The sequence below is a fragment of the Corallococcus sp. EGB genome, assembly GCF_019968905.1.
Taxonomy (GTDB): domain Bacteria; phylum Myxococcota; class Myxococcia; order Myxococcales; family Myxococcaceae; genus Corallococcus.
Genome location: NZ_CP079946.1, coordinates 3877178 through 3934848, shown reverse-complemented (window position 1 = coordinate 3934848; position 57671 = coordinate 3877178). Strand labels below are relative to the sequence as shown.

At 68.4% G+C, this 57671-nt stretch carries 48 protein-coding genes (1 of these 48 cut by a window edge); 16 read left to right on the top strand and 32 right to left on the bottom strand.

Translation table 11 applies throughout. The features are described 5' to 3' along the window. Positions 1 to 595: 595 nt before the first annotated feature. Positions 596 to 793 (bottom strand): hypothetical protein, encoded by a 198-nt coding sequence (locus tag KYK13_RS16595; protein ID WP_223645482.1) that lies wholly within the window; start codon positions 791 to 793, stop codon positions 596 to 598. A gap of 62 nt (positions 794 to 855) precedes the next feature. Continuing rightward, positions 856 to 4107, bottom strand: a complete 3252-nt coding sequence (gene carB / locus KYK13_RS16590; RefSeq protein WP_223645480.1) for a carbamoyl-phosphate synthase large subunit — start codon at positions 4105 to 4107, stop codon at positions 856 to 858. A 142-nt stretch (positions 4108 to 4249) separates the two neighbouring features. On the opposite strand from carB, the gene KYK13_RS16585 reads away from it, so the two are divergent. After that, the gene (locus KYK13_RS16585; protein WP_223645478.1) at positions 4250 to 4981 is read left to right on the top strand and encodes a hypothetical protein; all 732 of its coding nucleotides are present in this window, start codon (positions 4250 to 4252) and stop codon (positions 4979 to 4981) included. A 32-nt stretch (positions 4982 to 5013) separates the two neighbouring features. Here the strand turns inward: KYK13_RS16585 and KYK13_RS16580 are convergent, their stop codons facing one another. From KYK13_RS16580 to KYK13_RS16560, 5 genes are all read right to left on the bottom strand, one after another. Beyond that, entirely contained in the window at positions 5014 to 6207 is a 1194-nt protein-coding gene (locus KYK13_RS16580) for a pyridoxal phosphate-dependent aminotransferase (protein WP_223645476.1), read from the bottom strand. 69 nt (positions 6208 to 6276) lie between these two features. Beyond that, the gene (gene coaD, locus KYK13_RS16575) at positions 6277 to 6759 is read right to left on the bottom strand and encodes a pantetheine-phosphate adenylyltransferase (protein WP_120547330.1); all 483 of its coding nucleotides are present in this window, start codon (positions 6757 to 6759) and stop codon (positions 6277 to 6279) included. Positions 6760 to 6806: 47 nt separating this feature from the next. After that, positions 6807 to 7364, bottom strand: coding sequence for a 16S rRNA (guanine(966)-N(2))-methyltransferase RsmD (gene rsmD, locus KYK13_RS16570; RefSeq protein ID WP_223645474.1), 558 nt, complete (start codon positions 7362 to 7364; stop codon positions 6807 to 6809). 10 nt (positions 7365 to 7374) lie between these two features. Then, positions 7375 to 8418 (bottom strand): hypothetical protein, encoded by a 1044-nt coding sequence (locus KYK13_RS16565; protein WP_223645472.1) that lies wholly within the window; start codon positions 8416 to 8418, stop codon positions 7375 to 7377. A 45-nt stretch (positions 8419 to 8463) separates the two neighbouring features. Then, entirely contained in the window at positions 8464 to 9471 is a 1008-nt protein-coding gene (locus KYK13_RS16560; RefSeq protein ID WP_223645471.1) for a cation diffusion facilitator family transporter, read from the bottom strand. Between the two features lie 112 nt (positions 9472 to 9583). Here KYK13_RS16560 and KYK13_RS16555 point away from each other — a divergent pair, with 112 nt between their 5' ends. From KYK13_RS16555 to typA, 3 genes are all read left to right on the top strand, one after another. Beyond that, positions 9584 to 11173 carry a sigma 54-interacting transcriptional regulator gene (locus KYK13_RS16555; RefSeq protein ID WP_223645470.1) on the top strand — a complete coding sequence of 530 codons (1590 nt, stop codon included), beginning with the start codon at positions 9584 to 9586 and terminating at the stop codon, positions 11171 to 11173. Then, complete coding sequence (locus tag KYK13_RS16550; protein WP_223645469.1) at positions 11170 to 12093, top strand: alpha/beta fold hydrolase; 924 nt, start codon at positions 11170 to 11172, stop codon at positions 12091 to 12093. The genes KYK13_RS16555 and KYK13_RS16550 overlap by 4 nt, the downstream gene beginning before the upstream one ends. 163 nt (positions 12094 to 12256) lie before the next feature. Next, on the top strand, positions 12257 to 14107 hold the full coding sequence (gene typA, locus KYK13_RS16545) for a translational GTPase TypA (RefSeq protein ID WP_223645467.1): 1851 nt from the start codon (positions 12257 to 12259) through the stop codon (positions 14105 to 14107). Positions 14108 to 14185: 78 nt separating this feature from the next. Here typA and KYK13_RS16540 read toward each other — a convergent pair whose 3' ends face one another. Continuing rightward, complete coding sequence (locus KYK13_RS16540) at positions 14186 to 14995, bottom strand: hypothetical protein (RefSeq protein ID WP_223645465.1); 810 nt, start codon at positions 14993 to 14995, stop codon at positions 14186 to 14188. 161 nt (positions 14996 to 15156) lie between these two features. Here KYK13_RS16540 and KYK13_RS16535 point away from each other — a divergent pair, with 161 nt between their 5' ends. Beyond that, a complete protein-coding gene (locus KYK13_RS16535) occupies positions 15157 to 15972 on the top strand; it encodes a helix-turn-helix domain-containing protein (protein WP_223645463.1) in 816 nt (271 codons plus the stop codon). On the opposite strand, the gene cglE is transcribed toward KYK13_RS16535, so the two are convergent. The 14 genes from cglE to KYK13_RS16465 form a co-directional block, all read right to left on the bottom strand. Continuing rightward, positions 15969 to 16568, bottom strand: a complete 600-nt coding sequence (gene cglE, locus KYK13_RS16530; protein ID WP_370645422.1) for an adventurous gliding motility protein CglE — start codon at positions 16566 to 16568, stop codon at positions 15969 to 15971. The two genes, KYK13_RS16535 and cglE, sit on opposite strands and share 4 nt — an antisense overlap. A 166-nt stretch (positions 16569 to 16734) precedes the next feature. Beyond that, the gene (locus KYK13_RS16525; RefSeq protein ID WP_223645459.1) at positions 16735 to 18798 is read right to left on the bottom strand and encodes a TonB family protein; all 2064 of its coding nucleotides are present in this window, start codon (positions 18796 to 18798) and stop codon (positions 16735 to 16737) included. 56 nt (positions 18799 to 18854) lie between these two features. Next, entirely contained in the window at positions 18855 to 19142 is a 288-nt protein-coding gene (locus KYK13_RS16520) for a hypothetical protein (RefSeq protein ID WP_120557118.1), read from the bottom strand. A gap of 159 nt (positions 19143 to 19301) precedes the next feature. Next, on the bottom strand, positions 19302 to 20747 hold the full coding sequence (locus KYK13_RS16515) for a tetratricopeptide repeat protein (protein WP_223645457.1): 1446 nt from the start codon (positions 20745 to 20747) through the stop codon (positions 19302 to 19304). Further along, positions 20744 to 24403, bottom strand: coding sequence for a tetratricopeptide repeat protein (locus KYK13_RS16510; protein ID WP_223645455.1), 3660 nt, complete (start codon positions 24401 to 24403; stop codon positions 20744 to 20746). Before KYK13_RS16510 ends, KYK13_RS16515 begins: the two co-directional genes overlap by 4 nt. Positions 24404 to 24663: 260 nt before the next feature. After that, positions 24664 to 26202: a tetratricopeptide repeat protein gene (locus KYK13_RS16505; protein ID WP_223645453.1), complete on the bottom strand. Its 1539-nt coding sequence runs from the start codon at positions 26200 to 26202 to the stop codon at positions 24664 to 24666. Positions 26203 to 26204: 2 nt separating this feature from the next. Next, positions 26205 to 27425: an outer membrane beta-barrel domain-containing protein gene (locus KYK13_RS16500; protein WP_223645451.1), complete on the bottom strand. Its 1221-nt coding sequence runs from the start codon at positions 27423 to 27425 to the stop codon at positions 26205 to 26207. A gap of 9 nt (positions 27426 to 27434) precedes the next feature. Then, a complete protein-coding gene (locus KYK13_RS16495) occupies positions 27435 to 28253 on the bottom strand; it encodes an outer membrane beta-barrel domain-containing protein (RefSeq protein WP_223645450.1) in 819 nt (272 codons plus the stop codon). Between the two features lie 306 nt (positions 28254 to 28559). Next, a complete protein-coding gene (gene rplC / locus KYK13_RS16490) occupies positions 28560 to 29228 on the bottom strand; it encodes a 50S ribosomal protein L3 (RefSeq protein ID WP_223645448.1) in 669 nt (222 codons plus the stop codon). 143 nt (positions 29229 to 29371) lie between these two features. Then, the gene (locus KYK13_RS16485) at positions 29372 to 30142 is read right to left on the bottom strand and encodes a hypothetical protein (RefSeq protein WP_223645446.1); all 771 of its coding nucleotides are present in this window, start codon (positions 30140 to 30142) and stop codon (positions 29372 to 29374) included. 77 nt (positions 30143 to 30219) lie between these two features. Continuing rightward, complete coding sequence (locus KYK13_RS16480; protein ID WP_223645444.1) at positions 30220 to 30693, bottom strand: hypothetical protein; 474 nt, start codon at positions 30691 to 30693, stop codon at positions 30220 to 30222. Between the two features lie 55 nt (positions 30694 to 30748). Beyond that, positions 30749 to 31840 carry a HupE/UreJ family protein gene (locus KYK13_RS16475; RefSeq protein WP_223645442.1) on the bottom strand — a complete coding sequence of 364 codons (1092 nt, stop codon included), beginning with the start codon at positions 31838 to 31840 and terminating at the stop codon, positions 30749 to 30751. A 69-nt stretch (positions 31841 to 31909) separates the two neighbouring features. Next, complete coding sequence (locus KYK13_RS16470; protein WP_223645440.1) at positions 31910 to 32479, bottom strand: hypothetical protein; 570 nt, start codon at positions 32477 to 32479, stop codon at positions 31910 to 31912. Further along, a complete protein-coding gene (locus KYK13_RS16465) occupies positions 32476 to 32634 on the bottom strand; it encodes a lmo0937 family membrane protein (protein ID WP_223645439.1) in 159 nt (52 codons plus the stop codon). Before KYK13_RS16465 ends, KYK13_RS16470 begins: the two co-directional genes overlap by 4 nt. A 292-nt stretch (positions 32635 to 32926) precedes the next feature. Here KYK13_RS16465 and KYK13_RS16460 point away from each other — a divergent pair, with 292 nt between their 5' ends. From KYK13_RS16460 to KYK13_RS16430, 7 genes are all read left to right on the top strand, one after another. Then, entirely contained in the window at positions 32927 to 33664 is a 738-nt protein-coding gene (locus KYK13_RS16460) for a lytic transglycosylase domain-containing protein (RefSeq protein ID WP_223645436.1), read from the top strand. 223 nt (positions 33665 to 33887) lie between these two features. Further along, positions 33888 to 34214 carry an STAS domain-containing protein gene (locus KYK13_RS16455; protein ID WP_223645434.1) on the top strand — a complete coding sequence of 109 codons (327 nt, stop codon included), beginning with the start codon at positions 33888 to 33890 and terminating at the stop codon, positions 34212 to 34214. A 144-nt stretch (positions 34215 to 34358) separates the two neighbouring features. Further along, on the top strand, positions 34359 to 35339 hold the full coding sequence (locus tag KYK13_RS16450) for a MoxR family ATPase (RefSeq protein WP_223645433.1): 981 nt from the start codon (positions 34359 to 34361) through the stop codon (positions 35337 to 35339). Continuing rightward, entirely contained in the window at positions 35336 to 36313 is a 978-nt protein-coding gene (locus tag KYK13_RS16445; protein ID WP_223645431.1) for a DUF58 domain-containing protein, read from the top strand. Before KYK13_RS16450 ends, KYK13_RS16445 begins: the two co-directional genes overlap by 4 nt. Beyond that, positions 36310 to 38379, top strand: a complete 2070-nt coding sequence (locus tag KYK13_RS16440; protein WP_223645429.1) for a DUF3488 and transglutaminase-like domain-containing protein — start codon at positions 36310 to 36312, stop codon at positions 38377 to 38379. The genes KYK13_RS16445 and KYK13_RS16440 overlap by 4 nt, the downstream gene beginning before the upstream one ends. 419 nt (positions 38380 to 38798) lie before the next feature. Continuing rightward, positions 38799 to 39686, top strand: a complete 888-nt coding sequence (locus KYK13_RS16435) for an RNA polymerase factor sigma-32 (protein WP_014396039.1) — start codon at positions 38799 to 38801, stop codon at positions 39684 to 39686. Positions 39687 to 39757: 71 nt separating this feature from the next. Continuing rightward, complete coding sequence (locus KYK13_RS16430) at positions 39758 to 42223, top strand: OPT family oligopeptide transporter (protein WP_223645427.1); 2466 nt, start codon at positions 39758 to 39760, stop codon at positions 42221 to 42223. 7 nt (positions 42224 to 42230) lie between these two features. Here the strand turns inward: KYK13_RS16430 and KYK13_RS16425 are convergent, their stop codons facing one another. Further along, positions 42231 to 42563 (bottom strand): hypothetical protein, encoded by a 333-nt coding sequence (locus tag KYK13_RS16425; RefSeq protein ID WP_223645425.1) that lies wholly within the window; start codon positions 42561 to 42563, stop codon positions 42231 to 42233. Positions 42564 to 42761: 198 nt separating this feature from the next. Between KYK13_RS16425 and KYK13_RS16420 the strand changes: the two genes are divergently transcribed. Both KYK13_RS16420 and KYK13_RS16415 read left to right on the top strand, forming a co-directional pair. Continuing rightward, positions 42762 to 44528, top strand: coding sequence for a HEAT repeat domain-containing protein (locus KYK13_RS16420; RefSeq protein WP_223645423.1), 1767 nt, complete (start codon positions 42762 to 42764; stop codon positions 44526 to 44528). Between the two features lie 4 nt (positions 44529 to 44532). After that, positions 44533 to 45852 carry an HD-GYP domain-containing protein gene (locus KYK13_RS16415; protein WP_223645422.1) on the top strand — a complete coding sequence of 440 codons (1320 nt, stop codon included), beginning with the start codon at positions 44533 to 44535 and terminating at the stop codon, positions 45850 to 45852. Here KYK13_RS16415 and KYK13_RS16410 read toward each other — a convergent pair. The 6 genes from KYK13_RS16410 to selA form a co-directional block, all read right to left on the bottom strand. Further along, on the bottom strand, positions 45833 to 46843 hold the full coding sequence (locus KYK13_RS16410; RefSeq protein WP_223645420.1) for an RluA family pseudouridine synthase: 1011 nt from the start codon (positions 46841 to 46843) through the stop codon (positions 45833 to 45835). The genes KYK13_RS16415 and KYK13_RS16410 overlap by 20 nt on opposite strands. Before the next feature lie 11 nt (positions 46844 to 46854). Beyond that, complete coding sequence (locus KYK13_RS16405; RefSeq protein ID WP_014396033.1) at positions 46855 to 47118, bottom strand: hypothetical protein; 264 nt, start codon at positions 47116 to 47118, stop codon at positions 46855 to 46857. A gap of 77 nt (positions 47119 to 47195) precedes the next feature. Beyond that, positions 47196 to 48830: a helix-turn-helix domain-containing protein gene (locus tag KYK13_RS16400; RefSeq protein WP_223645418.1), complete on the bottom strand. Its 1635-nt coding sequence runs from the start codon at positions 48828 to 48830 to the stop codon at positions 47196 to 47198. Beyond that, positions 48827 to 49729, bottom strand: a complete 903-nt coding sequence (locus KYK13_RS16395; RefSeq protein WP_370645421.1) for a MinD/ParA family protein — start codon at positions 49727 to 49729, stop codon at positions 48827 to 48829. Before KYK13_RS16395 ends, KYK13_RS16400 begins: the two co-directional genes overlap by 4 nt. A gap of 267 nt (positions 49730 to 49996) precedes the next feature. Continuing rightward, positions 49997 to 50590 carry an HNH endonuclease gene (locus KYK13_RS16390; RefSeq protein WP_223645415.1) on the bottom strand — a complete coding sequence of 198 codons (594 nt, stop codon included), beginning with the start codon at positions 50588 to 50590 and terminating at the stop codon, positions 49997 to 49999. Next, positions 50587 to 51981 (bottom strand): L-seryl-tRNA(Sec) selenium transferase, encoded by a 1395-nt coding sequence (gene selA / locus KYK13_RS16385; RefSeq protein ID WP_223645413.1) that lies wholly within the window; start codon positions 51979 to 51981, stop codon positions 50587 to 50589. Before selA ends, KYK13_RS16390 begins: the two co-directional genes overlap by 4 nt. A 122-nt stretch (positions 51982 to 52103) precedes the next feature. Between selA and KYK13_RS16380 the strand changes: the two genes are divergently transcribed. Then, positions 52104 to 54140, top strand: a complete 2037-nt coding sequence (locus tag KYK13_RS16380; protein ID WP_223645411.1) for an ATP-dependent endonuclease — start codon at positions 52104 to 52106, stop codon at positions 54138 to 54140. A gap of 5 nt (positions 54141 to 54145) precedes the next feature. Continuing rightward, positions 54146 to 56035: a UvrD-helicase domain-containing protein gene (locus tag KYK13_RS16375; RefSeq protein WP_223645409.1), complete on the top strand. Its 1890-nt coding sequence runs from the start codon at positions 54146 to 54148 to the stop codon at positions 56033 to 56035. Positions 56036 to 56104: 69 nt separating this feature from the next. Here KYK13_RS16375 and KYK13_RS16370 read toward each other — a convergent pair whose 3' ends face one another. The 3 genes in view from KYK13_RS16370 to KYK13_RS16360 are tightly spaced (at most 26 nt apart) and all read right to left on the bottom strand, a layout consistent with a single transcriptional unit that may run on beyond the window. Further along, positions 56105 to 56485, bottom strand: coding sequence for a VOC family protein (locus KYK13_RS16370; RefSeq protein ID WP_223645407.1), 381 nt, complete (start codon positions 56483 to 56485; stop codon positions 56105 to 56107). Between the two features lie 26 nt (positions 56486 to 56511). Then, entirely contained in the window at positions 56512 to 57537 is a 1026-nt protein-coding gene (locus tag KYK13_RS16365; RefSeq protein ID WP_223645405.1) for a serine/threonine-protein kinase, read from the bottom strand. 16 nt (positions 57538 to 57553) lie between these two features. After that, positions 57554 to 57671: the 3' portion of a hypothetical protein gene (locus tag KYK13_RS16360; RefSeq protein ID WP_223645404.1), read on the bottom strand. The gene runs 1031 nt beyond the window's last position; only the last 118 of its 1149 coding nucleotides appear in the window; its start codon lies beyond the right edge, outside the window; it ends in the stop codon at positions 57554 to 57556.

Sequence of the window (57671 nt, the reverse complement as noted above, 5' to 3'; positions counted from 1 at the left end):
CCGGGCGCGTGCACGCATCGGCCGCTCATGCATGCGCTGTCGCCGCCGTCGACACAGGACTCCCCCACTTCACGCTTGGGTGCGTCCGCGCTGAGCGCTTGGGGCCGCCATTCGGTGACGACCCTGCCTTCAGGCGAGGCTTGCGGCGGCGGAGACTTCGTAGATTCCCCTTGCGGCGTACAACCCAGAGCCAGGGCGAAAAGCCATACAACCATCCATCGGACGTTCATCACGCGCACGTCTCCTCATGACGCACACGTCTAGGGACGCGGCGCCTGTTTTCCTCGAATATGTGGAAAGGAGCCCCTGCGATGGGGCAGCCCTTCATGGCCGTTGATACAAGACGCCCTGAAGGCAGACTCCTCCTGTGAGGAATCGGGCCTCAGGGTCGACTCGAATGAAGGGGAGCGACTACAACTACGGGCCTACGTTAGTACCAGAGTCCCCAGGCTTTGCAAACCTGGGTCTAGGACGACGCAGCTCCACGTTGCCTCAGTGAGTTCGTGAATGCCTCATGGAGGCCAAGACGGGAGGACTCAGCCGATGTCTTCAACACACCGAAGCCGGGCCCTCCACTGCCAGGCTCACTGCCCTGTCACAGAAGGTACTCCTCGGCCCAGATGCGTCGCTGGCGCATGACCCAGGCGAAGACCTTGTTGGACCAGAAGCCCGCCATCGTGAGGGTGTCCTGGAATCCCGTCTCCGCGCTCACGATGTCCCAGGCCCCTGCTTCGTTCACCGCCTCCACGTTGAACGCCAGGGTGTGCTGGAAGTCGAAGTCCTCGATGCGCATCCATCCCCCTCCAACAGAAATCCGCGGCCCCGGTCGCCCAGGGGCCGCGGACCCTGACGCTCCTACCGGCGCGCCTGGGGCACGCCGTTCTCGCCGTACAGGTAGCCCTGCAGCGGCTTCACCGCGAGCTCCGAGCGCTTCAGCGACTCCAGCGCTCCCACCGCCATGCGCGCCGCCTGCACCGTCGTGTAGTACGGCACCGAGTGCATCAGCGACTCGCGGCGGATGGAGAAGCTGTCCGCGATCTCCTGCTTGCCGAAGGTCGTGTTGATGACCAGGACGATCTCCCCGTCGACGATCTTGTCGACGATGTTCGGCCGGCCCTCCTTCACCTTCTGCACGAGCTGCGACTCGATGCCCTTCGTCTGCAGGTAGGTGTGCGTGCCCGCCGTCGCCGTCAGGCTGAAGCCCAACGACCGCAGGCGCCGCGCCAGGTCCACCACCGCGGGCTTGTCGTCGTCCTTCACGGAGATGAAGACCCGGCCGCTCTTGGGCAGCTTCACGCCCGCCGCCAGCTGGCTCTTCGCGAACGCCGACGCGTAGTCCTCCGCCAGGCCCATGACCTCGCCCGTGGACTTCATCTCCGGGCCCAAAATCACGTCCACCCCGGCGAAGCGCGCGAACGGGAAGACGCTCTCCTTCACCGCCACGTGCCGGAACTCCGGCTCCTCCGTGCGGCCCAGCTCCTTCAGCGTCTTGCCCACCATGCAGAGCGCCGCGATCTTCGCCATCGGGACGCCCGTCGCCTTCGAGATGAACGGCACCGTGCGGCTGGCGCGCGGGTTCACCTCCAGGATGTAGATGTTCTTCCCCTGGATGGCGAACTGCACGTTCATCAGCCCCACCACGCCCAGCTCGCGCGCCATCGCGATGGCCTGGTCCTTCATCCTCTCCACCAGGTCCGGCGACAGCGAGTGCGGCGGCAGCGTCGCGGCGGCGTCACCCGAGTGCACCCCCGCCTCCTGGATGTGCTCCAGCACGCCGCCAATCAGCACCTGACCCGTGCGGTCCGCCACCAGGTCCAGGTCCACCTCGATGGCGTCCTTCAGGAAGCGGTCGATGAGCACCGGGTGCTCCGGCGACGCGCTCACCGCCTCGCGCATGTAGCGCTCCAGGCTGGCCGCGTCGTAGACCGTCTCCATCGCGCGCCCGCCCAGCACGTACGACGGACGCACCATCACCGGGTAGCCAATCCGTTCGGCCACCTTGAAGGCCTCCGCGTGGCTGCGCGCGACGCCATTCTCCGGCTGCCTCAAGCCCAGCTTTTCAATCAGCTTCGCGAACTTCTCGCGGTCCTCCGCCCGGTCGATGGCGTCCGGCGACGTGCCCAGAATCGGCAGCCCCGCCTGCTCCAGCGGCACGCTCAGGCGCAGCGGCGTCTGCCCGCCGAACTGCACGATGGCGCCCAGCGGCTTCTCGCGCTGGGACACCTCCAGCACGTCCTCGATGGTCAGCGGCTCGAAATAGAGGCGGTCGGACGTGTCGTAGTCCGTGGACACCGTCTCCGGGTTGCAGTTGACCATCACCGTCTCGTACCCGGCCTCGCGCAGCGCGAAGGCCGCGTGCACGCACGCGTAGTCGAACTCGATGCCCTGGCCGATGCGGATGGGACCGCTGCCCAGGATGAGCACCTTCTGCCGGTCCGTGGGGGGCGCCTCGTCCTCCTCCTCGTAGGTGGAGTACATGTAGGGCGTGTACGCCTCGAACTCCGCGGCGCACGTGTCCACCCGCTTGAACACCGGACGGATGCCGCGCGCGTGCCGGTGAGCCCGCACCTCCGCCTCCGGGTAGCCCATCAGCACGCCCAGGTACTTGTCGGAGAAGCCGTGCGCCTTCGCCTGGCGAAGCACGTCGTCCGCCAGATGATCCAACCGGCCGATGTCCGCCAGCGACTGCGCCTCGCGCACCAGCGCCTCGATGTGCCGCAGGAACCACGGGTCGATGGCGGAGAGCTGGTGCACCTGCTCCACCGTCATGCCCTCGCGGAACGCCTGCGCCACGAACCACGGGCGCTCCGGGCGCGGCACGCGCAGGGCCTCGTGCAGCACCTTCTCCCGCTCCTCCTTCTCCGCGGGCAGCTCCGGCGACTCCAGGCCCACACGCCCCAGCTCCATGGAGCGCAGCGCCTTCATGTACGCCTCGGGGAAGGTGCGGCCAATGGCCATCACCTCGCCCACCGAGCGCATGCTCGTGGTCAGCGTGCGGTCCGCCTTGGGGAACTTCTCGAAGTTGAAGCGCGGCACCTTCACCACCACGTAGTCCAGCGTCGGCTCGAAGGAGGCCGGCGTGTCGCGGGTGATGTCGTTGCGCAGCTCATCCAGCGTGTAGCCCAGCGCCAGCTTCGCGGCGACCTTCGCGATGGGGTAGCCCGTCGCCTTGGACGCCAGCGCGCTGGAGCGCGACACGCGCGGGTTCATCTCGATGACGACCATGCGGCCGTCGCGCGGGTGGATGCCGAACTGGATGTTGGACCCGCCCGTGTCCACGCCAATCTCGCGGATGATGGCCAGCGAGGCCTGCCGCATGCGCTGGTACTCGCGGTCCGTCAGCGTCTGCGCGGGCGCCACCGTGATGGAGTCACCGGTGTGCACGCCCATCGGATCCAGGTTCTCGATGGAGCAGATGATGATGACGTTGTCCGCGGAGTCACGGACCACCTCCAGCTCGTACTCCTTCCAGCCGAGCACGCTCTCCTCCACGAGGATGGTGGAGGTGGGGCTCGCCTTCAGGCCCGAGCGGCAGATGGCCTCGAACTCCTCGCGGTTGTACGCGATGCCGCCGCCCGTGCCGCCCAGCGTGAAGGACGGGCGGATGATGGCCGGGAAGCCGATGTCCTCCACCAGCGCCATGGCCTCCGTGAGCGTCGTCGCGTAGCCGCTCTTGGGCAGCGCCACGCCAATCTTCTGCATGGCCGCCTTGAAGAGCTGACGGTCCTCCGCCTTGTTGATGGCCTCCAGCGACGCGCCGATGAGCCGCACCCCGTACTTCTCCAGGATGCCCCGCTCCGCGAGCGCCTTGGCCAGGTTGAGCGCCGTCTGCCCACCCATGGTCGGCAGGAGGGAGTCAGGGCGCTCGGCCGCGAGGATCTTCTCCGCCGCCTCCACGGTGATGGGCTCGATGTAGGTGCGGTGTGCGAACTCGGGGTCCGTCATCACCGTGGCGGGGTTGCTGTTGAGCAGCACCACCTCCACGCCTTCGTCCCGAAGCGCCTTGATCGCCTGGGTACCTGAGTAGTCGAACTCGACGGCCTGCCCGATGACAATCGGGCCCGAGCCAATCACAAGAACCTTCCGGATATCGGTACGCTTGGGCATCGGGCGCCCCCCATACCAACGTCCGCCCCCACATGCACGCGGTGCGTTGTGACATGCGGAGGAACCGTCCGACGCTTGCCCGCTCGGAGGACCCCGCCCCGGCGTCCTCTGCTACGCTGCCGCGCTTCCCTCCGGAGGTTCCATGCGTCGCTGGCCCCTGGCCCTGCTCGTACTTCTCTCAGCGCCTGCCCTCGCCCAGGACACCGCTCCCGCCGCCACGCCCGCCCCCGCCGAGCCCACCCCGGCCCCGGAGGCCCCCACCCCGGCGCCGACGCCCGCTCCCCAGGCTCCCCAGGCTCCCGCGCCCAAGCCTCCCGCGCCGGCTCCTCGCAAGCCCACGCCCGCCCCCACCCCGCCCCCAGGCTCCGCGCCCGTGTCCCCCACGGCGCGCCCGCCGACGCCGCCCACGCCCTCCTCCGTGGGCACGGTCCCGTTGGGCCCCGGCCGCGAGGGAGCGCGCCCCAGCGAGGAGGACCTGTCCCCCGAGGGCCTCGCCCGGACGATGATCCACAACGAGGCGCGCTTCCTCTTCCAGAGCCTGCTGACGGGGGATGTGCGCAACGCGTCCGCGGAGCTGTCGTACCCGTTCCAACTGGAGGACAAGCGCTTCAACACGGCGGACGAGCTGGTGCAGGCGTGGGTGAAGCAGCTGCGCGCGCGGCGCACGGACCTGGTCACCCTCTACGACATCGAGGTGCTGCCCATGGCGGAGATGGAGAAGAAGTACGGCAAGCCACCCGCGCGCCTGGGGCTGGATCCGCGCGCGCTCAAGGACACCTGGGCCGCGGTGGGCAACCTCTCCGGCCACGCGGCCATCTTCCTCTTCCGTGGCAGCCCGGACCTGAGCTGGCACGCCTTCGCGTACACGGACTGAAGCCGGCACGCCGCCCCCCGGCGTTCCCGCCGTCAGCCCAGCGCCGCGACGAAGTCACGCAGGCGCGTCAGGCCCTTCTGCAGCACCTCACGAGAGGTGACGAAGCTCATGCGGATGTAGCCCGGCGCGCCGAATGGATCTCCCGGCACCGCCGCCACGAGGAAGTCGTTGAGCAGCGCCTCGGAGAGCTGGAGCGAGTCCGTCAGCGGCTTGCCCTTGTACGTCCTGCCCAGGAGGGCGCGCACGTCCGCCATCGCGTAGAAGGCGCCTTCCGGCAGGCGGCAGCGGATGCCCGGGATGGCGTTGAGCCCCGCGACGAACAAGTCCCGGCGCTCGCGGTACTCGTTCACCATCGCGGTGATGGTGTCCGATGGGCCGTTGAGCGCCGCCAGCGCCGCCTTCTGCGTGATGGAGGACGCGTTGGACGTGGACTGGTCCTGCACCAGCTGCATGCCGGAGATGAGCGCCTTGGGTCCCGCCGCGTAGCCCAGCCGCCAGCCCGTCATCGCGTAGGACTTGGACAGGCCGTTGGACACCAGCAGCCGGGGCAGGAGGTCCGGCGCCACGTTGCCGATGTTGAGGAAAGGCTCCTTCGTGTAGAGGAGCTTCTCGTACATGTCGTCCGTGACGAGCAGGCAGTCGTGCCCGCGCACCGCGTCCGCGATGCCCTCCAGCGTGGCGCGCGAGTACACCGCGCCCGTGGGGTTGGCCGGGCTGTTGAGCACGATGGCGCGCGTGCGCGGGGTGAGCGCCTTCTTGATGGCCGCGGGATCCGGCGCGTACCCGTCCTCCTCGCGCGTGGGGACGATGACCGGCGTGCCGCCCGCCAGGTGCACCATGTCCGGGTAGCTCACCCAGTACGGCGCGAAGATGATGACCTCGTCGCCTTCATCCAGCAGCGCCTGGAAGCAGTTGTAGAGCGACTGCTTGCCGCCCGCCGTCACCACCACCTGATCCGGCGCGTACTTCAGGCCGTTGTCCTTCTCCAGCTTGCGGCAGACAGCCTCGCGCAGCTCCGGCATGCCCGCGGTGGCGGTGTACTTGGTGAAGCCCGTGCGGAGCGCGTCGATGGCCGCCTGCTTCACGAACTCCGGCGTGTCGAAGTCCGGCTCGCCGGCGGCCAGCACCACCACGTCCTTCCCGCTCGCGGCCAGCGCCTTGGCGCGCGCGTTGAGGGCGAGGGTGGCGGAGGGCTTGATGGCTTGCAGCCGGCGGGCGAGTTTCATGCGCCCTGCCTAGCGCGGAACCTCCGAACCCGACAAGCACTACGAGGACATGGGGTTGCCCGGCCGCCGCTAGGGTTTCGGGCCGAACTTCTTCTTCAGACCCGCGTTGACGTTCGGGGGGACGAGCCCTTCCACGTTCCCTCCGAAGGTGGCGACCTCCCGGACGAGCTGCGAGGAGATGTAGAAGTAGTCCTCGCCCGTCATCATGAAGACGGTGTCGATGTCCGGCGCCAGCTTGCGGTTCATGTTCGCCAGCTGGAACTCGTATTCGAAGTCCGACACCGCGCGCAGCCCGCGGATGACCACGCTCACGTTGCGCTGGTGCACGTAGTCCACGAGCAGGCCGTGGAAGGCGTCCACCTCCACGCGGGGGTCGTTCACCGCCTCGCGGATGAGCTCCACGCGCTCCTCCCGGCTGAAGAGGGGCGTCTTCTTCGGGTTCACCGCGATGGCCACGATGAGCCGGTCGAACATCTTCAGGCTGCGCTGGATGAGGCTCAGGTGCCCGTTGGTGAGCGGATCAAACGAACCAGGATAGATGGCAACCGGCATGGGTGCTCGGAAGTCTCGGCGGGCCCACGGGGCGGGTCAAGCGGACGTCACGGCGCCCGGTAGAAGCTCACCAGGGTGTCTCCGAAGCGGCGCTGGTCCTCCCGGGCCAGCCCCGCGTGGGCGTCCGGGGCCGCCTCCCGCTTGTCGTGCTCCACCACCACCGTGCCGCCCGGCGCCACCAGCCCCGCGGCCACCACCGCCTCCAGCACCGTCTCCACGACGCGCGCCGCGTAGGGCGGATCCGCGAAGATGAGCTCGAACTTCTCCCCTTGCTTGCCCAGCGTCTCCACCGCGCGGGCCACGGGCTGCGCGAGGATGGACACCTGGGAGGCGAAGCCCAGCGCGTCCGTGTTCTTGCGGCACAGGGCCAGGGCCTCGCGGTCCTGGTCCACCAGGACGAGCCGGCCCGCGCCCCGCGACAGGGCCTCCAGCCCCAGGGCCCCGGTCCCCGCGTACAGGTCCAGCACGGCCTGGCCGTCCAGGAACTGGCCCAGCATGTTGAAGATGGTCTCGCGGACCCGGTCCGCCGTGGGGCGGATGTGTCCGGACGACGCCTTGGGCCCCGTCAGGGCCCGGCCCTTCGCGCTGCCTGCCACGATGCGCATGCGCGCCCTTCTATCCCAGGTCCCCGCCCGGGTTCGCGAGGAACGCCATGGCCACCGACGCCGACCGGCGCGCCCCCAGCGCTCCCAGCGCCTCCGTGGCCTCCGCGAAGGACAGGGCCTCCAGCGTGTCGCGGGCAACCTGCGTCAGCGGCGGCAGGCCCTCCTCGACCACGGACAAGAGCTCCCCAGCGGGCATGCCCGCCGCCTGGGCCCTCGTCACCAGCGGCTCACGCACCTCCGGAGGCCACGCGCGCAGGGCCAGCGGCCCGAAGGGGCCCGCCCGGTCCACCTTGCGCGCGCCGGCGGCCACGTAGCTGGACAGCCCCCGCGCGGGCCCCGTGGACGCATCCGCCACCGCCACGGCCACGCCCTTCGCGGCGGCCGTCTCCACCACGCGCCGGAGCAGCTCCACGTCCAGCTCGCCCTCGCCCAGCTGTGCGTGCGGCACGCGCAGGAGCCGCACCGGGACCTGCCACTGCGCCAGGCCCTCCAGCAGCGTCGCGCACGCGTCCACCAGCCCGCCCGAGGACAGCTGGGGCGGAGACACCTCCAGTGACAGCTCGCGCTCCTTGAGCGGGCCCACCAGCGCGTTCACCGCCTCCACCGCCTCGTAGGAGCTCAGGCGCGACAGCTCCAACGACACCAGCGCGAAGCCCGCGTCCACCACGCGGAAGAGTCCGTCATTCAGCGCGTCCAGCACGTCCGCGTCCGTGGACACCACGCGCAGGGGACCGGCCTGGAGGAACAGGGGCCGGGTGTGCTCGGCCTCCTGGGCCGCCGCGTGCACCGCCTGCACGAAGCGCTCGGGCGCGCCCCGGTCCGCCAGGGGGTGCGGGCAGCAGAGGCCCAGCACCGCGTCCTCCGCGCGGGCCGCGCGCAACAGGCCCGGCACCGCGCCCTTGGACAGCACCGGCACGCACGGCAGGGCCATGGGCGTGGACTCCAGCGCCCCGAGCAGCTCTCGCGGATCCAACAGGGGCACCCGGGAGCCCGGGCCCACCCTCGACACCACGTTGCCCGGCCGCAGCGACAGCACCTTGTCCAGCACGCTCATAGGAGCCGACGAGAATCCCCGCCCCGCGCGCCTTTCGCAAGGACGTCAGTGCACCTCGCCCAGGTGGGCGTAGGACTCGCTCTCGATCTGGATGGTCGTGTGGTCGATGCCGAAGCGGTCGAAGAGGTCGTGCTTCACCGCGGACAGGATGTCGTCGTTGTTGCAGACCATGGGGTCCGCCACCACCAGGTGCGCGGACAGCGCGTACATCCCGCTGGAGATGGTCCACACGTGCAGGTCATGCACCGCCTGCACGCCCGGCACCTTCTCCATGAGCCCGCGCACCTGCTCCATGTCCACGTGCGGGGGCACCGCCTCCAGCAGCACGTCCACCGCGTCCTTCACCAGCCGCACCGCGCCCACGACGATGATCATGGAGATGGCCACGGAGATGATGGGGTCCACCACGAACCAGCCGGTCCACGCCATCACGCCCGCGCCAATCAGCACGCCCACCGACGACAGCGTGTCCCCCAGCACGTGCAGGAACGCGCCGCGCACGTTCATGGAGTGCGTCTGGTGCAGGAAGCCCAGCGCCGCCAGGTTCGCCACCAGGCCGATGCCCGCCACCAGCGCCATGGGCCCCAGCTCCACCGGCGCCGGCGTGCGCACCCGCTGCCACGCCTCCATCAGGATGAAGATGGTGATGACCAGGAGCAGCACCCCGTTGAGCAGCGCGCTCAGGATCTCCATCCGGTAGTAGCCGTAGGTCTTCTTCAGGTCCGCGGGCCGCCCGGAGAACCACAGCGCCAGGAGGCTCAGCACCATCGCGGACACGTCCGTCATCATGTGTCCGGCGTCGGAGAGCAGCGCCAGCGAGTTGGTGAGGAAACCGCCCACTGCCTCCGCCACCATGATGGTCGCCGTCAGCCCCAGCGCGAACAGCAGCCGGCGGCGGTCCTTGCGCCGCTCCTCCGCCAGCCCCCCCTTGCGGGGACCGTGCGAGTGACCGTGCCCATGGCCGTGCGAGTGCCCATGGTGCGAGGGGTCATGCTCAGGGTCGTGGGAATGGCCGTGCCCTGCCCTGCCGTGTGTATGTGGGGGTGCGCTCACAGGGAACCAGGGTAAGCGATCAGCGCCTTCGTCGGACAGGTGCCGCTGGATTGATTTCGGACAACCCCGTAGATCCGTTGTCCTGATCCGCAACAGGCCGAGGGACGCGGGGATGGACTTCGAGAAGCATCAGAATCTGCACACCATTGTCATGTTGAGGGATGTCATCCGCAAGTGGTGGCAGGTGGAGCTGTCGTTCGCGGACCGCAACGGCGTGGTGCACGACTGGCAGCGCGGGGATTTCATCCCCCCGCCCAACGACTTCTGCCGCCACTCGCTGGGGGCTCGGGAGGGGATGCGGCGGTGTGCCCAGTCGGTGCGGGTGCTCCATGAGAAGTTCAAGGCCGCCAAGAACCTGCGCCGCTCGCTCTTCCACGACTGCCACCTGCGCCTGTCCATCGTGGGTGCGCCGCTCTACATCCGCAACGAGTACGAGGGCTTCCTCTTCGTGGAGGGCTTCGCCCGGCAGCCGCTCACGCCCGGCGACGGACACGTGCTCATGAGCAAGATGCGCGACATCGCGCCCGGGGCGCTGCCGGAGCTGGAGGGCGCGGCGGAGCGCGTGCCGGTGCTGGACGGCTCGGAGCTGAGCAAGCTGTCGGACCTGCTGGAGTTCGCGGTGACGGAGATCGCCAACCAGGAGGTGGAGCTCACGCGCAAGGAGGAGACCATCCAGTCCATGGCCTCCGAGCTGTCCAACCGCTACCGCTTCGAGAAGATCATCGGCCGCTCCGGGGCCATGAACGAAGTCTTCCGCCTGATGGAGAAGGTGGCCCACTCCGACTCCACCGTCCTCATCAACGGCGAGTCCGGCACGGGAAAGGAGCTGGTGGCGCGCGCCATCCACCACAACGGCCCGCGCAAGGACAAGCCGTTCGTCGTGCAGAACTGCTCCGCCTTCAACGACAACCTGCTGGAGAGCGCCCTCTTCGGCCACACCCGCGGCGCCTTCACCGGCGCGCTCAAGGACAAGAAGGGCCTCTTCGAGGTCGCGGACCAGGGCACCTTCTTCCTGGATGAGGTGGGCGACATGTCCCCTGCCCTCCAGGTGAAGTTGCTGCGCGTGCTCCAGGAGGGCACCTTCCTGCCCGTGGGCGGCACCCAGTCCCGCGAGGTCGACGTGCGCGTCATCGCCGCCACCCACAAGGACCTGGCCGAGCTGGTGAAGCGCGGCGAGTTCCGCGAGGACCTCTTCTACCGCATCAACGTCATCCGCCTGCAGCTGCCGCCCCTGCGCGAGCGCAAGGACGACCTGCCCGTCCTCATCGACCACTTCCTGCGCAAGCACCACCGCGAGGGCCAGCGCGCGCGGGGCCTCGCGCCGGAGGCCCTGGCCATCCTGGGCGCGTACGCGTGGCCCGGGAACATCCGCGAGCTGGAGAACGAAATCGAACGGCTCCTCGTGCTGGGAGGCGAGCTGGAGGTCATCCCCGCGGAGCTGCTCTCCAGCCGCATCCGCGACGCGGTCGTCCCCGGAGGCGGGCCGTTCATCGCCCCTCGCGCGCACGGCAAGCTGCATGAAGCGGTGGAGTCCCTGGAGAAGGAGATGATCCACCAGGGCCTGGTGCGCACCCGCTACAACAAGAGCCGGCTGTCGCGGGAGCTGGGCATCAGCCGCTCCAACCTCCTCCTGAAGATCTCCCGCTACGGGTTGGACAAGGGCATCCCCGAAGGCATGGACACGGACGAGGCAGAAGCGTGAGCGCACCCCAGGGACAGGCGGTCTCCTTCCGGCAGGACTCGCTGCGGGTCCCGGACGGCGCGGACCTCTACTACCAGGTGCGGGGCAGCGGGGCCCCGGGCATGGTGCTGTGCGACGGCCTGGGCTGCGACGGCTTCGCCTGGAAGTACCTCCTGCCCTACCTGGGCCGGCGCCACCGGGTGCTGCGCTGGCACTACCGGGGCCACGGCAAGAGCACCGTCCCCACCGACCGCACGCGCATTGGCATGGCGTATACCTGCGACGACCTGGCGCGGGTGATGGACGCGGCGGAGATGGACAAGGCCGTCCTCTTCGGCCACTCCATGGGCGTGCAGGTGGCGCTGGAGTTCCACCGCCGCTACGCGCGGCGCGTGGAGGGGCTGGTGCTGGTGTGCGGCAGCTACGGCATGCCGCTGGACACCTTCCACGACTCCACGCTGCTCAAGCGCATCTTCCCCACCCTGAGGTCCGCGGTGGAGCGCTTCCCCCGCCACGCCGCGCGCATCGTGCACGGGGCGCTCACCACGGAGCTGGTGGTGCAGCTGGCCATCCGCCTGGAGATGAACCCCGACCTCATCGCGCGCAACGACCTGGCCCCCTACTTCACCCACCTGGCGCGCATGGACCCCGTGGTGTTCGTCCGCACCCTGGACTCGCTGGCCAACCACACCGCCGAGGACCACCTGGAGCACGTGGACGTGCCCACCCTCGTCGTCGCCGGGGAGAAGGACCGCTTCACCCCCGGCTGGCTGTCCCGGAAGATGGCCGAGCGAATCCCGGCCTCCGAACTCCTGATGATTTCCGAGGGCACCCATACCGCCCCACTGGAAGTCCCGGGCCTCGTGGAGCTGCGGGTGGAGCGCTTCCTCAGGGAGCGGTTGGGCGTGGAGACGGCCCCGCCCGGCCCCCAGGCCGGGTAATGGCCGGTGGCAGGGGGGCTTGATTGTTTACCTGCTGGACACCCGCCTTCATTGCAGGTGGGAAGCCCCCGGCATATAAGCCCCGGCCTTCCGGGTTCCGGTGGGATTGAGATTCCCCGCTCCGGGCGTGTCTCCTCGCACCTTTTTCCGTCAGTTGGTCCGCATGATCTCTCGCGAAAACATCCGCAACGTCGCCATTGTCGCCCACGTCGACCACGGCAAGACCACCCTCGTCGACCACCTGCTCCGCCAGGCGGGAACCTTCCGCTCAAACGAGCACGTCGCTGAACGGGTGATGGACTCGAACGACCTCGAGCGCGAGAAGGGAATCACCATCCTCGCGAAGAACACCGCTGTCTCCTACAAGGGGAAGCAGATCAACATCATCGACACCCCGGGCCACGCCGACTTCGGTGGCGAGGTGGAGCGCGGTCTGCGCCTGGTCGATGGCGTCATCCTGCTGGTGGACGCGGCCGAAGGTCCCCTGCCCCAGACGCGCTTCGTGCTCAGCAAGGCGCTGGCCATGGGCCTGAAGACGGTGCTGGTCATCAACAAGATCGACCGCCAGGACGCCCGGGCCAAGGACGTGCTGGACCTCGTGTACTCGCTCTACATCGACCTGGGGGCGAACGAGGAGCAGCTGGAGATGCCGGTCCTCTACACCATCGCGCGCCAGGGCCAGGCCTCCACGTCGCTCGAGGTGCCGGGCAAGTCGCTGGAGCCGCTGTACGACGCCATCATCAACCACATCCCGCCCCCGCCCGCGCCGCCGGCCGAGCAGACGACGCTGCAGCTGCTCGTCGCCAACCTGGACTACGACGACTACGTGGGCCGCCTGGCGGTGGGCCGCGTGCAGGCGGGCCGCATCACCCCGAACATGCCCGTGTCCGTCGTCCGCGAGGGCGGCAAGGTGCAGCAGGGCAAGGTGGTGAAGCTGTTCGGCTTCTCCGGCCTGAAGCGCACGGAGATCCCGGACGCGGGCCCCGGGGAGATCGTCTCCATCGCGGGCATCGAAGAGATCTCCATCGGCGACACCATCGCGGACTTCGAGAAGCCCGTGGCGCTGCCGCGCATCACCGTGGACGAGCCCACGATGATGATGATCTTCAAGGTCAACGACGGGCCGCTGGCGGGCAAGGAGGGCAAGTACGTCACCTCCCGCAACCTGCGCGAGCGCCTGTACCGCGAGGCCTACCGCAACGTGGCCGTGCGCGTGGAGGACACCGCGACGCCGGACGCGTTCCGCGTGGTGGGCCGTGGCGAACTGGCGCTGGCGGTCATCATCGAGAACATGCGCCGCGAGGGCTACGAGCTCACCGCCTCCAACCCGGAGCCCATCACCAAGGTGGTGGACGGGCAGACGCACGAGCCCATGGAGCTGCTCTTCTGCGACGTGCCGGAGAACAGCGTGGGCGTCGTGACGGAGCGCCTGGGGCCCCGCAAGGGCCGTATGACGGACATGCAGCAGCTGGGCTCGGGCCGCACCCGCCTCCAGTTCCGCATCCCCGCGCGCGGCCTCATCGGGTTCCGCTCGGAGTTCCTCACCATCACCCGCGGTGAGGGCATCATGAGCAGCCAGTTCGACGGCTTCGAGCCGTGGTTCGGCCACATCCCGAAGCGCGCCAACGGCGCCATGGTCTCCGACCGCCTGGGCGACACGGTGCCCTACGCGCTCTTCAGCATCCAGGAGCGCGGCCAGCTCTTCATCGGCGCGGGCGTCACCGTGTACGAGGGCATGATCATCGGCGAGCACGCGCACCCGTCCGAGCTCAACGTCAACTGCTGCCGCGAGAAGAAGCTCACCAACATCCGCGCCGCGGGCCGCGACGAGAACGTCATCCTCGTGCCGCCCAAGGAGATGAGCCTGGAGAAGGCCCTGGAGTGGATCGCCGACGACGAGCTCGTCGAGGTGACGCCCAAGTCCGTGCGCATGCGCAAGAAGGCGCTGGCCGTGGGCGAGCGCTACCGCGCCGAGCGCGACCGCAAGCGCGAGGAGCGCGCCGAGGCGGAGTAGTCCCCGCCGCGCGAGCCTCCTGAAGCATCCAGGGGCCGTCACCTTCGCGGGTGGCGGCCCCTCTTTCGTGCCCCAGGCCTAGAAGCCGAAGCGGACGAGGCGCGCGCGGTACGGCGGGGAGTTGCTCCGGTACGCCTGGTCGTCCCAGCCCTTGAACTCCACGTCGTCCAGGAGCCGCTCCGTCTGGCCGTGGAGGGTGACGGCGTTGATCAGCGGCACGCTGACGGAGCCCACGTTGCGGTCCGCGAGCCGGTTCTCCGGATCCAGCGCCTCCTGCCACCCCTGGGAGCAGCTGTCGGTGAAGAAGCAGCCCCGGGCGCACGCGGCCCTCGAGTTGTATGAGCCGTGCTTGTTCACGGCCACGTAGACGCGCGGCGCGCCCCGGTACTCGCCCGCGTATTCGAGCTGCGCGTAGTCGTACCAGCCCGACGCGTCGCACACCGTCTCCAGGTGCGCGGTCAGGAAGGCCTGATCCAGGTACCAGCGGCCGTCGGCGTCGCAGTGCACGTCCAGCACCTGGAACTCGGAGTCCCCGTCGTGCGCGAAGACGTTGAAGACGCCCAGGCTGGGGATGCCATGGTCCTCGAAGTACGCGTCCAGGTAGAAGATGCGCAGCGCGTGCGACGCGGAGTCGAGCGGCCGCGCCGCGAAGTACGGCCGGCGCGCCACGCCCTTCTCCCCCCGGGCAATCCAGAGCGTAGGCATGAAGGCCGCGGCCACCTGGAGCTCGCACCCGTCGCTCACGCCGTCGTGGTCCTCGTCCGGCCCCTGGCCCCAACACGCCTCCGCGGACGGCAGGTCCGGGATGCCCTGCGCGAACACGGGGACGGACAGCAACGACAGCACCAGCACCCACACGCGAGCGTGGAAACAGAGAACGGGAGACATGTGCTTACCTGGAAAGAACTGCGAGAGTTCCTTTCAGGGTGAGCACACGGCCGACGGAGCTGAATCCGCCCGCCGGAGCGGGGCGCGTGTCCGCCGTCTATCGAAGCGGTAGTAGAAGCGCGCACGGGCGGCAGCGTCCGGCGCGGGAGGCGGTACGGCCGATGGAGTCGAACGCGGGCAAGCCTCGGGGCCTGTTGTACCCCCGTCCGGACTCCCGGCACTTCGAGCACGTGCGCGTCCTGCCCTCGGAGGATCTGCGCCCGTGGGTCGAGCACTTCTGGGCCGTGCGATGGGACCTGCGCGGGCAGCCGCCGGCGCTTCCGCAGACGCTGCCGCATCCCTCCGTGCACTGGGCCTTCCAGGACGGCACGTCGCGCGTGGGGGGCGTGAACCCGGGCCGCTTCTGCATCACGCTGGAGGGCCTGGGCGGCGTGTTCAGCATCAAGTTCCGCCCCGGTGGCTTCTTCCCCTTCGTGGGCACGCCCATGTCCGCCCTCACGCGGCGCACCGTCTCACCGGGCCCGCTGCTGGGCCCGGAGGCGCTGGCGTTGGAGGCGGCCATCCTCGCCACCGACGTCACGCGCGACGCGGACCGTGAGCGCATCGCCCTGGCGGAAGGCTTCCTGCGGGCTCGCAGGCCTCGGGCGGATCCGAACGTGGCGCTCGTGCAGGGGCTCGTCGCGCGCATCCTGGAGGACCGCGCCGTGACGAAGGTGGAGGACCTGCTCACGCCTGGAGGCCCCAGCCTGCGCACGCTCCAGCGGTTGTTCAGCCGCTACGTGGGCGTGAACCCCAAGTGGGTCATCCAGCGCTACCGCCTGCACGAGGCGGCGGAGCGGCTGTGCGAGTCACCACCCCCGGAGCTGGCCCGGCTGGCGCTGGAGCTGGGCTACTTCGACCAGGCCCACTTCATCCGCGACTTCCGGCGCATCGTGGGCCGCACGCCCGCCGGATACGCCCGGCAGGCGGCACGCTAGAATGTGTACTTCACGCGCGGGAACACCGCGAACGACATGATGTTGGGCCCGACGATGTAGCGGCCGAGCAGGTCCGCGCCCACGGAGAAGTGGTCGAGGGACGTCGCGTACTCGATGCCCACGCCCAGGCCGGCGTTGAAGGCGTTGATGGACTGGCCCGGATCCCCCTTGTCCGGATCCACCGGCCGCGGCTCCAACCGCGTGTAGCCCGCAACCACCTTGGGCGTCAGGTAGAAGCGGTGGGCCAGCGGCACGTGGTACGCGGCCGTGAGGTCGCCAAAGGCCACGGTGAAGTTGTCCGAGAGCGCGCAGACGTTGGAGTCCGGCAGGTAGCCCGCGAAGCAGTTCTGCGCGGAGGAGCCCAGGCCGAAGTGGGCCCCCAGCGAGATGCGCTCCGTCAGGTCATACCCGATGCCCAGCTGCAGGTACGACTGCGCGTTGGAGTAGGAGTTCGCGCCGCCCACCGTGAAGAAGACCCCGACGTCGGTCTCGGTGTAGAACCCCCGGCGCGGCTCGAACGGCACGCCCTCCGGTGGCGTGGCCCCCAGGGCCGGCGTCGCCAGCGCGAGCGCGGCCAACAGCAGCGACTTCCTCACGACTCCTCCCGTCACGTTGTCCTCCTGCCCCCCTCGCACTCCGGGAGGCAGTGGCTCGGACAGTAGTGATGCCCGGCACGAAACGGCAGCGGGGAAAAATGAAAATGGCGTGGACCGTTTCGTCCACGCCACTTGGGTCTTCCAGTCTACGAATCGCGTCCGGGCGCTACTCCGCGGCGTCCGCGCCCGAGGGCGAGAACAGCCACGGGTACGTCACGTTCACCACGCCGCCGCCCTTGGGCTCCGGGAACTTCCAGCGGCGGATGCGGGAGATCATGCACTGCTCCGCAGGAGTGCTGCCCAGCGTGGACTCGGACACGCTGGCGTCGGCCACCGCGCCCGCCGGGTCGATGGTGAAGGCCACCGCCACCTTGCCGGCCAGCGACGGGTTCTTGTTCAGCTCCGACTCGTAGCAGTACTTGATCTCGTTCTGGTGCCGCCGGATGACCTTGGCGATGACGTCCTTGTCCAGGCCGCCAATCACCGTCGTCTTGCCGGGGATGACCTTGGTGACGGACTTGCCGCGGCCGCCCAGGTCGATGCCGCCGGAGCCGCCCGTGCCCCGGCCGGTGCCCTGGGTGCCCAGGCCGCCAATGCCCAGCGCCGTGCCACCACCGCCGTTGCCCGTGCCGCGCGAGCCCAGGCCCCCCACGCCGTGCGCGTCACCCATGGCCGCGCCGCCCTTGAGGCCGCCCAGCGAGTTGTTGATGCCGGTGCCGATGCCGCCCGGACCGAACACGTCGGAAGCGCCGCCCTTCATGCCCTTGAGCGCGCCCAGGAGGCCCACCTTGCCCACCACCTGGCGGTCCTTCTCCTTCTTGGACTTGTCCACCACCGGGGTGCCCGGCTTGGAGGGCGCGGCCTCCTCCTGCTTCGCCTCCTGCTTGCCGAACTTGCCCTCCTCGTCCTTGGCCTTGGCCCCCTCCTCCACACCGGAGAGCTGGAGCTTCTTCGCCTCCACCTTCTTCTCCGGGGCGATGAGGAACTTGGCCACGCGCTGCTGGGACTCGAAGACGTCGTCCGCGGAGCGCGTCTCCGTGTGCGGCGTCAGCACCATGGCGGTGACGAACGCGGCGGCCGCGAGGATGCAGATGGCGGCGATCTTGAAGAAGCCGAAGTCGCGGTCCTGGAGCGACGTCGCCAGGATGGCCGGCGAGGGCTTCACGTAGCGCAGCACGAACGCCAGCGTGCCCAGCGACACCTCGGCCCGGTCATGCAGGCCCAGGGTGAAGAGCTGCTCCTGGTCCGGCCCGGCGCCCGTGAGCTGGCCCGCGGCGCGCAGCGCGTCCTTGGTGCGCACATCGCCGTTGTTGGTGACGAACACGCCGGAGCCCGCCGGAGCGCGCACCTCCAGCTTGTCGCCCTTGCTCACCGCGAGCACGTGGCTCTTGCCCACCTGCGGCGAGTACACGGTGAAGGTGTTCTTCGCGCCCTCGCCGATGGTGACCGGCGCGCCGTCCTTGAAGTGCCGGACCTCCAGCATCTGGTCGCCCCAGAGCATGGCCACCTGCAGCACCTTCGCCTCCGGCGTGGGCCGGGCGTCCAGGGGCAGGGGCTCCTGCAGGTGCGGCGGAGGCTGCGGCTTGCGGGCCGCGGCCACCTGGGGAGGCGTGGCCTTGCGCGCCTCCACTGGAGGCGGCGGAGGGCCGAACACCGGCGTGGACGTCACGTTCGTGGACACCTGGGTGCCCATCGCGCCCACCGGAGCGGAGCGCGGCGTGCTCACCGCGCCCATCACGTTGGCCGCGGGCGCGGCGCTCATCGCAGGCCGCGGAGGCGGGGCCTGCCGCATGTTGGGCGGCACCGGAGCCGCGTGCGTCGCCGAAGCCGGGGGCGCCGGGGGCGGCATCACCGGGCGCTGCTGGAACGCGCCGGGCTGCGCCACCGCCGCCGCCGGAGCCGCCGGCCGGGGCGCGTCACCGAAGAGCACCTCCACCCGCGAGGTGCCCACCGTGAGCACGTCCCCCGGCTTGAGCGCCGTGGGGATGATGAGCTTCTGCCCGGACACCTGGGTGCCACCTTCACTGCCCAGGTCGATGGCCGTCACGGAGCCATCGTTGTCCACCTTCAGCATCACGTGGAGGTTGGACACGCGCGGATCCTGAATCTTCACCGCCGCCTGGGCGCCCGACCCCACGATGACACTCTCCGCCTCCGAAACCGTCTCCTGGGTGGAGCCGTCCGGAGTGGTGATCCGAAGCGTCAATCCGTTTTTTTTCGCCGCCGCCATGAAGTTCTTCCTTCTTCCCTTCCCGTCCCGAAAACGTTCAACGCCACCTGTGCCGTCTAGAGATTGTCCGCGGACTTCTGAAGTTCCGGGTCGAAGTTCTCCCGGACCTTGATGAGGCTTTGGAAATCCGTCTTCTTGCGGTTGAGGACGTAGGAGCCTTCCGGCTTGGTGAGCTCGCCCTCCACCGCCACGTCCGTGAAATCAATCACCGTCTTCTTGCGGTACACGGTGCGATCCTCCTCCTGGATGATCTTCACCGAGTCCTTGCCGCTGTCCTGCGCCAGGGCGGGAGCCGCCACCCCCAGCCCGCCCACCATCACCATCGCTGCCAGCAGTCGTTTCATGTGATGTCTCCGCCAAGGCCCGCTTCAAGAATTCCAATGCAGGGCTCGCACCAACTCCAAGTCCCTGGATTCTAAGGGAGCCGCCCGGTCGCTTGCACCTGGGCGGCTGGAGGTGGGAAGAAAGTTCTCGTCCTTCCCGCCAGTACGACTGTTGTTTCTTCAGGGCGTTGGAGCAGGCGTCGGAGCCGTCTGTCCATTGTCAGACGCTTCGTTGGCGGGCGCCGCCTCAGGCGCGGCCGTGCCCTCGTCCGCCGGGGCCTCCTGCTCGGGCGCGTTGGGGTCCTGGGGCAGCTGGTTCATCACGGACGAACCCGCGCCTCCCGTGGCCTCCGCGTCCTTCTTGGGCTCGTCCTTCGCCTCCGCCGTGGCGGCCGGCGGCGGGTTCTTGAGCATGTTCTGCAGGCCGTTCACCTTGGCGGTGATGAGCTGCTTGTCCTGCTCGGAGGTGGAGGACAGCCCCTTGCAGCGGTCCAGGAACGCGATGGCCTTCTCGAAGCCCGCGCGGTCCGCGGCGTATGCCCAGCCCGCGCCGCACACCGCCTCCGGCTTGTCCGCGGCGCGCGCGAGCACCTTCTCGAACGCCTCGCCCGCGGCGACGCCCTTCTTCGGATCCAGGCCCTTCTGGCCGTCCAGCGCGTACGCCAGGTAGAGCTGGCCCTCCAGGCCGTCGGGCTCCAGGGCCAGGGCCTTGGTGAAGGCCCGCTCCGCGCCCGCGTAGTCGCGGTAGCTCAGCGCCAGGGCGCCCAGGTTGAGGTGGCCGGGCGCGAAGTTGTCATCCAGCGACACGGCCTTCTGGAACTGGGCGAGCGCGCGCGGACGGTCCTCCATCTTCAGGTAGATCATCCCCAGCGTGTTGGAGATGGCCGGGTCGTCCTGCGCCACCTTGCGCGCGTTGATGATCAGCAGCTCCGCCAGCCGGTACTGGCCCCGGTCGTACGCCACCAGCGCCAGCGTCTTGTACGCCTCCGGGTTGTCCTTGCTGCGAGCGAGCACGCGCCGGCCCGTGGCCTCCGCCTCGTCCAGCTTGCCGGCCAGGCGGTACGTCGCGGCCAGCGCGTTGAGCACCGGCTCGTCGTGCTCGTGGCCCGGCGTCTGGAGCGCCTTCGTGTAGAGCGAGATGGCCTCGTCCAGCTGGCCCTCGTGCCGGCGCATCAGCCCCAGGTTCATCACCGACGGCGTGTGCGCCGGATCCAACGCGAGCACCTGCTCGTACGCCGCGCGGGCATCCGCGGGGCGGCCCTGCTTCTCCGCGATGACGCCCAGGTTGAAGCGCGCGTTGAGCGCCTTGGGCTCCTGCGACACGACGTCCTCGAAGCCCTTGCGCGCGCCGTCCAGGTCCCCGGCCTCATAGGCCTTCAGGGCCTGCGCGAACCGGCCGTTGGCGTCGCCCTTCTCCACCGGAGCGGGAGGCGGCGCGGCGGGGACGGTGGCGGCGGGCTTCTCCACCGCGTTCATCGCGACGGGCGTGGGCCTGGGCCCCGTGGCGCAGGCCGTGGTGAAGGCGAAGGCGAAGGCCCCCGCCAGGAACATGCGCTTGGTGCGAAAGCCTTCCATCCCCGTCCCCTTCCACTGGCTGCTCATGGCGATGCTGTGGTTCGTCTTCACGGCTGAACCCCCTCGAGCGACGCGGTGGGCTCGGGCTTCGCGGCCTCCGTCCCTTCCGGCGTGGCTGCGGGCTTCGCGTTCTCCGCGGGCGCGGCTTCCGGCGCGGCGGCGGGCTGGGGCTCCGCGGAGGCGCTGGCGGGGCCGTTGAGGTCCTTCAGCACGCCCGAGGCGATGCGCGAATCACTGCTGCCCCGGTACGTCACCGGCCTCACCTGGGCGTAGACGCCCGGACGGAAGCGGTTGAGCTGGTCCTGCGCGGCCAGCGTCCACTCGCTGTAGATGCCCAGCTCGTAGGCCTTCTGGAGGCCCTTCTCCAGCGCCTCGCTGGACTTGTCCTCCAGGGGCAGCGCCAGGTTCTCCAGCTCGCCGCGGTACATGCTGAGCTGCTCGTCGTCCAGACCGGAGGGGTCCGGCGAGTCCAGGATGTTGCGCGCGAAGTCCGCGTACGCGAGGCCGATGCGCGTCAGCGCCGCGATGCCCCACTCGCCGGAGCCCGTGGCGAGCACCGCCGCGTACTCCTTCTCCACGCGCTGCATCTCACGCTGCTTGTTCGTCAGGTCGCGGCGGATGGTGGAGACGCGCGTGAACTTGATGTCCGAGAAGCGCTTCCACGTGGGCTCCAGCGCCAGGAAGCGCGCGTGGCCGTACGCGTTGAGCACCGCGGTGTCCTTGCGCACGTTCTCCGAGAGCCGGGTCCAGCCGCGCACCAGGTCGTCCTGTGCCTTCTCCTGGCCGCGCACGTCCCGCATCTTCTGGTACGCGAGCATCTCGTGGTACCGCGCCAGGTACGCCTGGCCCGCGGCGGTGCGCGAGTCGCGGCCGTAGTCCTCCACGAAGCGGTTGAAGGCGCGGGCCGCGTCGCCCCACTTCTTCTCCTTCTCCCACACCAGGCCGATGGAGAAGGCCACCTGGGGCACGTCCTTCCGGTCCCTGAAGCGCGCCAGGTAGCTGTTCCACGCGTTGACGGCCTTCTGGGACTCACCCAGGCCGTCGTACCAGACGCCCGCGTTGAAGAGCGCGTCCGCCACCCACTCGCCGGCGGCGTCCACCTGCGCCTTGCGCTCGGCGGCCTTCTGCGCGCGCTTGGAGTCCGCGTCCTCCGCGGCCCCCGGCGTGTCGTCCTTCTTCGCGACGGCGGTGGGCTTGGCCTTCGGCTCCTTGGTCTTCTTCGCCTGCGCCTCGCGGGCCTTCATCGCCGCGTCGTAGGCGGCCACGAAGGACTCGGACATGGCGGCGGCCTTCTTGAACTCGGCGACCTTCTCGTAGAGGCCGGACAGCGTGTAGCGCGTCTTCAGTTCGAAGTTGCTGTTCGGGTACTCCTTGAGGACGCGCTCACCGGCGGTGATGCCCTTGTCCACCTCACCGGCCTCCTGCGCGATGACCATCGCGTAGGTGAGCGCGCGGTCCGCGTTCTCCGACTTGGGGAACTCCGTCACGAAGCGGAGGAACTCCTCGGCGGCCTTGGCGGGGTTCTTCTCCTTCTTGTAGACGACCTCGTCCACGTACTTGTACTGGCTGCCCTCCACCACGCGGGCCACGCGCTGGGCGAAGTCCGAGCCGGGCTTGGACAGCTTCTTGTTATTCAGGAACTTGCGCGAGAGCGTGTTGAGCTCCTGCCACTCCTCGCGGCTCTCCAGCACGTACATGGTCAGGTCCGCGGCGTCGCGCGAGCGGCGCTCCTCCGGGAACTTGTCGATGATCTCCCCGAAGCGGCGGGCCGCGTCCACGAAGTGCGCGCGGTCGTAGAGGATGACCGCGGCCTGGTAGCGCAGGTCGATCTCATCCTGGTTGCCCGGATACAGGTTGTTGTACGTGTCGCACGCGGCGACCAGCCGGTCCTCGAACTTCGTGAGCGGCTGCTCGGCCTGGTCCTTGGCGTCGCGCTTCACCAGCTTCTGCTTGGCGACGTCGCCCTTGTCCTTCTTCTCGTCGACCTTCTGGCCGTCCTTCAGGTCGCTCTTGGAGAGCTGGCCGCGCTCGATCTTGACGAGCTTGTCGTAGGCGAGCACCGCGTTGTACGCGGCGGACTTGCGGTAGGACTCGTTGGAGACCTCCTTCGCGGAGTCGCGATCCGGAATCTTGAACGCCACCACGGCGTCGTACTCGGCGGCGGCGGCCTCCCACTCCTCCAGGGCCCAGAGGATTTCCGCGTAGAAGAAGCGGATGTTGAACGCGGAGTCCGCGACGAACTCCGGGTTGTCGCTGGAGGCGAACGCGTCCACGTACTGCTTGTAGATGTCACGCGCGAGCCGGTAGGTCTCCACCTGGCGCGTCTTCTGCGCCTCCTGGTGGTACTCCGTCACCATCACGCGCATGGCCTCTTCGGTGACGCTGAAGGCGTTGCGCAGCACGCCCGCGTTGCTCGCGTTGGCGGTCCACCACTCGCCACCCGGGCGGTAGAGGTCCACCATCCGCTTCATCTCCTTGCGGACCTGCTGGCGCTGGCGCAGGCCCTCGTACGCGCGCACCACCGCCTGCTGGTACTCCGGCGCGTTCGCGCCCATGGGCGCGTCGTCGATGAGCGTGCGGTACACCAGGATGGCGCTGTCGAAGTGGCCCGCGTCCACCAGGCCCGCGGCCGTCTTCGCGAGCAGCCGGCCCTGGCGCTTCGGCGGAGCCTTCTCCTTGAAGTAGGCCAGCGCTTCCTTCGGCTGATCCAACTGGACGTAGAAGACGGTGAGGTCGTTGAGGGCCTCCGTGCGCAGGTCGCCCAGCTCCGCGCCGTGCTGGCCCGCGTAGTCCACCACCTCGTGCAGCTTCTTCAGGCCCGCGTCCAGGTCGCCCGCGTTGTAGTCACACCAGGACAGCTTGTAGGTGGCGTAGGCGTAGATCTTGGGCACGCCGGAGTCGCGCGCCTTCTGGTAGTTCTCCTTCGCGGGCGCGAGCTTGTTGTTGTCGAAGTAGTGGTTGCCCAGCTGGATGTACGCGTCCGGGACGAACTGCGACTTCGGGAAGTCGCGGATCAGCTCCTCGTAGCGGGCCACCGCGTCCTGCTTGCGGTTGAGCTCGTAGAGGTTGTAGCCCAGGGAGAAGAGGACCTCGTCGCGGGCCGGGTAGTCCGGGTACTCGCTGAGGATGGCCTCGTAGATGCGCATCGTCTCCGCGCGGTAGTGCTCGGACTCGCGGTGGTCCTGCTCCGGCGGCGTGGCCTTCTCACCGCGCGCCACGGCGGCGTCGTAGGCCTTCTCCGCCGCGAGGAACTTCTCCATCTCCAGCTGGTAGAGGTACTTGGACTTCTCCCAGTAGAGCTCCGACAGGCGGTACTGCATCTCCGCCTTCTGCGTGGAGGTCTCCTGCAGCTTGGGGATGAGGCGCTTGAAGCCCTCGATGGCCTCGTCGCGCTTCTTGTCCGCGAGCGCGTTCTTCTGGGAGTCCGCGATGCGCGGCGTGTCCGCGAACTTGGCCGTGGCGGGCTTCACCCGCGCCGGGCCCTTGCGCATGTCCTGGGGCGCGACGCCGGGCGGCAGCTCTGCCTTCTTGGCCTCCTCCTTGTCCTTCTTGCTCGCGGCCTCGGCCTTCCTGGCCGCCGCCTTCGAGGAGGACTTCTTCGTCGCCACCTTGCGCGGCGGTGCCGTCTCCTCCGCCGCCTCCCCCACCCCACCGGCCGCGAGCGCGACGCCCACCGCCAGTGCACCGAACCGAAGAACCACCTTCATGCGAGCTCCTGGAGAACCGCGCCTCGCCTGTCTGGGAAAACTTCTGCCCATCTGGGAGGGACGACGGAAAGTAGACGCGGGTACCCAGATTGAGAAGTGGCCCGGAACGTGCCTTGTGCCCCGCCGTACGCGATCAGTCCGAGCCAACTTCCAGGACTCAACATCAAGTGAAGAGGCCCCATCCCCCGTGACAAACGCACGGTGGCGGGGCCTCTTGGGTGTTTCTCACGGGCGGCCGGGTGCGCCCGGCTCCTACTTGCCTACTTCTCCTGGCGAGCGGGGCAGCCCCGCTTGAGCGTGTACTGATAGTAGCCGATCTCGTCGATCCAGAACTCGCCCTGGAAGCGCCAGTAGTTCCACGCCGCGCCGGGCATCTTCGGGCGGTAGAGCGTCTGGCGGGACAGCAGCGCCTTCTGGTCCACGCCCTCGGAGAAGAGGTCCTTCTCATCCAGCGCCGTCTGCACGCGGATGATCTCCGCCTGGTCGGAGAAGGTGCGGAGGTTGTCCGCGGCCTCCTGGATGCGGTTCTTGGCGAGCGTGCCGCCCACCTGCAGCAGCGTGGTGCGGATGTCCTCCAGCGACGCCACCGTCTGCGCGGCGAACGGCGTCCCGCGCCACGGGCCCTCGCTGATGGCGCGCTTCTCCTGGTCCACGCGCGCCAGCGTCCGCATCACCTCACGGATGCGCTCGTTGTTGCGGATCCACAGGTACACCGCGCGCGGCAGGCGGCGGTTCTCGGAGGCCACCAGGTTGAACGCCTGGATGGGCGCCACGTCCTCGCCGGTGAAGGGCTCCAGCTGCCGGGCCATGGGGCCGTAGCGCTCGTCGAACGCGGCGAGCGTCGTCTTCACCTCGTCGTAGAGGCACGAGTAGTAATAGACGGTGGCCTTGAGGATCCACGACTCGGGCTGGAAGGCGCCCTCGAACTGCGGCGCGTGCAGCGCCTGGAGGCTGCCCAGCGCCCCGCCGAAGTCCTCGTTCTGGAAGCGGGCGAAGCCGTTCTCGAAGAGGGCCTGGTCCCAGAAGCGCGCGTAGCGGGGCACGCCTTCGTAGGCCTTCACCGCCTCCGCGTACTCGCCGCGGCGGTAGTGCACGCGGCCGAGGCCCAGGAGCGCCAGCTCACGCGTCTCCCGCAGCTCCACCTGAGGCTCCTTCGCGTTCAGCACGGCCTGGAACGCGGCGAGGGCCTCCTGGTCCAGCGTCTCCCCTTCGCCGGGACGGCCCGGGAAGCGCGGATCGGCGAGCACCGTGCCCAGCAGATAGCGGGCCTTCGCGTAGACGCGGCTGTCCGCGGGCACGGCCTCCAGCAGCGCGCGGGCCTCCTCGAAGCGCATGCGGCGCTGGCTGGCGGTGCCGACCAGGTAGTTGATGCGCGCGAGCACCTCCTTGGGCAGCGTGGCCCACTGGTCGCGCACTTCATCCGTGTAGGCCTGGTTGAGGATGCTGGGGATGAGGTTCTGCTCGTCCAGCCGCTGCTGCATGTCCACCAGCCCCTCGATGGCCTTGAGGTACGAGGGGTGCTTGGGGCCGGCGTTGACGATGGCCGCGTAGGAGATGAAGGCCGCGACGGGCAGGTCCTTCTTGGCGAGGGTCTGCGCCAGGTAGAACTCGGCCTTGCCCTTGAGGTCCGCGTCCTCCCCTTCCGCCAGCTTCGCGAAGAGGGGGGCCGCGGTGTCGAGCTGGCCCGCGTTGAAGGCGGACAGCGCGCGGTTGTAGGTGCCCACGTCCTGCTGGGCGAACGCGACGGCGGGCACGGCGAGGGGCCCGAGGACGACGAGGAGTCGGAGCAGTCGGGACATGGCTAGAAGAGCACCGAGAAGCCAGCGTAGAAGCTGACGTTGTTGAGGACGTCCGACGAGGGCTCGGCGACGAGGTCCCGCCCGAGGATGATGTCCTCGCGGTAGTTCTTCTTCGTCTTCGGGTCCACGCCGTCGAACTTGGACACCTGGCAGCTGCCGCTCAGGGTGAGGCCGCTGAAGGGCTCGTTGGCGGCGCGCGCGGCCTCCAGCGCTTCGAAGTCCGCCAGGTTGCAGCCGTCCACCTTGTCCACGCGCGCGGTGTAGATGAGGTCGCGCACCTCCAGGCGGAGGGCGTAGCTCTCGCCGAACTGCACGCGGAAGCCGCCGCCCACCTCCCCCAGGAACTTGTTGCCCGTGTCGCCGAAGCGCGCGGGCACCCGGAACGTCTGTCCATCCACCTCGTTGGACACCTCCGGGCGGATGAGGTGGCGCGTCTTGCCAATGCCCGCGCCGCCTGACAGCACCACGCTGAACTGCGCCAGCGAGTTGTTGAAGAAGGCGAACTTGCCGTAGAGCGGCGTGACCTCCACGCCCGCGGTCGCGCCCCACTGGAGCAGGAGCGACGACGCGGCCTGGGCCTGCTCGCGCACCTTGTCGATGAGCTCCAGGTTGAAGTCGCTCTCGTCGGAGTACCAGTTGTACTGGCCGCCCACCTGGAGGGCGAAGTTCTCCTGCAGGTGGTAGACGTAGTTCAGCGCGGTGCCCACGTGGTTGGTGAACTTGCCGTTCACCTGCACGGCGGCGGGATACAGCACCAGCTCGTGCTTGCCCTCGTCCGCGAAGCGCTTCTTCTGGACGATGTGGACGTTGACGTTCGGGTTGTAGAGCGGCGCGCCATTCACCAGCCGCTGCTGCTGCGCGTCCGTGGTGCGCGGCGCCTCCCCCGAGTCCAGGACCGGCGCGTCCGACGGCGCGGTGGCGGCCGGAGCCTGCGCACCGGTGGACTCCGGGGACGGGGTGGACGGCGTGCCGTCCGTGTCGTCGTCGTCCGGGGTGGCGGGCGCGGACGGTGTGGCCGGCGCGGCTTCAGGCTGGGACTGGGGCACCACGGGCGCTGCGCGCTGGGTGCGCTGGCGCTCCGGCGGTTCCGTGGGTGAAGGTGAGGCCGGCGCGGTCGCATCCGGCCCCGGAGCGGCCGGCGGCTGCGCCGGAGAGGCGCCTTGCGCGAACGCGAGGGCAGGCACCGCGGCAACGAGGAGCGCGATGGAACGGAAGGGTCGCATAGGAATGGGTCAGAAGGAGAAGGTGTAGCCGAGGTCGAACTGCACCAGGTGCGTGAGGCCCGGGCTGCTGGCGGGCTCACCGGTGGGCCGGCCAGCCTCCCAGTCGTCGCGCAGCAGGTTCACGCGGTAGCTGTCCCTGAAGATCCAGTCGCGCAGCTCCAGCCGCACGCCGTGCTGCTCGTTGATGAAGAAGCGGAAGCCCAGCGCGGCGGACACCACCGGCGCCACGCGCGACTCCTTCACCCAGAAGTTCTCCGTGGCGCTGCCCCGGTCATCCACGGACGTGCGGTTGTCACAGACGCCCGCGGCCCGGTCCACCACGCGGGTGCACTGGATGACGGACTGGCGCTTCAGGTTGGTGAGGCCGCCGCCCGCCCAGAGGTACGTCTGGAAGTGCACCGGGATGTCCGCGACGAGGCTGATCTTCCCGTAGATGGGCGCCCACCTGGCGCCGACGACGCCGTGCAGGCCCATCCGCCACATGTCCTCCAGCTCGTCCGTGACGCGCTTGTCCTCGCGGTCCAGGAAGGACTCGGAGATGGAGCGCGCCAGGCCCGTGTTGCGGCTGGCGGCGTAGCCCGCGCGTGCTTCCAGCGCGAAGGTGTCGAACAGGTTGTAGGCCAGGCCGACGTCGAAGAAGTAGTGCGCCGTCAGGTGCGTCTGCACGGGCAGACCCACGGACAGGGACAGCTCCGGATGGCCCGCGGGCTTGTAGAGCCGGTTGCGGACGACCGCCGTGTCCAGGACGCCGTCTTCCTGTGCGGCGGCGCCGAGCGCCGTCAGCGAGAGGCTCAGCGCGGCGAAGACGCGAAGCGTGCGTGCGTTCATATCTCCTGCCCGGCCCGGGGGTGGGCCGTTGGGTGATCCGGTCGCGTCCCGTCTCCTGCGACGGCGAGGCACCGGCGTGGGACAGCGATGTGAGCACGGCGCCCATCCACCGCAAGCGGATCCCAGCGGGAGTCGGTAAAGTTTTCGCCCTTTGGCGCCAGGGCGACCAGCACTCAACGTTTCCAGGCGGAGATGCGCCTCACGCCCGGAAACGACGAACGCCCCGCCCGGCCACCCGAAGGTGCCCGAAGCGAGGCGTCGAATGGGGCGTTGCGTGAAACGCCCCGGCGCTGAAGCGACCGCGAACTAGCGCGCGGCCTTGTGCTGCGCGCGCATGGCCACCTTGATGGAGGGGCGCACGATGACGATGCCGTCGTTGTGGCCGGGGACCGCGCCCTTCACGAGCACCAGGCCCTTCTCCACGTCCACGTCCACCACGGTCAGGTTCTGCGTGGTGACGCGCTCGACGCCGTAGTGACCCGGCATCTTCTTGTTGGGGTAGGTGCGGCCCGGCGTCTTACGCTGACCGATGGCGCCCGGGTGACGCTGATACTCGTGCGTACCGTGCGTCTTGGTCTGCGAGCCCTTGAAGCTCCAGCGGCGCATGACGCCGGAGAAGCCGCGGCCCTTGGTCACGCCGGTGACGTCCACCAGCTCGCCCTTGTTGAACATGTCCGCCTTGATGGCGTCGCCCACGTTGAAGCCGGCGGCCTCCTCGGCCGTGACGCGGAACTCACGCAGGTGGCGGCGGGGGGACGCGCTGGCCTTCTTGAAGAAGCCGAGCTGCGGCTTGTTCAGGACCTTCTCGCGAACCTCGCCGAAGCCCACGGTCACCGCGGAGTACTCATCCTTCTCCGGGGTGCGCTTGCCGACCACCAGACAGGTGTTGACGTCGATGACCGTCACCGGAACGAGGTTGCCCTCGTCGTTGAACACCTGGGTCATGCCGATCTTCTTGCCAATCAGACCCTTCACGTCGTCCTCACAGCGAGCGCCCGTGGCGCCGAAAGCCCAATGAAATCAATGAACTGGCCTACACGCGGTCCCGCGGCCGCCAGGAAGCGGCGCAAGATAGCAAACACGTCCCCTACGTCAAGCACCAAGGGTGGGCGTACCCCTCACTGCGCGACATCCAACCGCGGGTAGAAGGGGTTCAACTGCCCGTCCGCGATGCGCTGGGCATACACCTCTTCGCCGAGGAGGAACAGGGCCTGATCCAGATAATCTTCCGCGCCCTTGATCTCCTCCTCCTTGGCGGCGATGGCCTGGTCGAGTTCCGCCATGCGGGCGTCGTGCTGGAGCTTCTGCTCCGCGGCGGCGTCCTCCAGTTCGATCAGGCGCTTGTGCGCCAGGATGCCGGCCGCGCCGGGCTGCCCGGGGGTGGGCGTGAGGGCGGTGGCCAGCTGGGCCTCCCAGTCCTCCACCTCGCGCGCCAGGCGCATCTGGGCGATGCGGTTCTTCTTCAGGTTCTGCTTGGCGACGTCCAGCTTCACCGGATCCTGCGTGGTCATCTCCAGGTCCGCGAGCTTCTGCTCCAGCTTCTTCAGGCCCGCGATGGCGTAGCGCAGGTCGGCGCGGCGGGTGTCGAGCGTCTTGCGCATGCCCTTCACCTTGCCTTCCACCGCCGTCACGGCCTTCTGGAACCGGCTGGTGATCTCCTTCTGGGCGGCGCACTCGTCTTCGTGCTGCGCCAGGAAGTCCTGATAGGCCAGGTCCTCGTCATTCATTTCGGCTTCCAGCGCCGCCAGCTCGTCCCGGCGCGCCTCCAGCACCTCTTCGGCGCGGTAGACGCGTTCCATGGAACGGGGGCAGTTCGGCTTGCCGGGGAGGACGTCCCGGGCCTTGTCGCCGAGCTGGAAGATGAGGTCGTTGTAGCTCTCCTTCGCCATGGGCGGATTCATACGCCCAAGTCGCCAGGACTGTCACCGGCCGAGCGCACTCCCGCGCCCGGCTCCATCCCCTGGATTCAGGGATCCGCGGGCGCCGCGACGGCCTGGGACTCGCCCCGCCGCACGGCCGCCAGGGCGCCTTCCGCCAGGGCGAGCAGCTCCCGGGCGCGGTCCTGCTCCTCGGTCCGGTTGAGCTCGCACACCCAGGCCGAGGACAGGTCCGCGTGCTGGCGCGCCATCTCCGCGGTGGTCTCGTAGCGCGCGGCCGATGCGCGGGCGAAGGCCCCCTCGCGGCGCAGCTCCAGCACCGTGTCCGGATCCAGATCGATCTCCTCCGGGGGAACCGGCAGCGGCCCGCGCCCCAGCGCCGCCAGACGGGCCAGGAGCCGCGAGGCATGGGCACGGCAGAAGGCGGCCAGCACCATCAGGCGCGCCCGGACCCGCGCGTCACTCATGCGCTCCGCCAGCCCCGTCATGCGACGGGCCGACACCACCTCTGCTTCCCACGCGGCGGCCAGTGCGGCTGCCAGCCGGGTATGCCTCGCTCCCATCTGCGTCCCTCCCCCACCCTCGTGAGACGCAAGCTAGGAACGCTCTTGGGGCAATTCAACCGACCGCGCGAGCAACCATCCAATAAAGGCCCACCCCCGCGAGGCAGAGGGATGACAGGCGCACAACCTTCGAGTGCAGCCGGGGCCTGCGCTGGAGGATGCGCAGCACCGGAACGAGGAAGGCCACCACCGCCGCCTGCCCCACCTCCACACCCAGGTTGAAGCCCGCGAGCGCCGGCACCACGGACGTCCCCAACCCATAGCCGCCGAGCACGCTCGCGAAGCCCAGCCCGTGCACCAGGCCGAACAGGAAGGTGATCCCCGCGCGGTGCCCATGCCGGCGCAGGAGCAGGTTCTCCAGCGCCATGTAGAGGATGGACGCGGCGATGGCGGCCTCGGCCCACCGCGTGCCGCGCGCGCCCAGCGTCACCCAGCCCAGCGCGGTGCACGCGAGCGTCAGCGAGTGCGCCAGCGTGAAGGACGTCACCAACAAGAGGATCCGCCGGAACGTGCCGCCCACCAGCAGCACCGCCAGCAGGAACAGCAGGTGATCCGCGCCCCCGAGGATGTGGCGGATGCCCTCGCCCACCCAGCCGGCGAGGCCCTCCACCGCCGCGCCCCCGCCCTCCAGGCCGAGCGTGGGGTGCTCCCGGTCCGCGAAGTCCATGCCCGCGAAGCCCCCCTGCTCCGGCCCGCCCGCGCGGATCAGCCGGTAGCCCGGAGGCAGCGCGTCCAGCACGCCGAACGCCTGTTGGAGGGGGCCCGGCGGACAGGTGAACTCCGCCTGGAGCGCCACCGTGCCGCTCTCTTCGTTCCAGGCCGCGCTCGAGGACCGGAGCGCGCAGGGCACTCCGCCCGCGGTGAGCGGCGACCGGTTCCAGATCCGCGCCTCCACCTGTGGCCGCAGCGCCTGGAGCGCGGCGGAGGATAGCGCGGCTCCGTCATCCCAGGGGCCGGCGGGAAGTCCGGGCACGAGCAGCCCCAGCGCGTCCGGCGCCAACGTGAGCGTCTCCCGCACGCGCTCCGGGGACGCGTCCTCGCGGACGGCCCGCACGGAGAGCAGATCCGCGGCATGGGCATGGACGGCGGCCGGCCCCAGGAGGATCAGGGCCAGGAGCACCACCCGGACTGCGGGGAACGGCTTCATCGCGCGGCGGAGCCTGCCCTCCGCGCGCCCTGGCCGTCCACCCTGGAGGTGACCTGACCGCCGTGCTTCCTACTCGCGCACGAACTCCAGCTGCACCTGCTGCCGGCCGGACAGCCCGCCGTGGTGCGCGCCGCAGCGCGGGCAGATGAAGGGCTGATCCCAGTCCCACTGGGCCTGCACCTCCTCCCCGCAGCAGACCATGGGGAGGGGGCGCAGCATCTCCTCGTCCGGCGGCAGCGGCCGGGGCAGCGGCTCCGGCGCCACCGATACGAAGGTGGGCCGCGGGTTCTGGGACAGCGTGCGCTGCACGTACGCCAGCTGCTCGTACCTCACGTGGTTCGCCCACGCGCGCGCCATCTGCTCCACGTGCGCGGACTGCTCCGGCGTGAGCCACGCGTCCGGCAGCGCGCGGTGGCCGCAGTAGAGGCAGTGCCACGCGGGCAGCTCCTCCGCCGTGTACGCCTCGTGGAGGTTCTCGAAGGGGAAGTAGCCCGCGAGCAGCCGCTGGAGCATCCCCGCGTCGTGGCGGCTGGGCCGCGTCTTGAAGGAGCGCTGGCAGCGGGGACATTCGCGCCGCACGAAGCCCGCCTTGTCCCGCGGCAGCTCCAGCCACGCCATGTCCAGCTCCGGCAGGTTCACGCCAGCCCCCGCCGGCGCCCCAGCGACGCCACGGCCAGCACGAACGCGATGATCGAGAACACCAGCAGGAGGTGCACCCACTGCCCCTCCGTCGAACCAGTGATCAGCCCCATCACCCACAACACCAACAAGATGATGCCCATGGTCCAGTACACGCCACGCCTCCCGCCACACCGGGCCTCGAAAGTCAGACCGGGCGCAAGCTAGGGACGCGGGCGCACCGCGGCAACAGGTGGTGCTTTCTGCAGGGTCAGGTTGGGAAACAAACTTCCCAGGCCGGGCATTTTTTCCGGATGCCCCGGGCGGCGCCGGCCCCATTTCGGCCCCTCTCTTAAGGATCCGTGAGCCATCCAGCGCACGCAACGTCCGCTGGCACGTTGCCTGCTTAGCCGCTGGGTGTGGGCGAGTCAGCAGGCGCGGTCAGTTGGGGCGCCAGGGGAGGGCGAGATGCGGGGCTGGACGGTGGCGATGGCGGCGGCGGCGATGCTGGTGGGGACCAACTCGGTGGCTTTCCCGGTGCAGGTGCCTGTGGGCGCGCAGGGGGAGGCGCCGGACGTCGCGGCCCTGAGGGCGCAGCTGGCGGAGAAGGACGCGCAGCTCAAGGCGGCCCTGGCCCGGCTGCAGCAGTACGAGGATGAAGCGGACTACCTCCGCGCGGAGCAGATGGGCGTGGCCGAGGCCGTGCGCGCCTCCGGGCTCCCGGACCGGCAGCAGCGCCGGCTGGCGGTGTCCATCGTCCGCGAGGCGGAGCGCAACAACCTGGATCCGCTGCTGGTGGTGGCGCTGATCCGCTGCGAGTCCTCCTTCAACAACTACGCGGTGTCCGGCGTGGGCGCCATGGGCCTCATGCAGGTGATGCCCGACACGGGCAAGTACCTGGCGGAGAAGTCCGGCTACAAGCTGGGCCGCCACACCAACCTCTTCGACTTCGAAACCAACGTGAACCTGGGCACGGCCTACCTGGCGGACCTCATCAGCCGCTTCGGCTCCGTGGAGGGCGCGCTCGTCGCCTACAACGCGGGCCCCTCGCTGGCGAAGCGCATCCTGGCCAAGAAGGAGAACCGGGTGAAGTTCATGGCCGGCTACCCCGCCAAGGTCGTGAAGGAGTTCCGCAAGCTGAAGGCCCAGCAGGAGCGCGCCATCAGCCTGCGTGCCGAGCAGGCAACAACCGACCGCAAGGGTTGACCGCTGCGTGACATGCGCTCCGCCCGGTCGCCAACACTCCAACCGAAGTTGCAGGCCCGCCACTGACGTGATCGCTCGTGAAGGTGCACTGTGCTGCTCCGGCTGTGCACCCCCACCCGGGCGTGGGAACCCGGGCTACCCCTGTGGCCCGGCACCGTGACGCAGCCGCCATTTCATCATCGCAGGTTGCACACAGGTGCATACCTCAGCGGGAGCGCGTGACATGACGGGGCTTCGGATTCATCGGGAGGAGGAGGCGGCGGGTCGGATCACCTTGCGCCTGGAAGGAACGCTGGACGGCCGTACGGCGCAGGAGCTGAGCAGCTCGCTGAAAGCGCTGGGGCAGAGCGAGGTCGTCCTGGACTTCGCGCACCTGCGTGAGTTCAAGGACAGCGCGGTGGGCATCCTGACCCACGGCCTGAAGGACAGCGCCGTGCAGCTGCGCGGGCTGGCCACGCACCACGAGCGGATGTTCCGCTACTTCGGCGTGCTGTCCGCGCCGACGACGCACCGGCCCTACTACACGCCCGAGGACATCCTGTCCGTCTGAGTCCCCCCCCGGAGTTCCTCCGGGTCGCGTGCATCCCCGGACAGAAGCGCCCGCGCCTCCATGGCAGGCGGGCATCCGGCGTGGAACACGCGCGGCCTGGAGGGGTGCCGGCGGGCGTTCGCCTGGGCTAGAGTGCGCGCCCAGATGACCCAGCCCGCCCGCGTCCTCGGTCCAGTTCCCTCCCCTGCTTCCGCGCGCGCGGTGATGGAGCGGCTCGCCGCCCAGCTGGGCCGTGCCGTGCAGGGCAAGCCGGAGGAGGTCCGCCGCGTCGTCACCTGCGTGGTGGCGGGCGGGCACCTGCTTCTGGAGGACATGCCCGGCGTGGGCAAGACGACGCTGGCGGAGGCGCTGGCCCGCGCGTGCGCCCTGTCCTTCTCCCGCATCCAGTTCACCGCGGACCTGCTGCCGGCGGACATCCTGGGCGCGCAGGTGTTCCACGCACAGACGGCCACCTTCTCCTTCCGGCCCGGGCCGCTGTTCCGGCAGCTGGTGCTGGCGGACGAGCTCAACCGCGCGCCCCCGCGCACCCAGTCCGCGCTCCTGGAGGGCATGGCCCAGGGCCAGGTGTCGCTGGACGGGCAGACGCACGCGCTGCCCTCGCCCTTCACGGTGGTGGCCACCCAGAACCCGGTGGACTTCTCCGGCACGTATCCCCTGCCGGACTCGCAGCTGGACCGCTTCCTCGTGCGCCTGTCGCTGGGCCACCCGGCGCCGGACGTGGAGGCGCACCTGCTCACCACGCGCGGCGCGGCGTCCCCACTGCCCTCCGTGGAGGCGGTGACGGGGCCGGAGGAGCTGGCGTCGCTGCGCGAGTTCGCCCAGGACGTGAGGCTGGACGCGGCGGTGGCGGACTACGTGGTGCGGCTGGCGCGGGCCACGCGCGAGCACGGCGACCTGGAGCGCGGCGCGTCCACCCGCGCGGTGCTGGCGCTGGGGTCCGCGGCCCGGGCCCAGGCCCTGTGGGAGGGGCGCGACTTCGTCACCCCCGGCGACGTGCGCGCCATGCTGGTGCCCTGCTGGGCGCACCGCGTGCTGTTGCGCAGCGCCGTGCAGGGCGTGTCCGCGCGGGACGAGGCGGCGCACCTGGTGGAGGAGATTGCCCGCAAGGTGGCGGCGCCCCGGTGAGGCCCCCCGCCCGCCCTTCCTTCAAGGCGCGGCTGCGCGCCTTCTTCCGTCCGCCGCGCACGCTGTCCGTGACGAAGACGGGCCGCACGTACCTGGTGGTCACGTTCGGCGTGGGGTTGGGCGCGCTCAACACCGGCAACAACCTGCTCTACCTGCTGTTGGGCCTGCTCCTGAGCATGGTGGTGGTGTCCGGCGTGCTGTCGGAGCGCTGCCTGCGCGACCTGACGGTGCGCAGGGTGGGCGCGGACGCGGCCTTCGCTCGCGAGCCCTTCGCGTACCGCTGGGCGGTGTCGCGCAAGACGGGCCATGGCTTCGCGCTGACGTTCTCCGAGGACCTCTCCCCCCTCACCGGCACCGGGAAGCTGGGCCACCTGCCCGCCGGAAGGGAGCACATCGTCCGGGCGGACCTGGCCGCGCCGCACCGGGGCCCCCTGCGCCTGTCCGGCGTGCGCGTCACCACCACGTGGCCCCTGGGCCTCTTCGCCAAGACGCGGGTGTTCCCGCTGGACGGGATGCTGCTCGTGTATCCGCGCCGGGGCTACGCCTGCAATGAGCCGGGGCCCGCGGAGAGGGGCCCGCGCGGCGAGGCGGGCAGCCCGCGCCACCTGGATGGCACCGGCGACGTGGCGGGCCTGCGCGAGCTGGGCGTGAACGAGGACGCGCGCCGCGTCCACTGGCTCAAGAGCGCCGCGGCGGGCCGCCTCTTGAAGGTGGAGCGCGAGCGCGAGGAGCGCCGCGTGTGGAAGCTCGCGCTGGAGTCGGGCCTCACGGGCGACGCGCTGGAGCGCCGCTGCGAGGAGCTCGCCGCCCAGGCGCACCAGCTGCTGGACGGGGGCAATGAGGTCGGCCTCCAGCTGCCGGAGCGCGCGCTGCGGCCCTCGGCGGGCGCGTCCCAGGAGCGGCGCATCCTCCAGGCGCTCGCGTGGGTGGGCTTCGAGGACGCGGACGTCGGGGCGGAGCGGGAGGCGGCGTGAGGCATCCCCTGCGGCTGCGGCTCCTCCTGCGCGACCTGGCGGCGGGCTCCGCCTTCGGCGCGATGGCCGTGTCCGGGCAGCTCCCCTTGTGGGCGCTGGGCGTCTTCTTCACGGCGCTGGTGCTGGCGCTGTTCAACGTGCGGCTCGTCGCGCGCCACTCGCGCCTGTCCGCGCTGGGGCTCCTGGTGGCGGCGGTGCTCCTGGGGCTCCAGCTGACGTCCGGGGCGATGAACGCGGTGGTGGCCGCGTGCTCCTTCGCGGGCCTCATCGCCGCGCAGCGCATGCTGTCCACGCCGGACGCCGCGGCCGAGGGCCAGACGCACCTGACGGGCCTGTTGATGGTGGCCGGTGGCGCGGCGCTGTCGGGCGACATGACGTACGCGCTGTGCCTCATCGCCTTCGGGGTGCTGGCCAGCCTGGCCCTGGCGCTGGGCGTGGTGGAGGCGGCGGTGCCGGACGGCGAGCCCGTGCCGGTGCGCGCCGTCATGCGGCCGCTGTCCGCGGGCCTGGCGTTCGCGGTGACAGGCGCGGTGGCCTTCTTCGTCCTCTTCCCGCGCCTCAACTGGGCCATGGTGGGGCCGCGCTCGGCGCCGGGCCTGGGCGCGGTGAGCAGCGCGGGCTACTCGAACACCGTGCGGCTGGGCGGCGCGGGCACCATCAAGGGCAACCCGCGCGTGGTGCTGCGCGCCCTGCTCACGCCCGACCCGGGCACGGACGCGCTGGACGCCTACTGGGTGGGCCGCACCTATGACACCTTCGACGGCCTGGAGTGGTCCAACGTCGTGGGCGCGCAGCAGACCGAGCGGCAGATCACCCTGCGCCCCGCCAGCGACACGCTGCTGCACCAGCGCATCGAGCTGCTGCCCGCGTACGGCGCCCGCACGCTGATTGCCCTGGAGACGCCCTCGCGGCTGGGCAACGCCATGGCGCACACGCCCACCGGCACCCGGACCAGCCCCGTGCAGCTGCAGGGCGGGGGCGAGGTGCGCTTCACCGTCACAGCGCCCTCGTACACCTACGAGGCCTACAGCCTGCCTCCGGACGCCAGGGCGGGCCTGTCCTCCGCCCTGCTCGAGGCGGAAAAGGATCAGCTCCTGGCGCTGCCTACCCGCCTGGATCCGCGCTTGGCCCAGCTCGCGGCGCGCGTGCTCCAGGGAGAGAAGGAACCCTTGGCCGCGGCGCGCAGGCTCGCCAGCTTCCTGCAGCGGGACTACGCATACACGCTGGACCAGGAAGGCACGTCGGCGGATCCGCTGTCCGACTTCCTCTTCGTGCGCAAGGCGGGCCACTGCGAGCACTTCGCCACCGCGCTCACGCTGATGCTGCGCACGCAGGGCATTGGCGCGCGGCTCGCCACGGGCTTCTTTGGCGGCACGCGCGTGGATGGCGGCTACCTGGTGCGTGCGGGTGACGCGCACGCCTGGACGCATGTGCTGGTGCCGGGGCGCGGCTTCGTCACGGTGGACGCGACGCCGCCGTCCCACCGCTCGAGCCAGGGCCCCGTGCTCCTGGAGAAGCTGCTCGCCATCTACGAAGCGGTGGAGGCGCGCTGGCGCAACTCCGTCGTCGACTACTCCTTCCGCGACCAGTTCGAGCTCGCGAGCGCCCTCGTCCGCCCGCCCCGCCCGCCTCCCGGTGCCCGCGAGAGCGCCGCCCCGAGCCGCCTGCCTCCGCCGCGCGCGTGGGCGACGGCCGCCGTCATCGCCTTCCTCGTCTGGCGCGTGGGCCGCCTTGCCTCGCGGTGGACGGGCCGCGCTCCGGTGCTGGAGGCCACGCGCTTCCTCGACCGGGTGGACGCGGCGCTCCAGAAGGCCCACGTGCCGCGCTTCGAGCACGAGACGCTGGAGGACCTCACGACGCGCCTGGCGCGTGAAGGCCACCCGCTGGCGCTGGCGCTCACGCCCCTCACCCGCCGCTACCTGGAGGCCCGCTTTGGCGGCCGGGCCCTGCGCGAGGGAGAGGCCGAGCACCTGCTCGCCACCTTGCGCCGCGCGCTGGACGCGGAAGCCGAGCGCCGCGCCGCGAAGCCTGCCAGCCAGACGAGCCCTACTGCCCGCGCATCCTGAGCGGAAGAGAAGTGCCCTCCAGAAGGAAGCGGGCTTCCGTCGACGGTCGCCCGCCCTCCCCAGGGACGCCCGGCCGAGGTGGAGAAATGTCGCCACCGTCGCCCCGCGTCGTCATTAAGCGTTTCAGCGAACTTCCATTCGCGAGCGCCCTGACGACGTGCGCTCGGGGGCCGTGCGCCGTGCATTTTCTCCCCTCGTAGACCCGCGGATTTCCTATCGGCCACGCGTAACGGTTACAGGCCGTTGCCAGAGGACACCCACCTGCGTCCTCCAACCCCTCGGAGACACACGCGAATACATCCAACCCTGGTTGGCATCCCGGTTGCTCAGGGCAGACACGTCAAGTTGTGGGACTTGAACCCAGGGCACCTTTCAAGCGCCTCCGCCCCGGCGGGAGGCCCGATTCGGAGAATTCATCCATGCAGGCTTCGACCGAGCAGTCGTCCAACTCCGGCTCTCTCGCAATGTACCTCTCGGAGATCAACCAGTACTCGCTCCTGAAGGTGGAGGAGGAGCAGGAGCTGGCGCGCCGGTTCATCAAGGGAGACCTGGCGGCCGGCCACCGGCTGGTGACGAGCAACCTGCGCTTCGTGGTGAAGGTCTCCTACGAGTACCGCTCCTACGGCATCAAGATGTCGGACCTCATCCAGGAGGGGAATATCGGCCTGATGAAGGCGGTCCAGAAGTTCGACCCGGACAAGGGCATCCGCCTCATCTCCTACGCGGTGTGGTGGATCCGCGCGTACATCCAGAACTACATCCTGAAGAGCTGGTCGCTGGTGAAGCTCGGGACCACGCAGGCGCAGCGCAAGCTGTTCTTCAGTCTGGCGCGCACCCGCCGCGAGCTGGAGAAGCTGGGCAGCGGCGAGGCCGTGGTGAACGTGGATGAAATCGCCCGCAAGCTCCACGTGAAGCCGGGGGAAGTCCGGGAGATGGAGCAGCGCATGGGCGGCCGGGACCTGTCCCTGGACGCGCCCATGGGCGAGGACGGCGGCAACAGCCACGTGGACTTCGTGGTGAGCGCCGCGGCGCCCCAGGACGACGAGTTCGCGGACAAGGAGGAGGCGGGCCTCATCAACAACCGCGTCCGCACCGCCCTCATGCGCCTGGATCCGCGCGAGCGCTTCATCATCGAGCAGCGCGTGATGAACGAGCGGCCCATGACGCTCAAGGAGCTGGGCGAGCATTTCGGCTTCTCCCGTGAGCGCGCGCGTCAGCTGGAAATCCGGGCCAAGGACAAGCTCAAGTCGGAGCTGGCCGCCCTGATGGCGGAGGTGGATCCGGAGACCCTGGCCGCCCAGGGCTGAGGGGCTGTTTTCGCACGGCGGCGGAGACCCTGCTACAACGGGCCCCCTGATTCTCTGTCAGGAGTGCCTGCTTGTCCCATGGTTCCCCGCCGGTCGTCGACGATCGCGTTCCTCTCGCGGAGGCGCATGGCGCCCCGCACAAACCCTATGTGCCCCCCGAGCAGTCCCCCGCGGAGCTGACCCTCCGCGGCCTGGTGCTCGGGTCGGTGCTGGGCATCGTGTTCGCGGCGTCGTCCGTGTACCTGGCCATCAAGGTCGGACTCACGGTGTCGGCGTCCATCCCGGTGGCGGTGCTCTCCATCGCCATCTTCCGGGCCCTGGGGCGCTCCAGCATCCTGGAGAACACCATCGTCCAGACGACGGGCTCCGCGGGTGAGTCGCTCGCCTTCGGCGTGGCGGCCGCGCTGCCCGCGCTGCTCATCCTGGGCTACGACATCAGCCTCACGCACGCGTTCCTCACCGCCGCGCTGGGCGGCGTGCTGGGCGTGCTGATGATGATTCCGCTGCGCCAGGGCCTCATCGTCCAGGAGCACGGCAAGCTCACCTACCCGGAGGGCACCGCCAGCGCGGACGTGCTCATCGTCGGCGAGCAGGGCGGCACCAACGCGCGCACGGTCATCCTGGGCTTCATCATTGGCGGCGTCTACAAGTTCGCCTACTCCGGGATGAAGCTCTTCAAGGAGGCCATCAGCGCGCCCATCAAGGGGCTCAAGGCCGCGGTGTTCTCCACGGAGGTGTCCCCGGAGCTGCTCGGCGTGGGCTACATCATCGGGCCTCGCGTGGCGGGCATCACCTTCGCGGGCGGCGTGCTCAGCTACCTCATCCTCATCCCGATGATCTCGTTCTTCGGCAGCGGCATGGAGACGCCGCTGCTGGTGCACAACGGGATGCTCATCAAGGACATGTCGCCGGATCAGATCCGCAACGCGTACGTGCTCTACATCGGCGCGGGCGCGGTGGCGACGGGCGGCCTCATCAGCCTCATCCGCTCCATGCCCACCATCGTGGGCGCCTTCAAGCGCAGCGTGGAGACGCTGCGCCAGTCGCGCACGCAGGGGCCCCTGCCCACGGTGCTGCGCACGGATCAGGACCTTCCCATCACGGTGGTGCTGGTGGGCAGCGCGCTGCTCATCCTGGCCATCTGGCTGGCGCCGCCGCTGCACGTGAACTTCATCTCCGCCATCCTCATCGTCATCTTCGGCTTCTTCTTCGTGACGGTGAGCGCGCGCATCACGGGTGAGATCGGCTCCTCGTCCAACCCCATCTCCGGCATGGTGGTGGCCACGCTGCTCGTCACCTGCCTCGTGTACCTGCTGTTCGGCTGGACGTCGTCGCCGGACCGCTTCATGGCGCTCACCACGGCGGCCATCGTGGGCATCGCGGCGTCCAACGGCGGTACCACCGCGCAGGACTTGAAGACGGCGTTCCTCGTGGGCGGCACGCCCAAGAAGCAGCAGATCGCCCTCTTCGTGGGCGTGCTGACCAGCGCCATGTTCATCGGCCTGGTGCTGGTGCTGCTCAACCAGGGCGCCACCGCGGTCATCCCGGAGACGCACCCGAACGTGCAGGTGACGGAGCTGACGCAGGAGACGCGCACCCAGCACACGTACCGCTGGGCGGTGTCCCAGGAAGAGCTCACCCAGCGCGGCATGACGCCCGAAAAGCTCAAGCGCTCGCTGTGGGCGGAGCGCCTGGACGTGGTGCCGGCGGACGGCGCGCTGGAGCTGCGCAGCTGGCGCCCGGTGCCGGCCACGGAGCTGGCCAACCTCACGCTGTCGCCGGCCACCGGCCCGTCGCTGAAGCTGTCGGACGCGGGGGCCGTCACCGCCGGTCCGGACCGCATCTACAAGGAAGGCTTCGTGCGCGGCGCGGACACGCCCGTGCCCGCCGGCCGCTACCTGGTGGATGACCAGGGCACCATCCAGTACGTGGTGGACCCGGGCATCGGCGGCCGCATCAGCGAGTACGAGGGCCAGACGCTCACCCGCTACTCCGCGCCCAAGGCGCAGCTGTTCGCGCTGATCATCGACGGCATCCTCACGCAGCGGCTGCCGTGGGACCTGGTGCTGCTGGGCGTCTTCATCGCGCTGATGCTGGAGCTGTGCGGCGTGTCCGCGTTGCCCTTCGCGGTGGGCGTGTACCTGCCCATCAGCAGCACCGCCCCCATCTTCGTGGGCGGCATGGTGCGCCACTTCGTGGACAAGCTGCGCGGCGGCACCGCGGCGGAGTCCGAGTTCTCCCCCGGCACGCTGATGTCCTCCGGCTACATCGCGGGCGGCTCCATCGCGGGCGTGCTCATCGCGTTCCTGGAAATCGCCAGCGACGGCGCCTGGACGCGCGCCATCAACCTGCCCGCCCTCTTCGGGCACGAGGGTGGGATTGGCGCGTTCCTCAACGCCGTGGGCGAGAGCGAGCTGGCGCACCCGACGTGGTCCAACGTCTGGGGCCTGGCGTTCTTCGCCGTCCTCACCGCGGTCCTCTTCCGCTCGGCCCTGAAGGGCAAGAGCGGCGCGGAGGCCCCGCCGCCGTCACCCTGACGGCGCGTTAAAGCCCGGGCACCGACGGCGGCACCTCCGTTTCGCCGCCGTCGGAAGCCTCCGGCCCCTTCGCACAGACGTACTCCGCGCGCAGCGGCGCCACGATGCCGAAGGTGAAGGCGTAGACGAACGGGCTCCACCACGGCCAGTACACGTCCACCCGCGACAGGCCATGCCGGCACTCCGCCGCGGCCACGTTGGACGTCGTCAGCCCCTCCACCAGGCTCACGCCCATCCGGGACACCGGCGCGCCGTCGCGCGGCGCCGGGCTGCGCACGCTCATGCGAAAGCACCCCGTGAGGGACGCCAGGATCAGGGCGGACGCGGCCAGTCGCTTCATGGACGGGGGTCTCCGGACGGAAGGGGAACCTTGCCTAACACACCGGGGCTTCACCGCCAGTCCGCCCGGTGTTGCGCAGGTGTCACGCCAACCCCTTGGATTCTGGGCGCTTCTCGAATTGGGAGCGGAACCTGGACAGGAGTACACTCAGGCTCCCCCCATCGGGGCCTTCCGCCCCATCCGGATTCTTCAGGTTTCATGGCACAGCCCCAGAAAGTCACGGACGCGAGCGCGGAGGCGGAGCAGTCACCGGAGGTCCGCGAGAAGGTGGAGCTGGCGAAGACGTTCGCCTTCCACCTGCTCAAGGGCATCAAGCAGATTGGCATGTACCGCCACAACGAGGCGCGCTTCCCGGAGTTCCTCTCCAAGGCGCTGGAGGCCATCTCCGCGTACACGGAGAAGTTCGGGCCGCTCTCGCTGAAGGTGGAGCAGCAGAACTTCATGCTGCACGGCGAGCCGCTCTTCTCCGAGGAGTCGCCGCTGCCCTACAAGTTCTTCCGCGACGGCATCCGCCAGCTCATCTTCCGGCCGGGGCTGCCGCTGGAGGAGCTCGTCACCCTCACGCTCATCGCGCTATCGGAGCCGGAGCGCGGCGCGGACGACGTGCTCGCGCAGCTGTGGCGCGCGGGCATGCAGCAGGTGGAGTACGTGGTGGTGGAAGGCTTCTCCATGGAGGGAGCCAACGAGGACGAGGTCCAGGTCGAGGTGGACAAGGTGGTGGGCTACCTCTACTCGCGCCTCCAGACGAACTCGGATGACTTCCTGCGCTTCGCGCGCGTGTCCGCGGAGGACCTGGACGCGAAGCTGGACGGGGTGGAGCAGATCCGCGGCCTCGTCGTGGGCGGCCGGCACGCCACGGACGACCTGAAGGCCCGCATCCAGCGCGAAATCACGGAGGAGGAGAACGCGCGCCTCTTCCCCAAGCTGGTGGGCGCGGTGTTCCAGGTGGTGGAGGGCGGCGTGGATGACGCGGCCCTCCTGGAGGAGATCTTCCTCCAGCTGCTGGACATGCTGCTGCTCCAGGACGACTTCGCCACGGTGAATCAGATCGTCCTCAAGCTGCGCGCGCTCTCCCAGCGCGAGGGCGGCGAGGACCTGGGGCGCCTGCTCAACAACTTCCTCCTCAAGATGGGCGAGGAGCAGCGCCTGACGCGGCTGGGCGAGTCGCTCAAGACGACGCGCAGCAAGCAGCCGCAGGACGTGACGCGCTACCTGCAGGCGCTGGGCTCGGACTCCGTGCTGCCGCTGCTCAGCGTGCTGGAGACCATCGAGCTGCCGGAGAACCGCGCGCTCCTGGGCGACGTGCTGGCCACGTTCGCGCGCGACATCCCGGACCCCTTCGTCGCGCGCCTGTTGTCGGACCGGCCGCAGACGGTGCGCGACATGGTCTACATCCTGGAGAAGAGCAACCACCCGGAGCGGGTGAAGATGTTCGGCCAGGTGATGAAGAGCCCCAACCTGGTGGTGAAGCTGGAGGTCATGCAGATCATCGGGAGGGGGCGCACGGCGGAGGCCCGGCGCATCATCCACGAGGCGCTCACCGACTCCGTCTCCCAGGTGCGCATGCTGGCCGCGAAGCTGTTGCCGGAGTTCGACCGCGAGCGGGCCTTCACGGACCTGGTGCGCGTGGTGCGCGACGCCAGCTGGGACAAGAAGACGTCCGACGAGAAGGCCGCGGTCTACGCGGCCATCGGGGCCACCAACCTGCCCGCCGCGCTCTCCATGATGCAGCAGTCGCTGGCGGTGAAGCCGTCGCTGCTCAACAAGCGGCGGGTGATGGAGGACAAGCTGCTGGCCATCACCGGCCTGGGCGGCGCCAGCTCCATCCAGTCCTACAAGATGTTGCAGGCCGTGGTGGAGGACAAGACGCAGCCCCTGGAGGTCCTCACCGCGGCGCGCAAGGCGATGTACCAGACGCGCAAGGCCCTGTTCGGGGACTCGGCGCTCCCGGAAGAAGCGAGCTGACACCATGGCCGACAACCTGAAGATCAATCAGGCCCAGCAGACCCAGGGCGAGAACCTCGGGGAGTTCGGGCGCGAGCACAACGAGAAGCTCCAGAACCTGTCGCGCTCCATGCTCGCGGGCCTCTACATGCTCGTGCGCTCGGTGAAGATGTATGACCCGGAGAACGCGGTCTTCGAAAAGCCGCTCCACCAGCTCCAGGACATCATCAATCAGATCATCGGCAAGGAAGGCCGGCTGGAGCTGACGGGCGTCAAGGACTCGTTCTACCTGAACGGCATGCTGGTGAAGGTGGACCTCAACTCCATCGAGAACCAGCGCTACCTCCTGTCGGAGCTGCGCGCCAAGGACGTGGGCGGCATCACGCTGACCAAGCCCGTCACGGTGCAGGAGCTGAAGAACTTCATCTGGATCTTCAGCAAGGAGCAGTCCGCCACGTCGGAGGAGGACGGCCTGCAGGGGCGCAAGCTCCTCAACATGCGCGTGGCCAAGTTCTCCAAGCTCCGGGAGAAGCTGAACAAGGACATGGACGCGCCGGGCGACCAGAAGGTCGACCGCAAGAAGTACGCGATGACCGTGTACGCCCGCGCGGTGTTCTTCCTGCAGAAGTACCTGGAGTCCGTGCGCGCGGGGAAGCCCATCGGCTCGTCGCGGGCGCTGCGCCTGGTGCAGGACTTCGTGGACATCTCCTACGATCAGCGCACCCACTTCCTGGGCATGACGACGCAGAAGCGCGAGGAGGACTACCTCGTCTACCACCAGGTGAACGTGGCGCTGATGTGCATCGTGTTCGGGGCGGAGCTGGGCCTCACCAAGCCCCAGCTGCGCGACCTGGGCTACATCGCCCTCTTCCACGACGCGGGCATGACGACGCTGCCGGAGGAGCTGGCCACCAAGCGCGGCGCGCTCACCGCGGACGAGAAGACGGCGGTGGCCCGCGCGCCGCTCATCAGCGTGCGGAACATCCTGATGGAGAAGGGCTTCAGCCGCTCCACGCTGCTGCGCGTGGTGACGACGTTCGAGCACAAGACGGACTACGGCACCGCGGTGCGGGATGCGCGCGGCAACATCCAGATGATCATCCCCAAGACGAACCTGGGGGTATACGCGAAGATCATCGCCATCTGCGACGCGTACGACGCGCTCACCTCGCGCCGTCCCTACCGCGACGCGTACGGCCCGGAGGTGGCGCTGATGCTGATGTGGACGGAGATGCGCCAGAAGTTCGACCCGGAGCTCTTGTCCGTCTTCATGCGGGTGATGGCCATCCAGCCCATCAAGGTCCTCTCCCGCCGCCAGCAGCAGCTCAGCGTCTCCGGCCTGTAGCCTTCTTCGCCGCGGGCTTCGCCTGCGTGGGCGGGCCCGCGGGGAGGCTCGCCTCGCGCAAGCGCTGGAGCGCCTTCTGGAAGTCCTCCGGAATGGGGGCCTCCAGGTTCAGCGTCTTGTGGGTGCGCGGGTGCTGGAAGGACAGGCGCCACGCGTGCAGCGCCTGACGGCCCAGCGCCTCCTGGGCCTCCGCCACCGCGCCCTTCGCCTTGCGGCCGGCGCCGTAGAGCGCGTCGCAGAGCAGCGGGTGGCCGGCCTCCGCCAGGTGGACACGGATCTGATGCGTGCGGCCGGTGAGCAGGTCCACCTCCACCAGCGCGGCGCCATCGAAGGCCTCGCGCACGCGGAACAGGGTGATGGCGGGCTTGCCCTCCTTCACCTTGCCGGTGAACTTCTGGCGGTGGATGGGGTGGCGGCCGTAGAGCGTCTCGATGCGGCCCTCTTCGGGCGGCACGCCGTGCACCAGGGCCAGGTACGTCTTCTGGACCTCGCGCGTCTTGAAGGCCTTCTGGAGGGCCACCAGGGCCTGCTCGTGCTTGGCGACGACGAGGCAGCCGGTGGTGTCCTTGTCCAGGCGGTGGACGATGCCGGGGCGCAGCTCGCCGCCCACGCCGGCCAGGTCCTTCACGCGGTGCAGGAGCGCGTTGACGAGCGTCCCGGAGGCATGGCCCGCGCCCGGGTGCACCACCATGCCGGCGGCCTTGTCCACGACGACGAGGTCACGGTCCTCGTGCAGCACGGACACGGGCAGGGCTTCGGCCTGGGGGATGGCGGCGACGGGGGCGGGGACGTGCAGCGTCAGCGCTTCGCCCCCGCGCAGGCGCTGCGCGGCCTTGGCGGGCTTGCCGTCGGACAGCACGTGGCCGTCCGCGATGAGGCCCTGGAGGCGGGACCGGGTGAGGTCCGGGAACGCGCGGGCCAGGTACGCATCCAGGCGCTCGCCCCGGGCTTCGGGGAGGGCGCGGTGCTCGCGCGTGTCGGGTGAGGCCACGGCGGGAGGCGCTACCAGATCTTCGACTTCACGTGCGCCTTGGAGCGCAGCACGATGTCGTTGATGGCGCGCTCGAAGAAGTTCGCCTGGGAGCTGATCTCCGCGCTCACGCGGCTCTTGTAGAGCGCGCGCCCCTCTTCCAGTTCCTCCTTGAGGACCTCGAAAAGGTTGTCCTGCTCGATGCCCTTGATGATCTTCTGCTCGTTGTAGAGCGAGATATCGGAGGCGATCGCGCGGGCGAGTCGCATCGCCTTGACCTTTTCCTCTTCCGTCATCGTGCCACTACTTAGGCACCCACCCCGTGCGAGTCAACTTTTCCCGCTGCACGGGAGGGGGGCTGGCCCACCGCCGGTCACCGGCCCGGCTTGGCGGGTTTCTCGGAGAACAGCGCGAGGTAGCTCTTGGACACGCGCAGGGGGTCCAGGCCCAGCTCGCGGGCGAGGTTCATGAGGATGCCGCGCAGGTACACGGTGGTGGGCAGCGCGGTGTAGCGGTCCGCCTCCACGTTCTCCAGGTGACGCACGGAGATGCGGGTGCGGTCCGCGAGCTGCGACAGGGTGAGGCCTCGGGCCTCGCGGACGCGGCGGAGCAGTTCGCCGTTGAACTCGGCGTCGGACGGGATGTCCATGCCCCGGGGGCGGGCCTCGCGGACCTTGGCGGCCACCTGGGCCAGGGCGGACTCGGCGGTCGCGATGGCGGAGTCCTGCGCCAGGACCTGGGCTTCTCCCAGCTTGCGGACCGTGGGGGTCTTCACGCTGCCCGGCCCCGTGGGGCTGGTGGGCGCCGGCCCGTCGATGGGGCGCGACGTCAGGGGGCGCACGGCGTCGCGGGAGGCGCCGGTGGCGGGGAGCCGGGCCAGGGCGGTGGTGCTGGCGTCCAGGGCCGGGGCGGGGTTCGGATCCGACTCGCCCTGGGTGGTGGTCGCCACGGCCATGGGGGCCGAGGGTTCCGGGCTGGCCTCGGGAGCCTGCGTCGCGGCCGCCGCGGGGGCCTCCGTCGCGGGCTCGGGCGTCGAGACCTCCGTTGCCGCGGAGGCAACAGGCGCCTGAGTCGCCTCCTCGCGCTCCGGTGCGGCAGGAACGGCCGCGATGCCCGGGGTCGCGGTGGCGCTTTCAGGCACCGGAGCGGAGCCGTCGGGGGCCGCCGCGGAGTCCGCAGGGGAACCCGCGACTCCGGCCTCGGTCTTCACGCTGTCCGGCGGCGTCGGGGCGGCGGACTGTGCGTGCTCGACCGGGGGCTCGACGGGCGCGGCCTCCGCCGGTGGCGGTGCCTCCACCGAGGGTGCAGCCGCGCTGACCGCGGCCTCCATGGCGGGAGCCGGAGCCTCATCGCCCCCCCTGCCCTGCCCGCGCAGCGGAGTCGTGGGGACGTAGACGAACGACAGGCTCCGGGTGAACGAGGCGCGGAAGGCCTCCACCACCGTCACGCCTCCCACCATCACCGGCTCGGAGGGCACGACCGGCGTGTCCATCCCCGAGGATTCCTGTCGCTTCGACTCCTGACCCCGCATCTGCTCCTCGCTCTTTCCAGGCGACCCGCTTCCGCGCGGTGCCTCTCCTTCATTGTCGTTCACGGACGCCGCGGCCTTCAGTCGCGACTCCGCCTCCAGCCTTTCGGCATCCACCGCACCCGCGGCCTTCGCCAGCGCCGCGGCGGCGGTGGCAAGGGCCTCGGCCACCCGTGTGGCCGAACCCACCTTGTCCGCTGCCTCCGCCGTCACGGTCGCCTTCGCGAGCCGCTCGGTGGTCAGCCCGATGGAGCGGTCATACTCGACGCGCAGGTCCGCGTCGGTGAGCATCTCCATCGCTTCGTTCATCCGTTCACGCAGCGCGTCCACCTGATCCGGATCACCCAGCGCGTACACCGCGATGGAGTCCGGCGAATACAGCTCCATCAGGCGCTGGTGGGCCGCGCGGATCTCCTCATCGGTCGCCGTGGGCGGCACCTCCAGGAGCTCGTAGTAGGTCTGCTGCGCGAAGGGCTTCATGGGGTGGCGGGCTCGGTGGAAAGGCCGTCGAGCGTGAGGATACGCGCGGCGATGCGCTGGAGTCCCTGGGATACGGGCGAATCGGGCCGCTCGAGGAGCACCGGCTTGCGCTTGCGCACCGCCCTCCACGCCTCGTCGTCGTGGCGCAGGGCGCCCAGGTCATCCATGTCGATGCCGAAGAACTTCTTCCACGCGGACACCATCGCCCCGCCGACCTTCTCGTCCGCGTCCGTGCGCGCCTGGTTCACGACGAGCCGCACGTGGAACGCGGCCAGTTCGCGCTCCAGCCGCTCCGCGTCGGACGGGGCCTTGCGCCGCACCTGCGCGACGATGTCGTGCAGCGTCCGCAGGCCGCCCTCGCGGGTGGACAGCGCGCCCTCGACCATGTCCTGGATGCCGTAGCGTGACTCGGTCTGCTGGAGCTTGCGGAAGAAGGCCGCCTTGACGAAGCGGTACGCGTTCTCCACGGAGGTGGGCTCCGGCAGCACGACGAGCAGGCCGTGGTCCGCGATGAGGAAGAAGTCGAGCGTGTTGAAGCTGGTGCCCGCACCCAGGTCCAGGATGAGGTAGTCCGCCGTCGTCTGCGACAGCAGCGTGCGGAGCAGCTTCTGCTTCTGCGCGTACTTGAGGTTCGCCGCGTCCAGCGAGTCCTGCGCGCCGGCGATCAGCGACAGGCCCGGCACGCCGGTGGCGACCATCACCTCTTCGAGGTGGGCCTTCCCGCGCCGCAGGAAGTCGGACAGCGTGGCCTCCGGAGGTCCCACGCCCAGGCAGGTGTGCAGGTTGGCGCCGCCCAGGTCCGCGTCCACGAGCAGCACCTTCTGGCCTGCCTGCGCGAGCGCGACGCCCAGGTTCGCGGACACCATCGACTTGCCGATGCCGCCCTTGCCGCCGCCCACCGCGATGATGCGCCGCGAACGCGAGCGCCGCGTCAGGCCCGCGGGTCCCACGGGCGACACGTCATTTTCCGCGCGCGGCGAAGCGCCAGCAAGCGAAGCGGGTGCGGCTGGAGACTGGGAGGCGGGCTTCACGGAGACTTGCATCAAAGCCCGTCCTACCGCCCGAGTCGACACCCCGCCATTTCACGGCCGGCACCTGTAGCACCCGGTGCCCGCGCCCCGGCGCCCGGAGGCTCGGGGGGCAGGCGGCCGGGGGGCCGGTCGTTGCTATTCGTCGAGCAGCTCGACGTTCCAGTACGACACGTCCGCGAGGTGCAGGAACGGCAGCCACTCGCGGTAGGTGATCTTGCGGATGGCGCCGCGGAAGAGCGGCGTCCAGCGCGGGCGAACAGGCTTCTTGAGCAGCCGCATCCCGGCCTGCTCCGGCGTGCGTCCGCCCTTCTTCAGGTTGCAGGGCACGCAGGAGCACACGACGTTCTCCCAGGTCGTCTTGCCACCCTGGGTGCGCGGGTTGACGTGGTCCAGGTTGAGGTCGGTACGGGGCAGCTGTCGCGCGCAGTACTGGCAGGTGTCGTTGTCGCGCGCGTAGATGTTGAGCCGCGAGAAGCGGACCTTGGCACGCGGCAGGTGATCATACGCGCCGAGCACGAGGACGCGCGGGATGCGGATGGTGCGGTCGATGGTGGTGATGCTGTCCTGGGTGGCGCTGAGGGCGGCCCAGTCCTCGAACTCATACAGGCGGTACTGCTCGTCAATGGCTTTGGCGACGCCCTGATACAGCAGGGAGAAGGCCCGTTTGACCGACGTCACGTGAACCGGTTGGTAGTACCGGTTTAAAACGAGCACGGCGCTGTTGATCATGGCTGGCTTCCCGAACGGGCGGCCGCCACAGCCTGCGCGACCTGCCCCAGGTCCTCCTCTGAGAGACACCGGACGTCGAGAACGACCTCGTCATCCGCAATCCTGCCAATAACCGGCACTTCGCCTTCGCGCAGGCGTTCCAGGAATAGTTTCGGCGCTTCTACGGTGAGGCTGCAAGCGAAGGACGGCAACCGGGCCAGAGGCATGGCACCTCCTCCCACCTGTCCATCCACGGACACGACCCGACACCCGACGCCGCTCGCCGCGAGCAAGGCTGCCAGGCGTTCGGCACGGGCCTGTAACAAACCCGGCTGCACGGTGAGCAGGCTTTGGGTGGGGACCGCATCCGGGCGGCCATCCCGGTACAGCTCCAGGGTCGCCTCCAGGGCCGCGACCGTCATCTTGTCGACACGCAGCGCACGTGTGAGCGGGTGGGACTTGATGCGCTGGAGCAGGTCCGAGCGGCCGACGATGACGCCTGCCTGGGGTCCGCCGAGCAGCTTGTCCCCGGAGAACGCGACGACGTCCGCGCCATCCCGGATGGCCTGGCCGACGGTGGGCTCCGTCGTGAGGCCCGGGCCGTACAGGGGCACGAGCGCGCCGGAGCCCAGGTCCTGGAACACGGGCACGTCACGGGAGCGTCCCAGCCCGGCGAGCTCCGCGAGGGCTGCCTCTTCGGTGAAGCCGACGAGCGCGAAGTTGGAGCGGTGGACCTTCACGATGAGTCCCGTGTCCGGGCTCAGGGCGTTGGCGTAGTCCGCGCGGCGGGTGCGGTTGGTGGTGCCGACTTCGACGAGCGTCGCGCCGGACTGACGCATGACGTCCGGGATGCGGAAGCCGCCGCCAATTTCGACGAGCTCGCCGCGGGAGACGATGCACTCGCGGCCGGAAGCGAGCGCGGCGAGGATGAGGAGCACGGCGCCGGCGCAGTTGTTGACGACGATGGCGTCCTCCGCGCCGGTGAGCGTGCGCAGGAGGCCGACGAGGGGCGCGTAGCGGCTGCCGCGTTCGCCTTCGTCCAGGTCGTATTCGAGGTTGGAGTAGCCGCGGGCCACGGCGGCGACACGCTCCACGGCTTCGGGGGCGAGCGGTGCGCGGCCCAGGTTCGTGTGGAGCACGACGCCGGTGGCGTTGATCACCGGCCGCAGGTTCGGCGTGGCGAGGGATGCGAGTGCGGCTTCCACGTCCGCGTCCTCGAAGGGACGCAAGTCACCAGCGAGGAGCCGGGCTCGGACTCGATCGACGGCGAGCCGCAGGGCCGCGACCGCGCGGGCATGAGGAAGATTCGCGAGCCGGGACTCCAGCGACGGCCGTCGCAGGAGTTGTTCGATAGAGGGAAGACCGCGCAGCAGCGAGTTCTTGCCATCCGGAGAGTTCGACGCAGCGCCCATGGATGCAGTTTACGCCGATTCTAGGGCAACATGAATTAGTCTTAGGCTTGGCAAATCGAGTTCCTCGCTCCAAGCGGCAGCAAGACACGATTCTCCTACCTCGTAAGAGGTATGGATTCTACGTGGTGAACCCTGCGTCATTCGCACCTGCAGACAGCCCACGTCGGCCACCACAAGAACGCAAATCCATGTTCATAGAACAGATAACAATCACAAACTTCCGCTGCTTTGGCCCCAATTCAACAACCATAAATCTGTCTCCAGACCTAAATGCCTTTGTTGGCCTCAATGGCTCCGGCAAGACAGCAATAATGCTAGCTCTCCTGAGGCTATTCGGCGTCACCTCAGAGCAAAAACGATTACGACGCCAGGACTTTCACATTCCAGCCGCCGAAACTTCTCCTCCCGACGATCGCAAGCTGTCAATCGAGGTCTTGCTTCGTTTCCCAGAACTGGAATCGGAGGGCGAAGACCAGAGCTCCATTCCTGAGTTTTTCCATCAAATGATCGCAGACAGCGCTGGCTGCATGCTGTGCCGGCTCAGGCTGGAGGCAACATGGACCGACGATGGCTCACTGGATGGCTTCATCGAACAACGAGTCTGTGCCATCCGAAAGCTCGGCACATTTGAAGAGGACGACCGAATCGAGCTCAAAGCTATCGATCGAAGCCGCATTCAAGTCATTTATGTTCCCGCAACGAGAGACGGCTCATCTCAGGTTACAACATTCCTTCGCGGTCGCCTATGGCGGGCAATAAACTGGTCCGACCAACTCAGGCGCGAATTCGCCAATACAGGCAAAGCCCTCAACAACTCGTTCGCAAAGGAACCAGCCGTAAGCCTAGTAACAGCAGCGTTAGAGAAACGCTGGCGGGAAGTCCATTCCGCCGAAACCGACACCACGCCTGTATTTCGTCCAGTAGATTTGCGATTTCAGGAGTTCATTCGCAACGTGGAAGCCGTATTCCAACCTGACGAGGCAGGGCGCGATCGAAGCCTTGAGGACCTCAGCGACGGGCAGCGCTCACTATTCCACCTCGCTGTGACCGCAGCTACTCTAGACACTGAGCGAGAACTCTTCAAAGGCCGCACTGGAAGTAGCTTTCGGACAAGCAACACACTTCTACCCGCACTAACACTTCTTGCAATCGAGGAACCCGAAAACAACCTCGCACCATTCTACCTCTCAAGGATCATCAGGCAGATTGAAAACCTGACCGCCGGACATCACGCCCAAGCTTTCATTTCCAGTCATTCACCAAGCATTCTCGCCAGGATAGATCCTGCAAGCGTTCGATACTTCCGACTCGACCACCACAATCGCACCACACAAGTGCGATCAATATCTCTTCCCACACACGAAGAGGAGGCGGCAAAATTCATCAGAGAGGCGGTTCGCACGTTTCCAGAGCTTTACTTTTCTAAATTTGTAATACTGGGCGAAGGCAGTTCCGAGGAAGTTGTTCTCCCAAAACTTGCCGAGGCGCTTGGACTGCCAATTGATCGTTCTTTTGTTGCGGTTGTTCCATTGGGTGGGCGCCATGTAAATCACCTATGGAGGCTGCTAAGCGACCTTGAGATCCCCCATGCCACGCTACTTGATCTCGACGTCGGCCGGCATGGCGGAGGCTGGGGAAGAATCAAAACGGCTTGCGAACAGCTGTTGGCGCGCGGGGTGGCCGCCAATCAGCTATTCAGAACAGTCGATCCAGCAGGCGCGCATATAAACCTCAGCCATTTCGACCAGTACAATTACACAGACCAGTCCTCTCTACTCAACGACTGGGTCAACTACCTGCGCACGTTCAATATATACTTCTGCACCCCGTTGGATCTTGACTTCTCAATGCTAACCTCTCTACCGCTCGCATACCAGAGAGCAGAAGGAGATATGGTCGGCCCCTCTCCAAGAGGCGATGCTCTATCTGCAGTTCTTGGGGAAAATGGAAATCCAGCATTTTACAAAACTACAGATGAGACCATATTTCGCTGGTATCGCTATTTATTTCTTGGACGCGGAAAACCCAGCACCCACCTAAGAGTGCTTGGGCGCCTGTTACCAAACGAACTGCGCGACAGCATCCCCGAGGTTCTTAAGTCACTTCTAGACAGCGTAGCATCTCGAATCACATCCAAGCCCGCCTCTCCATCCCAGTAAGACTCATGCACACGACCCCTATAGAGAGTTGGCGTCCCAAAGGAATCACCGAATTAGAGCCCAACGCCTGGAAAGCGCTTAGACACGTCGGAAACAGTTGTGTCGTTGCCGGACCGGGAGCAGGCAAAACCGAGTTCCTAGCCCAACGCGCAGCCTATCTTCTAGAAACTGGGCTCTGCAGGCCGCCACATCGCGTATTGGCCATTTCATTCAAAACAGATGCCGCATCCAATCTCACGACGCGCATCCAACAACGATGCGACCCAACCAATTCGAATCGCTTTATCTCCCTGACTTTTGACGCCTTCACCAAGGGATTAATTGACCGTTTCTCGGCCATTATCCCACCACCATGGCGACCAACTCGTCAGTACAAGATCCACCATCCCAGCAAACATCAACTCGACGATTTTCTAGATCGCACACGCATTGGGGCCCCTTTGGCGTGGCAAAAGGACATTGCTGCACTCACGGCATTGCACTTCGAACCGCGTCTTGTCGGCGAGTTTCGTCTTCCGCAAAGTCCGCTCAATCCGACCAACGGCATCGAATTTGCCATCTCACGTTGGTGGCTGGAAAACCTACAGCACTCCACTGGTCCGATCATGACATTCGTCATGATCAATCGTCTGGCGGAACTCCTCCTGCGCACCAATGCCCAAGTTGCCCGAGCGCTACGCGCAACCTATCCATTCGTATTTATTGATGAATTCCAAGATACCACCTATGCACAGTACGATTTTCTTCAGTCAGTCTTTGCCTCATCGAGAACCGTCGTCACCGCAGTGGGCGATGATAAGCAACGGATAATGGCATGGGCAGGAGCTCGAACAGACTCCTTTTCCAAATTCCAGACAGATTTTTCAGCGAATAAAATTCCGCTCCTTTGCAATTTCCGATCCTCACCAGAGCTGATCCACATTCAGCATGTGGTAGCCAGAGCATTGGATAAGGAGTCCAGCCCTGCAGTCTCATACTCGACCAAGAAGATTACCGGAGATGTTGCTCAGATATGGAACTGTCGGACAGAGGCGAGCGAAGCCAAGTATCTTGCAACCTGGCTTTCGGAAGATATTGCCCGAAGAAGAACATCTGCGCGAGACTACGTATTACTGGTTCGACAATCAGCCGAGCAATTTGAGGGGAAATTCAGAGACCCGCTAGCCACTGTGGGCTTGAGCATCCGGAACGAAAGCCGCAGTCTAGGAAAAACAACCCTTCAAGAACTTTTGACGGAGAAATTCACATCCGTCTCGCTCGCACTTCTCCGCCTTGGAGCCAAACGCCAAGCCCCCTTGGCATGGCGAACCGCGACCACTTTTGTCGAGCAACTACAGGCCAATGGCGAAATTGACGAAACCGCGAGCAACCGCGCTGAAAAGTCGCTAACTGCTTTCCTTAGAGAGTTGCGCAGTGCGATGGCGCTAGCGCCCCCAAGCGAAGCCTCAGTTCGGGACATTTCCAGTCGAATCTTGACGTTTCTCAACCGAGATGCCTTGTCGCAAACATACCAAGAGTACAACTCAGGCGATAAGCTTCAAATAGCAATCGAGGCTTTCCACCTTCACCTCTCATCGTGCGCATCAACAGCCAGCAACTGGGATTCGTGTATTAGCGCTTTTGAGGGTCAAGGTCGAATTCCCTTGATGACTATCCATAAGAGCAAGGGACTTGAGTTCGACACGATCATTTTCGTAGGTTTGGACGACAAAATGTGGTGGAGCCATGTCGCAGGAAATCCGGAAGGCATTGCGACTTTCTTCGTGGCTCTCTCAAGAGCAAAACAGCGCGCAATATTCACGTTTTGCAGTGAGCGAGGGCAAAGGAAGAGGACAGCCGACATTTATCAACTCTTAAACACTGCCGGCGTACCCGAGATACAAGTTTCAAGCTAGTTGCTCCCATTACCACATGCACACCGCGGTCCTGCCTTCTGGTGAGCCACTCACTTGCTTACCGTGCAATCACCACCCGCCGTAGGGCACGGTGATGGCCTCCATGTAGTGGCCACTGGGGTCCTGGAAGTAGACCCCACGGCCTCCGTCATGGGTGTTGATCTGGTTCTCCTGGTGACCGAACGGATCAGCCCAGTGCTGGATCTTCCGCTCACGGATCTTCGCGATCAGCGAGTCGAAGACCTCCTCCGACACCAGGAACGCGTAGTGCTGGGCGGAGATGGCCTCCTGCGTGGTCATGTAGTCGAGCGTCGCTCCATCCGACAGCTTCACCGCATGGAAGTGCCCGAAGCGCGTGGGCTCGGGCAGTCCAAGCAGCTCCGCGAGGAATCGCGCGGACGCGACCTGATCCTTCGCGTGGACAATCGTGTGGTTGAATTTGACAGACATGGCGGGCCCCCGGGTGAAGGAGCCCGCTATAGCGCGCGTCCGAGCCGGAGCACCAGCGGCCACAGCTTCGCCAGTTCAGCGCGCAGCACCGTGGCGCTCGCGTACCGCTCCTCCGGCCGCTTCCGCATCAACCTGAGCACGACCTGCTCGAAGGCCTCCGGCAGCTCCGGCCGCAGCTTCCGAGGAGGCACGGCCGTCTCCTGCACATGCATCAGCATCAGCGGCACCGGCTGCGCATGCCGGAACGGCAACCGCCCCGCGAGCAGCTCATACGCCACCACCCCCAGCGCATACAGGTCCGTGGCCGGAGACACCGGCGTCCCCGTCACCTGTTCCGGCGCCATGTACTCCGGCGTCCCCAGCGTCGCGCCCTGGGCCGTGTTGCCCATCACATGCGCGCTCTTGGCCAGGCCAAAGTCCATCAGCTTCAACACCCCCGTGCGAGTGATGAACAGGTTCCCCGGCTTCACGTCCCGGTGCAGCACCCCGTGCGCATGCGCGTGCTCCAGCGCCACCGTGGCATGCGTCAGCCACCGCAACGCATTGGCCAGCGTGGGGCGTCCCTCCTGCATCACCTGCCGCAGGTCCTTCCCCTCCAGCAGCTCCACCGTCAGGTAATGCCGGTCCCCGTCCGCCCCCACGTCGAACACATGCAGGATGTTCACGTGCTCCAGCGCCCGGGCGTGCTCCACCTCCTGGCGGAAGCGCGTCACCATCGCCTCGTCCGCGTACGGCACCGCCAGCACCTTGAGCGCCACGCGCTGGTGCTGCTTCAAATCCAGCGCCTGATACACCGCCGACGTGCCGCCCACGCCGAGCCACTTCTCCACCCGGTAGCGCCCCGCCACCACCTGCCCGGGCACCAATCCCTGGTGCACGGGCACGGGAGGCCGGGGCGTCACCGCCCCCTGGAGCAACGTGCCGCCCGGTGACACGGGCGTGCGCACCTGCGGCAGCGTGGGCTCCAGCCCATCATCGGCCGGGCCCTTCCCGTGCAATGCCTCCGGGCGCAGGTACGCCACCCCTCCGCTGTCACGATCCTTCGGATCCACCCCTCCCTCCCCTCTCCTACGGCTCCAGCAACGAGACCGGCGCCGGCGCACCCGCGCCTTCGAGGTCCAGGTGCGGCGTGGGCAGGTTGTACTCCGCCGCGGCGAGGGTGGCCTCCACCATGATCGGCCCGGAG

Excerpts from the sequence above, each read along its gene's own strand:
- KYK13_RS16425 (WP_223645425.1), bottom strand. The coding sequence starts at position 42,563 with ATGAAGCGACTGGCCGCGTCCGCCCTGATCCTGGCGTCCCTCACGGGG.
- KYK13_RS16500 (WP_223645451.1), bottom strand. The coding sequence starts at position 27,425 with ATGCGACCCTTCCGTTCCATCGCGCTCCTCGTTGCCGCGGTGCCTGCC.
- KYK13_RS16455 (WP_223645434.1), top strand. The coding sequence starts at position 33,888 with ATGACGGGGCTTCGGATTCATCGGGAGGAGGAGGCGGCGGGTCGGATC.
- KYK13_RS16595 (WP_223645482.1), bottom strand. The coding sequence starts at position 793 with ATGCGCATCGAGGACTTCGACTTCCAGCACACCCTGGCGTTCAACGTG.
- KYK13_RS16405 (WP_014396033.1), bottom strand. The coding sequence starts at position 47,118 with ATGACGGAAGAGGAAAAGGTCAAGGCGATGCGACTCGCCCGCGCGATC.
- KYK13_RS16475 (WP_223645442.1), bottom strand. The coding sequence starts at position 31,840 with ATGAAGCCGTTCCCCGCAGTCCGGGTGGTGCTCCTGGCCCTGATCCTC.
- KYK13_RS16510 (WP_223645455.1), bottom strand. The coding sequence starts at position 24,403 with ATGAAGGTGGTTCTTCGGTTCGGTGCACTGGCGGTGGGCGTCGCGCTC.
- KYK13_RS16540 (WP_223645465.1), bottom strand. The coding sequence starts at position 14,995 with ATGTCTCCCGTTCTCTGTTTCCACGCTCGCGTGTGGGTGCTGGTGCTG.
- KYK13_RS16480 (WP_223645444.1), bottom strand. The coding sequence starts at position 30,693 with ATGGGAGCGAGGCATACCCGGCTGGCAGCCGCACTGGCCGCCGCGTGG.
- typA (WP_223645467.1), top strand. The coding sequence starts at position 12,257 with ATGATCTCTCGCGAAAACATCCGCAACGTCGCCATTGTCGCCCACGTC.
- selA (WP_223645413.1), bottom strand. The coding sequence starts at position 51,981 with ATGGGCGCTGCGTCGAACTCTCCGGATGGCAAGAACTCGCTGCTGCGC.
- KYK13_RS16525 (WP_223645459.1), bottom strand. The coding sequence starts at position 18,798 with ATGGCGGCGGCGAAAAAAAACGGATTGACGCTTCGGATCACCACTCCG.
- KYK13_RS16520 (WP_120557118.1), bottom strand. The coding sequence starts at position 19,142 with ATGAAACGACTGCTGGCAGCGATGGTGATGGTGGGCGGGCTGGGGGTG.
- KYK13_RS16370 (WP_223645407.1), bottom strand. The coding sequence starts at position 56,485 with ATGTCTGTCAAATTCAACCACACGATTGTCCACGCGAAGGATCAGGTC.
- KYK13_RS16435 (WP_014396039.1), top strand. The coding sequence starts at position 38,799 with ATGCAGGCTTCGACCGAGCAGTCGTCCAACTCCGGCTCTCTCGCAATG.
- KYK13_RS16565 (WP_223645472.1), bottom strand. The coding sequence starts at position 8,418 with ATGAGCGTGCTGGACAAGGTGCTGTCGCTGCGGCCGGGCAACGTGGTG.
- carB (WP_223645480.1), bottom strand. The coding sequence starts at position 4,107 with ATGCCCAAGCGTACCGATATCCGGAAGGTTCTTGTGATTGGCTCGGGC.
- KYK13_RS16535 (WP_223645463.1), top strand. The coding sequence starts at position 15,157 with ATGGAGTCGAACGCGGGCAAGCCTCGGGGCCTGTTGTACCCCCGTCCG.
- KYK13_RS16415 (WP_223645422.1), top strand. The coding sequence starts at position 44,533 with ATGGCCGACAACCTGAAGATCAATCAGGCCCAGCAGACCCAGGGCGAG.
- KYK13_RS16585 (WP_223645478.1), top strand. The coding sequence starts at position 4,250 with ATGCGTCGCTGGCCCCTGGCCCTGCTCGTACTTCTCTCAGCGCCTGCC.
- rsmD (WP_223645474.1), bottom strand. The coding sequence starts at position 7,364 with ATGCGCATCGTGGCAGGCAGCGCGAAGGGCCGGGCCCTGACGGGGCCC.
- KYK13_RS16400 (WP_223645418.1), bottom strand. The coding sequence starts at position 48,830 with ATGAAGCCCTTCGCGCAGCAGACCTACTACGAGCTCCTGGAGGTGCCG.
- KYK13_RS16555 (WP_223645470.1), top strand. The coding sequence starts at position 9,584 with ATGGACTTCGAGAAGCATCAGAATCTGCACACCATTGTCATGTTGAGG.
- KYK13_RS16505 (WP_223645453.1), bottom strand. The coding sequence starts at position 26,202 with ATGTCCCGACTGCTCCGACTCCTCGTCGTCCTCGGGCCCCTCGCCGTG.
- KYK13_RS16495 (WP_223645450.1), bottom strand. The coding sequence starts at position 28,253 with ATGAACGCACGCACGCTTCGCGTCTTCGCCGCGCTGAGCCTCTCGCTG.
- KYK13_RS16485 (WP_223645446.1), bottom strand. The coding sequence starts at position 30,142 with ATGGCGAAGGAGAGCTACAACGACCTCATCTTCCAGCTCGGCGACAAG.
- KYK13_RS16420 (WP_223645423.1), top strand. The coding sequence starts at position 42,762 with ATGGCACAGCCCCAGAAAGTCACGGACGCGAGCGCGGAGGCGGAGCAG.
- KYK13_RS16390 (WP_223645415.1), bottom strand. The coding sequence starts at position 50,590 with ATGATCAACAGCGCCGTGCTCGTTTTAAACCGGTACTACCAACCGGTT.
- KYK13_RS16450 (WP_223645433.1), top strand. The coding sequence starts at position 34,359 with ATGACCCAGCCCGCCCGCGTCCTCGGTCCAGTTCCCTCCCCTGCTTCC.
- KYK13_RS16580 (WP_223645476.1), bottom strand. The coding sequence starts at position 6,207 with ATGAAACTCGCCCGCCGGCTGCAAGCCATCAAGCCCTCCGCCACCCTC.
- KYK13_RS16375 (WP_223645409.1), top strand. The coding sequence starts at position 54,146 with ATGCACACGACCCCTATAGAGAGTTGGCGTCCCAAAGGAATCACCGAA.
- KYK13_RS16460 (WP_223645436.1), top strand. The coding sequence starts at position 32,927 with ATGCGGGGCTGGACGGTGGCGATGGCGGCGGCGGCGATGCTGGTGGGG.
- coaD (WP_120547330.1), bottom strand. The coding sequence starts at position 6,759 with ATGCCGGTTGCCATCTATCCTGGTTCGTTTGATCCGCTCACCAACGGG.